44 protein-coding genes and 1 pseudogene (1 of these 45 running past the window's edge) are annotated in these 57,671 nt (G+C 62.9%); 13 read left to right on the forward strand and 32 right to left on the reverse strand.

Annotated elements, in window-relative coordinates; all coding sequences use genetic code 11:
• Positions 1 to 106: 106 nt before the first annotated feature.
• From AC5PZ0_RS22435 to AC5PZ0_RS22490, 12 genes are all read right to left on the reverse strand, one after another.
• On the reverse strand, positions 107 to 808 hold the full coding sequence (locus tag AC5PZ0_RS22435) for an NAD(P)H-dependent oxidoreductase (RefSeq protein WP_099428981.1): 702 nt from the start codon (positions 806 to 808) through the stop codon (positions 107 to 109).
• Positions 805 to 1,992 carry a pyridoxal phosphate-dependent aminotransferase gene (locus tag AC5PZ0_RS22440; protein WP_265969771.1) on the reverse strand — a complete coding sequence of 396 codons (1,188 nt, stop codon included), beginning with the start codon at positions 1,990 to 1,992 and terminating at the stop codon, positions 805 to 807. The genes AC5PZ0_RS22435 and AC5PZ0_RS22440 overlap by 4 nt, the downstream gene beginning before the upstream one ends.
• Before the next feature lie 22 nt (positions 1,993 to 2,014).
• A complete protein-coding gene (gene alr / locus AC5PZ0_RS22445) occupies positions 2,015 to 3,244 on the reverse strand; it encodes an alanine racemase (protein WP_493855755.1) in 1,230 nt (409 codons plus the stop codon).
• A gap of 34 nt (positions 3,245 to 3,278) precedes the next feature.
• Positions 3,279 to 4,886 carry a 5-guanidino-2-oxopentanoate decarboxylase gene (locus AC5PZ0_RS22450; RefSeq protein ID WP_493855756.1) on the reverse strand — a complete coding sequence of 536 codons (1,608 nt, stop codon included), beginning with the start codon at positions 4,884 to 4,886 and terminating at the stop codon, positions 3,279 to 3,281.
• Positions 4,879 to 6,996: an acetate--CoA ligase family protein gene (locus tag AC5PZ0_RS22455; protein WP_493855757.1), complete on the reverse strand. Its 2,118-nt coding sequence runs from the start codon at positions 6,994 to 6,996 to the stop codon at positions 4,879 to 4,881. The genes AC5PZ0_RS22450 and AC5PZ0_RS22455 overlap by 8 nt, the downstream gene beginning before the upstream one ends.
• Positions 6,997 to 7,014: 18 nt before the next feature.
• Entirely contained in the window at positions 7,015 to 8,175 is a 1,161-nt protein-coding gene (locus tag AC5PZ0_RS22460; RefSeq protein ID WP_099453726.1) for an acyl-CoA dehydrogenase family protein, read from the reverse strand.
• A gap of 27 nt (positions 8,176 to 8,202) precedes the next feature.
• Positions 8,203 to 8,997: an enoyl-CoA hydratase/isomerase family protein gene (locus tag AC5PZ0_RS22465; RefSeq protein WP_099428976.1), complete on the reverse strand. Its 795-nt coding sequence runs from the start codon at positions 8,995 to 8,997 to the stop codon at positions 8,203 to 8,205.
• Between the two features lie 229 nt (positions 8,998 to 9,226).
• Positions 9,227 to 10,636: an amino acid permease gene (locus AC5PZ0_RS22470; RefSeq protein ID WP_027593672.1), complete on the reverse strand. Its 1,410-nt coding sequence runs from the start codon at positions 10,634 to 10,636 to the stop codon at positions 9,227 to 9,229.
• Positions 10,637 to 10,832: 196 nt separating this feature from the next.
• Positions 10,833 to 13,085 carry an ATP-binding protein gene (locus AC5PZ0_RS22475; RefSeq protein WP_493855758.1) on the reverse strand — a complete coding sequence of 751 codons (2,253 nt, stop codon included), beginning with the start codon at positions 13,083 to 13,085 and terminating at the stop codon, positions 10,833 to 10,835.
• A complete protein-coding gene (locus tag AC5PZ0_RS22480) occupies positions 13,082 to 13,855 on the reverse strand; it encodes a substrate-binding periplasmic protein (RefSeq protein ID WP_027593674.1) in 774 nt (257 codons plus the stop codon). Before AC5PZ0_RS22480 ends, AC5PZ0_RS22475 begins: the two co-directional genes overlap by 4 nt.
• A gap of 5 nt (positions 13,856 to 13,860) precedes the next feature.
• A complete protein-coding gene (locus AC5PZ0_RS22485) occupies positions 13,861 to 14,577 on the reverse strand; it encodes a response regulator (RefSeq protein ID WP_099428974.1) in 717 nt (238 codons plus the stop codon).
• Between the two features lie 74 nt (positions 14,578 to 14,651).
• On the reverse strand, positions 14,652 to 15,296 hold the full coding sequence (locus AC5PZ0_RS22490; protein WP_027593676.1) for a TetR family transcriptional regulator C-terminal domain-containing protein: 645 nt from the start codon (positions 15,294 to 15,296) through the stop codon (positions 14,652 to 14,654).
• A 130-nt stretch (positions 15,297 to 15,426) separates the two neighbouring features.
• Here AC5PZ0_RS22490 and AC5PZ0_RS22495 point away from each other — a divergent pair, with 130 nt between their 5' ends.
• Positions 15,427 to 16,173 (forward strand): enoyl-CoA hydratase, encoded by a 747-nt coding sequence (locus AC5PZ0_RS22495; RefSeq protein WP_099428973.1) that lies wholly within the window; start codon positions 15,427 to 15,429, stop codon positions 16,171 to 16,173.
• Positions 16,174 to 16,450: 277 nt separating this feature from the next.
• On the opposite strand, the gene AC5PZ0_RS22500 is transcribed toward AC5PZ0_RS22495, so the two are convergent.
• The 3 genes from AC5PZ0_RS22500 to AC5PZ0_RS22510 are packed head-to-tail and all read right to left on the reverse strand — an operon-like array spanning position 16,451 to position 20,629.
• Positions 16,451 to 17,512 (reverse strand): lipocalin-like domain-containing protein, encoded by a 1,062-nt coding sequence (locus AC5PZ0_RS22500; protein WP_493855759.1) that lies wholly within the window; start codon positions 17,510 to 17,512, stop codon positions 16,451 to 16,453.
• Positions 17,502 to 19,964 carry an ABC transporter permease gene (locus AC5PZ0_RS22505; RefSeq protein WP_493855760.1) on the reverse strand — a complete coding sequence of 821 codons (2,463 nt, stop codon included), beginning with the start codon at positions 19,962 to 19,964 and terminating at the stop codon, positions 17,502 to 17,504. The genes AC5PZ0_RS22500 and AC5PZ0_RS22505 overlap by 11 nt, the downstream gene beginning before the upstream one ends.
• Complete coding sequence (locus AC5PZ0_RS22510; protein ID WP_099428970.1) at positions 19,961 to 20,629, reverse strand: ABC transporter ATP-binding protein; 669 nt, start codon at positions 20,627 to 20,629, stop codon at positions 19,961 to 19,963. Before AC5PZ0_RS22510 ends, AC5PZ0_RS22505 begins: the two co-directional genes overlap by 4 nt.
• A gap of 350 nt (positions 20,630 to 20,979) precedes the next feature.
• Here AC5PZ0_RS22510 and AC5PZ0_RS22515 point away from each other — a divergent pair, with 350 nt between their 5' ends.
• Positions 20,980 to 22,686, forward strand: a complete 1,707-nt coding sequence (locus AC5PZ0_RS22515) for a type VI secretion system Vgr family protein (protein ID WP_493855761.1) — start codon at positions 20,980 to 20,982, stop codon at positions 22,684 to 22,686.
• Here the strand turns inward: AC5PZ0_RS22515 and AC5PZ0_RS22520 are convergent.
• A complete protein-coding gene (locus AC5PZ0_RS22520) occupies positions 22,653 to 22,793 on the reverse strand; it encodes a hypothetical protein (protein ID WP_493855762.1) in 141 nt (46 codons plus the stop codon). The two genes, AC5PZ0_RS22515 and AC5PZ0_RS22520, sit on opposite strands and share 34 nt — an antisense overlap.
• On the opposite strand from AC5PZ0_RS22520, the gene AC5PZ0_RS22525 reads away from it, so the two are divergent.
• The 7 genes and pseudogenes from AC5PZ0_RS22525 (at position 22,767) to AC5PZ0_RS22555 (ending at position 32,695) form a co-directional block, all read left to right on the forward strand.
• Entirely contained in the window at positions 22,767 to 23,738 is a 972-nt protein-coding gene (locus AC5PZ0_RS22525) for a DUF2345 domain-containing protein (protein ID WP_493855763.1), read from the forward strand. The two genes, AC5PZ0_RS22520 and AC5PZ0_RS22525, sit on opposite strands and share 27 nt — an antisense overlap.
• The gene (locus AC5PZ0_RS22530) at positions 23,731 to 28,290 is read left to right on the forward strand and encodes an RHS repeat-associated core domain-containing protein (RefSeq protein ID WP_493855764.1); all 4,560 of its coding nucleotides are present in this window, start codon (positions 23,731 to 23,733) and stop codon (positions 28,288 to 28,290) included. Before AC5PZ0_RS22525 ends, AC5PZ0_RS22530 begins: the two co-directional genes overlap by 8 nt.
• A 20-nt stretch (positions 28,291 to 28,310) precedes the next feature.
• Positions 28,311 to 28,700, forward strand: a complete 390-nt coding sequence (locus tag AC5PZ0_RS22535; RefSeq protein WP_143503701.1) for a hypothetical protein — start codon at positions 28,311 to 28,313, stop codon at positions 28,698 to 28,700.
• Between the two features lie 765 nt (positions 28,701 to 29,465).
• Positions 29,466 to 29,852, forward strand: coding sequence for a hypothetical protein (locus AC5PZ0_RS22540; RefSeq protein WP_157765546.1), 387 nt, complete (start codon positions 29,466 to 29,468; stop codon positions 29,850 to 29,852).
• A gap of 400 nt (positions 29,853 to 30,252) precedes the next feature.
• Positions 30,253 to 30,372 (forward strand): annotated as a pseudogene (locus tag AC5PZ0_RS22545) (flagellar basal body protein); the annotation flags it as partial.
• Between the two features lie 292 nt (positions 30,373 to 30,664).
• Complete coding sequence (locus tag AC5PZ0_RS22550; protein WP_493855765.1) at positions 30,665 to 31,732, forward strand: aromatic ring-hydroxylating dioxygenase subunit alpha; 1,068 nt, start codon at positions 30,665 to 30,667, stop codon at positions 31,730 to 31,732.
• Positions 31,733 to 31,744: 12 nt separating this feature from the next.
• Positions 31,745 to 32,695: a PDR/VanB family oxidoreductase gene (locus tag AC5PZ0_RS22555; protein ID WP_493855766.1), complete on the forward strand. Its 951-nt coding sequence runs from the start codon at positions 31,745 to 31,747 to the stop codon at positions 32,693 to 32,695.
• Between the two features lie 6 nt (positions 32,696 to 32,701).
• Here the strand turns inward: AC5PZ0_RS22555 and AC5PZ0_RS22560 are convergent, their stop codons facing one another.
• Both AC5PZ0_RS22560 and AC5PZ0_RS22565 read right to left on the reverse strand, forming a co-directional pair.
• The gene (locus AC5PZ0_RS22560) at positions 32,702 to 33,415 is read right to left on the reverse strand and encodes a GntR family transcriptional regulator (RefSeq protein ID WP_027593685.1); all 714 of its coding nucleotides are present in this window, start codon (positions 33,413 to 33,415) and stop codon (positions 32,702 to 32,704) included.
• A gap of 437 nt (positions 33,416 to 33,852) precedes the next feature.
• Positions 33,853 to 35,184, reverse strand: coding sequence for an MFS transporter (locus AC5PZ0_RS22565; RefSeq protein ID WP_412765132.1), 1,332 nt, complete (start codon positions 35,182 to 35,184; stop codon positions 33,853 to 33,855).
• Positions 35,185 to 35,747: 563 nt separating this feature from the next.
• Between AC5PZ0_RS22565 and mrdA the strand changes: the two genes are divergently transcribed.
• On the forward strand, positions 35,748 to 37,640 hold the full coding sequence (mrdA, locus tag AC5PZ0_RS22570; RefSeq protein WP_099428960.1) for a penicillin-binding protein 2: 1,893 nt from the start codon (positions 35,748 to 35,750) through the stop codon (positions 37,638 to 37,640).
• Positions 37,641 to 38,004: 364 nt separating this feature from the next.
• On the opposite strand, the gene AC5PZ0_RS22575 is transcribed toward mrdA, so the two are convergent.
• The 5 genes from AC5PZ0_RS22575 to AC5PZ0_RS22595 form a co-directional block, all read right to left on the reverse strand.
• Positions 38,005 to 38,721 carry an ABC transporter ATP-binding protein gene (locus AC5PZ0_RS22575; protein WP_238217077.1) on the reverse strand — a complete coding sequence of 239 codons (717 nt, stop codon included), beginning with the start codon at positions 38,719 to 38,721 and terminating at the stop codon, positions 38,005 to 38,007.
• Entirely contained in the window at positions 38,718 to 39,491 is a 774-nt protein-coding gene (locus tag AC5PZ0_RS22580) for an ABC transporter ATP-binding protein (protein ID WP_238217074.1), read from the reverse strand. The genes AC5PZ0_RS22575 and AC5PZ0_RS22580 overlap by 4 nt, the downstream gene beginning before the upstream one ends.
• A complete protein-coding gene (locus AC5PZ0_RS22585) occupies positions 39,488 to 40,699 on the reverse strand; it encodes an ABC transporter permease subunit (RefSeq protein WP_493855767.1) in 1,212 nt (403 codons plus the stop codon). The genes AC5PZ0_RS22580 and AC5PZ0_RS22585 overlap by 4 nt, the downstream gene beginning before the upstream one ends.
• 13 nt (positions 40,700 to 40,712) lie before the next feature.
• Positions 40,713 to 41,651, reverse strand: coding sequence for a branched-chain amino acid ABC transporter permease (locus AC5PZ0_RS22590; protein WP_238217070.1), 939 nt, complete (start codon positions 41,649 to 41,651; stop codon positions 40,713 to 40,715).
• Positions 41,652 to 41,791: 140 nt separating this feature from the next.
• Positions 41,792 to 42,940, reverse strand: a complete 1,149-nt coding sequence (locus AC5PZ0_RS22595; protein WP_493855768.1) for a branched-chain amino acid ABC transporter substrate-binding protein — start codon at positions 42,938 to 42,940, stop codon at positions 41,792 to 41,794.
• A 329-nt stretch (positions 42,941 to 43,269) separates the two neighbouring features.
• Here AC5PZ0_RS22595 and AC5PZ0_RS22600 point away from each other — a divergent pair, with 329 nt between their 5' ends.
• A complete protein-coding gene (locus AC5PZ0_RS22600) occupies positions 43,270 to 43,995 on the forward strand; it encodes a FadR/GntR family transcriptional regulator (RefSeq protein ID WP_238217066.1) in 726 nt (241 codons plus the stop codon).
• Between the two features lie 149 nt (positions 43,996 to 44,144).
• Here the strand turns inward: AC5PZ0_RS22600 and AC5PZ0_RS22605 are convergent, their stop codons facing one another.
• The 9 genes from AC5PZ0_RS22605 to AC5PZ0_RS22645 form a co-directional block, all read right to left on the reverse strand.
• Complete coding sequence (locus AC5PZ0_RS22605; RefSeq protein WP_493855769.1) at positions 44,145 to 45,593, reverse strand: NAD-dependent succinate-semialdehyde dehydrogenase; 1,449 nt, start codon at positions 45,591 to 45,593, stop codon at positions 44,145 to 44,147.
• A gap of 64 nt (positions 45,594 to 45,657) precedes the next feature.
• Positions 45,658 to 47,343: a thiamine pyrophosphate-binding protein gene (locus AC5PZ0_RS22610; protein WP_493855770.1), complete on the reverse strand. Its 1,686-nt coding sequence runs from the start codon at positions 47,341 to 47,343 to the stop codon at positions 45,658 to 45,660.
• 24 nt (positions 47,344 to 47,367) lie between these two features.
• A complete protein-coding gene (locus AC5PZ0_RS22615) occupies positions 47,368 to 48,564 on the reverse strand; it encodes an NAD(P)/FAD-dependent oxidoreductase (protein ID WP_493855771.1) in 1,197 nt (398 codons plus the stop codon).
• A 158-nt stretch (positions 48,565 to 48,722) separates the two neighbouring features.
• The gene (locus AC5PZ0_RS22620) at positions 48,723 to 49,535 is read right to left on the reverse strand and encodes an NAD-dependent epimerase/dehydratase family protein (RefSeq protein ID WP_493855772.1); all 813 of its coding nucleotides are present in this window, start codon (positions 49,533 to 49,535) and stop codon (positions 48,723 to 48,725) included.
• A 25-nt stretch (positions 49,536 to 49,560) separates the two neighbouring features.
• Complete coding sequence (locus AC5PZ0_RS22625) at positions 49,561 to 50,763, reverse strand: pyridoxal phosphate-dependent aminotransferase (protein ID WP_493855773.1); 1,203 nt, start codon at positions 50,761 to 50,763, stop codon at positions 49,561 to 49,563.
• A gap of 3 nt (positions 50,764 to 50,766) precedes the next feature.
• Complete coding sequence (locus tag AC5PZ0_RS22630) at positions 50,767 to 52,431, reverse strand: hydantoinase B/oxoprolinase family protein (protein WP_493855774.1); 1,665 nt, start codon at positions 52,429 to 52,431, stop codon at positions 50,767 to 50,769.
• A gap of 23 nt (positions 52,432 to 52,454) precedes the next feature.
• The gene (locus AC5PZ0_RS22635; protein WP_493855775.1) at positions 52,455 to 54,530 is read right to left on the reverse strand and encodes a hydantoinase/oxoprolinase family protein; all 2,076 of its coding nucleotides are present in this window, start codon (positions 54,528 to 54,530) and stop codon (positions 52,455 to 52,457) included.
• Positions 54,531 to 54,704: 174 nt separating this feature from the next.
• Positions 54,705 to 55,460, reverse strand: coding sequence for an SDR family oxidoreductase (locus tag AC5PZ0_RS22640; protein ID WP_493855776.1), 756 nt, complete (start codon positions 55,458 to 55,460; stop codon positions 54,705 to 54,707).
• On the reverse strand, positions 55,453 to 56,202 hold the full coding sequence (locus AC5PZ0_RS22645) for an SDR family NAD(P)-dependent oxidoreductase (protein ID WP_493855777.1): 750 nt from the start codon (positions 56,200 to 56,202) through the stop codon (positions 55,453 to 55,455). The genes AC5PZ0_RS22640 and AC5PZ0_RS22645 overlap by 8 nt, the downstream gene beginning before the upstream one ends.
• 84 nt (positions 56,203 to 56,286) lie before the next feature.
• Here AC5PZ0_RS22645 and AC5PZ0_RS22650 point away from each other — a divergent pair, with 84 nt between their 5' ends.
• A complete protein-coding gene (locus AC5PZ0_RS22650; protein WP_493855778.1) occupies positions 56,287 to 56,802 on the forward strand; it encodes a TetR/AcrR family transcriptional regulator in 516 nt (171 codons plus the stop codon).
• Positions 56,803 to 57,147: 345 nt separating this feature from the next.
• A protein-coding gene (gene msuE / locus AC5PZ0_RS22655) for an FMN reductase (protein ID WP_099428959.1) crosses the window boundary here: on the forward strand, positions 57,148 to 57,671 show its 5' portion. It continues 37 nt past the right edge of the window; only the first 524 of its 561 coding nucleotides appear in the window; the start codon lies at positions 57,148 to 57,150; its stop codon lies beyond the right edge, outside the window.

Raw genomic sequence — 57,671 nt, forward strand, 5'->3', positions numbered from 1 at the left:
AGCCGGCTCCCACAGGTATCGCACACAATTCAGAGTCGGTGCGGTAACTGTGGGAGCCGGCTTGCCGGCGATAGGGCCGGATCAATCGACTCAAACTCGGGTTGATTCACGCCAGCGGGTACAACGCCTCATCGAACTGCGCCAACCGCGGGAACACCAGCGGCTGATCATCCGCCAACTGCTCCAGGCGCTGCTGGTACTGCTGCAGAAAACCCTGGCGCGCTTCGTCGCTGATATACGGCACATGCCAGGCCACGAACGGCGGCAGCACGTCGAAGCCAACGTACGCCAGCGTCCCCCGCAGAATCGGCCGCAACATGTCCTCGAGCGGCCCATGGATAGCCCCTTCGCCAAACATGTGCTCACGCCCGCCAAGGGTCACCGTCACCAGTGCCTTCTTGCCGGCCAGCCCACCCTGGTCGTAGAAGCGCTTGCCGCCATAACAGACACCCGACACCAGCACCCGGTCGATCCAGCCCTTGAGCATGGCCGGCGCCGAGAACCAGAAGACTGGGAAGTTCAGCACCAGCAAGTCGGCCCATAACAGCTTGTCCAGCTCTTGCTGGATATCTGCGGCAATGGCGCCGCTCTTTACCCCCAGGCGCTGCTCCAGCGCATACACCAGGTACTCGGGGTTCTCCCGCGTGGCGAAATCGTCCGCACTGGCCACTGGGTTCCAGCCCATGGCATACAGGTCGCTGACCTTGACCGCATGGCCCTGGGCGCGAAAGGTAGCCACCGCCTGGTCACGCAGGGCGGCGGTGAAGGATTGCGGCTCGGGGTGAGCATGGACGATCAATACATTCACGACAGTTCTCCTTGCATCAGTTCACCCGCACACCGGGCAATGCGCTGGCACGCCTCGGCCAAGGCTTCGGCGCCTACCACCAACCCCAGGCGAATATGCCCGGCGGCGCTCGGGCCAAAGGCTTCTCCCGCCAGTACCGATACGCCTTCGCGGTCCAGCAGGCGGTCGGCGAAGGCCTGGGCACTGAGGCCGGTTTCGCGGATATCGACCATCACGAACATGCCACCGTCGGGTTTGAGCGCCTTGACGCCCGGGCAACCGGCCAGCTGTTCGCACACCAGGTCCCGGCGCTGGCGATAGGCTTCGCGCATCGCCTCAAGGGCGGGCAAGGGCTGATTCAAGGCCACCACGGCGGCGTCCTGGATAAAGTCCGGCGAGCCATAGAGCATGCACAGCGCCAAGTTCTCCAGGTGCGTGGCCAGCTCAGGCGAGCCCACCACCCAGCCCACCCGCCACCCGGTCATGGCATGGGATTTCGACAGGCTGTTGAGGGTCGCGGTGCGCTCGGCCATGCCGGGCAGGCTGCCCGGGCTGACATGCTCGCCTTCGTACAGCAGTTCGCTGTACACCTCGTCGGAGATCAGCCACAGGTCGTGGGCGATGCACAGCTCGGCCAACGCCTCCCAGGTCGAGCGCGGCAAGCTCGCGCCCGAGGGGTTGTGCGGGCTGTTCAAGGCCAGGGCGCGGGTGCGGGGGGTGATGCGCGCGGCCACGTCCTGCGGGCACACCCGAAAACCGTTCTCCGGCTTGACCGGCACCGGCACCACCGTGGCACCACAGGCACCGAACACCGCCTCGTAAGTGACGTACATCGGCTCGGCGACGATCACTTCATCACCCGGGTCGAGCACACACTGGGCCACGCAGAACAAAGCGCACTGGGCACCCGCCAGTACCGTGACCTGGTCAGCACTGACGGGCTGGCCGCTGCGCTGCCGGTGACGATCGGCAATGGCCTGGCGCAGCGCGAGTTTGCCGCGTACATCGGCGTAATGGGTGTGGCCGGCACGCAGGCTGTCGATGGCCGCTTCAACGATGGGGGCCGGGGTGTCGAAGTCCGGGTCGCCCACCGACAGCAGCAAAACGTCCTTGCCCTCGGCCTGCATCGCCAGGGCGCGGTAGTGGATGTCCCAGGCGGCAGCACCGTCACCGGCGATGCGTTGGGTCAGCTTGGCATAGCGCATGGCAGTCTCCCTTCAAATGCGGTCAATCGACGAGAATCTTGGGGTTCGAGCTGCCCCACACGGTGTAGAGGTCGGCCAGCAATGCGCCGTTGATTTCCTCCATCTCGCCCTGGGTAATCTCGCCACCGGCCTGTTTGCCGAACAGCACCACTTCGTTGCCGTTCTTGACGTCGGGGAAGTCGGTGACATCGACCATCAAGGTGTTCATCGATACCTTGCCCACCACCGGCACGAGGTGGCCGTTGATCAGCACATGGCCCTTGTTGGTGAACACCCGGCGGTAGCCGTCGGAATAGCCGACGGTGATATTGGCCAGGCGCGAGTCGCGCGCCAGGGTGAAGGTGCGGTCATAGCCGACAGTGTTGCCAGCCGGGTAGCTGTGCACCGCCGCCACTCGCGACTTGAACTGCATGGCACGCTTGTACTCGGTACGCTCGGGCACGGTGTCGCCGAACAGCGCACCGCCGGTGCGGACCATGTCCAGGCGTGCTTCCGGTACCTCCAGGGTGGCGAACGAGTTGGCGGCGTGCAGGGTCAGTTGGCGGCGGTCGAGCTTGGCATGTTTGATCAACCAGTCGGCCTGCTCGTTGAACGCTGCCAAGCCCTTGCGCACGTCATCCTTGTCTTCCACGGCGAAGTGGGTCATCAACGCCACCAGCTTGAGGTGCTTCTGGTCGGTGATCTGCAGTGCCTCACCTCGCCCGCTCCAGCTGGCCATTTCCACGCCGTTACGGCTCATGCCGCTGGAGTTGAGCGCCAGGTGAATGCGCAAGGTCTTGCCATGGCGCTCGGCGATGGCATCGGCCTGGCGGGCGAACTCGGCGCTGCCGACCAGCTCTTCCATGTCGTATTGCAGGGCATCTTCCAGCTCGCTCAGGCTGGCCAGGCGTACCCGCACCAGTTGCCCGGTGAAGCCGCTGGCCCGCACCACGCGGGCTTCCTCGTTGCTGGCGACCGCCACGCAAGGCACGCCAAGGGCGATCACCGACGGCATCACCAGGCCAATACCGTGGCCGTAGGCGTCGGCCTTGAGCACGGCGCACAGCTTGGACTTGCCACCCAGCTCCGCTTGCAGGGTGCGAATGTTGTGTTGCAAGGCACTGGCACTGATCTCGACCCAGGCGTTGCTGTTTTGCACGGTCAGCGCGTTGCTGCCGTTGTCCATCGACAGCGGCGGCGCGGCATACAGCGGGGCTTGGCCAGTGATCAGCAGGGCCAGGGAGGCAGCGAGGAGCGTGCGGCGAAATTGCATGGAGGTTTCTCTTGTTATGGACGATGCGCTGCGGTCAGCAGACGCAGGTATGTTTGAGCTCGATAAAGGTCACGCCTGGCGTGGCGAAGCCGTCGGCCAGGTCAGCCTGCAAGGCATCCAGGTCACGTGGCTGACGCACCGCGCAGCCAAACGCACGGGCCAGGCCGATGAAATCAGGGTTGCGTGGCAGTACGCCGACCGGTTCGATATCCAGGCCGAGCATATCGTCGCGGATCTGGCCAAGGGCGTCATTGTTCCACAGCAATACCACCAACGGCCGGTCCAGTTCCTCGACCGCGGTGGCCAGTTCCTGGGCGGTGTAGAGGAAACCGCCGTCGCCCACCAGCACCAGGCCGGGGCGATGGTCAGTGGCGAGCATGCCGCCGATACCCGCCGGCAAGCCATAGCCGAGGGTGCCGTAACCGGTGGGGTGCAACCAGCTGCGCGGCGCCCGGCTGGCAAAGGCGTAGTTGCCGGTGTAGGCCAGTTGGGTCATGTCGCTGCTGATGAACGCGTCGTCTGGCAGCACCGCGTCGATGCGGTCGAGAATGGCCTGGTGGATGGCCTGCAACGGTGCGTGCCCGGTGCGAATGGCCTGGCGCAGGCCAGCCACCGCTTCGATGGCCTGGCAAGGGTCGCGTTCGACCTCGGGCAGGTGCGCCAGCAAACCGTCGAGGGTCTGTCGAGCATCGCCGTGCAAGGCCACCGCGCACGGGTAAAAATCGTTGAACTTGCGTGGGTCGATGTCGACTCGCAGCAACTCACCCGTGAGCGGCAGGCGCTCGCGCCAGAAGTCGGTATCGGCCATTTCGGTACCCACTGCCAACACCACATCGGCTTCGCTGATCATCTGCCAGCCCGGCGCGACGCACAGGCTAGAACCCGCATTCAATGGCGCCTCAGGCGGCAGCAGGCCCTTGCCAGCGACGCTGGTGAACAGCGGCGCTGCCAAGCGGGTGCTCAACTGCGCAAGTTGCGCGGCGGCCTGCAGTGCGCCACCGCCGGCGATGATCATTGGCCGTTTCGCTGCGGCCAGTTTCAGCGCGGCCTGCTCCAGCGTGCCCCGGTCTGGCTGGCCGCGCCCAGGGCGGCGTACCACCGCGTCGCTCCAGTCGCGGGCAACCGGCGCGGCCAACACGTCCAGCGGGACCGAGATGTGCACCGGGCGCGGGCGTTCGCTGTCGAATACTGCCCAGGCACGGGCAATCAGCTCGGGCAGGTCTTCAGCGCTCAGTGCCACGGCGGAGAACGCCGTGATCGGCGCGGTCATGGCGCGCTGGTCCTGGGTTTCGTGCAGGCAGCCCCAACCTTTGCCCAGGCTGGCGGTGTGGTTGACGCTGGATATCACCAGCAACGGGATCGAGTCGGCATAGGCCTGGCCGATGGCAGTGGCGGCATTGGTCACGCCTGGGCCGGTGATGACAAAACACACGCCCGGCCTGCCGCTGACCCGGGCGTAACCATCGGCCATGAAGCCCGCGCCCTGCTCATGCCGCGTCAGCACATGGCGGATGCCACTGCCGGGCAAGCCGCGGTACAGCTCCAGGGTATGCACCCCTGGGATGCCGAACACGGTATCCACCCCATAGTTGGCCAGCAGCCGTACCAGCGCCTGGCCGGCGGTCATCGAGTGCTCATTCATGCTGATCTCCTTGCAGCTGGCCGAGGCGGATCAGCGCATCGACCGCGGTGGTGCCGTGGGCACCGACCATCAATGGGTTCACATCCAGTTCCAGCAGCTGCCCGGCGTTTTCGCAGGCGTAGTCGGCCACCGCGCGGATCGCCGCCACCAGGGCATCCAGGTCGGCAGCCGGGCGCCCCCGAAAACCCTGCAGCAGGCTGACGCTGCGCAGGCCAAGCAGTGCTGCGCGAATGGCGCTGTCGGTGGTGGGCAGCAACAGGCTGACGCTGTCTTTAAGCAGCTCCACCAGCACACCGCCCGCCCCGATCACCAAAGCCAGGGCAAAGTCGTTTTCACGCTTGATGCCGACGATCAACTCGGCCAAGGGCGGCGGCGCCATGGGTTCGAGCAAGACCTGGTCGAACGCCACCCCCGGCGCATAGGCGTCGATGCGCTGGCGCATCTGCGCCAGGGCGGCCTGCAGCGCTGCGCCATCACGCAGGTTCAACGCCACCGCACCGGCTTCGGTCTTATGCGGCAACTGCGCACTGACCGCCTTGAGCACCAGCGGGTAGCCAACGCGGTTGGCATCGTTTAGCGCGTGCTCCGGGGTACTCAGCACCCCGCCTGGCACCGGCAGGCCAAACGCACTCAGGGCCTGCTTGGACTGCCATTCGTCCAGCAGGCGGCTTTCACCTGCGAGGGGCCGTGGGCACAGCGGCACCTGCGCCGCCTCGCCCTGTTCCAGCAGCCGCTGGCGGTTGCGCTGATAGGCCACGATCCGCCCCCACGCTGCCAGGCCATCTTCCACGCCTTGCAGCGCGGCGATGCCATGGGCATGCAGGCGCTCACGGGCCGAGGCTGGCAACAGCTCGGGGAACGCCGAGGTGACGAAGCCGATCTTGCCGTGGCGCGCCAGGGCGTCGCAGTAAAGCGCCAGCAACAGGTCGCATTCCTTGCGCTCACCGGTGAACGCTGCGGGGTAGTCGAGCACCAGCATGGCGGCATCGGTGTCAGCGCCCAGGGTGCTGTCGAGCATCTGTTGCAGGGCCACTTCATCGCCCCAGATCGCTGTTGTGAAGTCCAGCGGATTGACCAGGTTGGCGTAGGACGGAAGTACCTGGGCCAGTGCCCCCACCTGCCCTGGCGCCAGCGCGGGCAGGCGCAACTGGTTGCGCTCGGCGTAGTCGGCGATCAAGCCCGCATCGCCGCCCGAACAGGCCAGGGCGATCAGCCGGTCGCCGGCCGGCAAACGGCCACAGGCGGCAGCCTTGAGGGTCTCGACGAAGCTCACCGGGCCACTCACGCGGATCACACCCAGGCGCTGGAATAGGCTGTCGTACAGGGCATCGGAGCCTGACAGCGAACTGGTGTGGCTGAGCGCCAGTTCAGCGCCGATCTGCGACACGCCGGTTTTCAGGGCAATGATCGGGGTGCCCTGTTGCAGTGCCTTGTAGGCGGCGCGGGCAAAGCCCGGCACGTTTTTCAGGCCCTCGAGGTGCAAGCCGATAGCAGTCACCCGTGGGTCGTCGAGCAGCACGTCCATCAACTCGGCCACGCCCAACTGCGCCTGGTTGCCGACCGATGCCATGTAGGCCACCGGCAGCGAGCGGTCGCTCATGGACAGGTTGTAGGCAAAATTGCCGCTCTGGGTCAGGATCGCCACGCCCTGCTCCACCTGCTTGCCGCCATGGGCCACCGGCCATAGGGCCGCGCCGTGCAAGTAGTCGAGCAGGCCATAGCAGTTGGGGCCAAGCAAGGCCATGCTGCCGGCGGCCTCAAGCAGGCGCTGCTGCAACAGGCGGCCTTGTTCACCGCTTTCGGCGAAGCCCGAGGCGTAGCAGATGGCGCCACCGGCACCGATGGCAGCCAGTTCCGCGACACACTGCAGGGTCAGCTCACGGTGCGTGGCGATGAACACCGCGTCTGGGGCGCATGGCAGGTCTGCCACCCGCGCCACACAGGGGATGCCCTCCAGGCTCGCGTGTTGCGGGTTGACCAGCCACAGCGGGCCGGCAAAGCCGCCTTCGGCACAGCGCTTGAGGGCACGGGCCATGCTGCGCCCACCCACGAAGGCCAAGTGCCGTGGCGCCAGCAGGCGCTTGAGGTTGTCACGATTGGAATGCGACATGCTGAGTCTCCAGGTCGATCAGCGCAGCAACGGGCGCAGCAGCTCACGGGAAATGATGTGCCGCTGGATTTCCGACGTGCCCTCCCAGATCCGCTCGATGCGGGCGTTGCGCCAGATGCGCTCGACCGGCCCCTCATCCATCAGGCCCATGCCGCCAAAAATCTGCACGGCTTCGTCAGCGACCTTGCCCAGCACTTCGCTGGCAAACAGCTTGGCCATGCCCGCTTCGCCATCGGTCATGCTGCCCTGGTCCATCTTCCAGGCGGTGTGCAGGGTGAGCAGTTCGGCGGCGCGGATCTGCGTGGCCATGTCTGCCAGCTTGAACGACACACCCTGGTAGCTGCCGATGGGCTGGCCAAATTGCTTGCGGTCGGCGGCCCACTGCAGCGATGCGTCCAATGCTCGCTGGGCCTGGCCGACGCAGTTGGCGGCAACCATCACCCTGCCAGCGGTAAGCCAGGCGTTGGCCACCTCCCAGCCTTTGCCGACTTCGCCCAGCACGTTGCTGGCTGGCACCCGGCAGTCGTCGAAGAACAGCTCGTAGGTGTGGTAGCCGCGGTTGCTCACGCACTTGGGCCCGCGGCGGATGGTCATGCCGGGGGTGTCCCGGTCGACCAGCAAGGCGGTGACCGCATTGCGTTTGCGCCCGTTGTGCTCGTAGGTGTCGGTCACCGCGAAGACGATGGCGAAGTCGGCATGCCCGGCGTGGCTGATGAAGTGTTTGCTGCCGTTGATCACGAAGTCATCGCCCTGGCGCACCGCGCGGGTCTTGATGGCGTTGGCGTCAGAGCCCGCGCCAGGCTCGGTAAGGGCGAAGCAATCGGTCTTTTCGCCCTGCACGCACGGCAGCAGGTAGTCGGTGATCTGCTGGTCTTTGCAGGCCATGAGAATCTTCGACGGGCGTGCGACAAACACGTGCAGCGCCCAGGAAACCTTGGACAACTCGCGCTCGATCAGCGCTTGGGACAGATAATCGAGGCCACCGCCGCCGACTTCTTCAGGCATGTTGAAGGCATAGAACCCGGCGGCGATGGCCTTGCCGCGGATCTGCGCAGCCAGTTCCGGCGACACCGCGTCGGCACGGTCTACCGCTTCTTCATGGGGCAGCAGTTCCTTGGCCACGAAGCTGCGTACCGCATCCACCAACATTTCTTGTTCTTGGGTCAGTTGGAAATTCATCTGCGAAGGTCCTGAAGAGGTAACGGGTTATTGGCCGACGAAGTGTGCTGGGCGCCGTTCTACCGAGGCCTTGAGCGCCTCGGCGCCGTCCTGGCTGCGCCCGCATAGCAAGCCGGCCTGGCGCTCGGCTTCGAGTTGCTCGGCCAGGGTGCGCTGGGCGCCTTCGCGGATCAGCCGCTTGGTCTGCGCGTAGGCGAAGGTCGGGCCGTTGGCCAGGCGGCCCGCCAGTTCAGCGGCCACCGCAGGCAATTGCTCGTCGGCGCAGACCTCGCTCACCAGCCCTGCCGCCAAGGCCCGTTCGGCGCCCCACAGTTCGTCGAGGAACAACAGGCGTTTGGCCTGCTCGCTGCCAATCAGCCGTGGCAGGTGCCAGCTGGCGCCGGCATCGGGGCTGTAGGCCATGCTGGTGTATCCGGCTTTGAAGCGTGCCGAGGCAGCAGCGATGCGCAGGTCACAGCACAGGCTCAGGTCCATGCCGCCGCCGACGGCGGTGCCGTTGATGGCGGCCAGGGTCGGTTTGTCGAGGCTGTGCAGGCGCAGCATCAGGGCGTGGGCGGTCTCGGTCCAGCCGTAGCTTTCCAGTGCCCCACGGGCCTCGGCCTCGGCCCACTCCGCCAGGTCGGCGCCGGCACAGAAGCTGCGCCCGCTGCCGGTCAGCACCACCACACGGACGGCGGGGTCGCTGTTGCAGGTGTCGAGCAGGGCATGCAGATGCTTGAGGCTGGGAATGTCCAGTGCGTTGCGCTGCTCGGGGCGGTTGAGGGTGAGCCAGGCAACGCCGGCTTCGACCTTGCTCAACACTGACGATGACGGGGTGGTCATGGGAGGCCTCGCTGTTGTTATTGGGGTGGAGGACGTGATGAAGGTGATACTAAACGAGTGTTCAACAAGGCGGGATGGGTTGTTACAACTTTGCACAACTCGGATCAAAACCCTTGCGCTTCCCTTGTAGAAGCAGCCTTGTGCTGCGAAGAGGCCAGTGCAGGCTCAAAACAATGTTGATGCCTGCACCGGCCTCTTCGCAGCACAAGGCTGCCCCCAACAAGCGGCGTCAAACCCCAGGCGCACTCGGCGCAAAGGCCCCTTGCCGCCGGCGGTTCACCCCGTAATACGCCGCATAGCACAGGGCAATGAAACCAAAGCCCCAGTACAACGACGGCCGCTGGGTCTCATCGATGGCCAGAAACACGAACAGCGAACAGCACAGGGTGATGCACAACAGCGGCACCAAGGGGTACAGCGGCGCCTTGTACTTGAGGTCCTGCAATTGCCCGCCATCACGCAGGTACGCCTTGCGGAACCGGTACTGCGCCAGGGCGATGACGATCCAGGTCACAGTGCCCGACATGCCGCTCACGGCCATCAACACCATGAACAAGGTGTCGGCAGCCACGAAGCTGGTCATCAGCGACACCAGGGCAAAGCACAGGGTGATGCTCAGGGCACGCAGTGGCACGCCGCGCTTGCTCAGCGGCGACAGGCTCTTGGGTGCCATGCCGCTCTTGGACATGGCCCAGAGGATGCGCGTGGAGGCATACAGCCCGGAGTTACCCACCGACAGGATGGCGGTGAGGATGACGAAGTTCATCAGGTCGGCCGCGTAGGGAATGCCGACCATGTCGAACACCTGCACGAACGGGCTTTCCATCAACCCGGCCTGCTCGAACGGCACGATGGCCGACAGCACGGCAATCGCCAGCACGTAGAAGATCAGCACGCGGAACACCACGTTGCGCACGGCCCGGGGGATGCTCTTTTCCGGGTGCTCGGTCTCACCGGCCGCCACGCCCATGATTTCGCAGCCCTGAAAGGCATACACCACGGTCATCATCACCGCGAACACCGCCGACAGGCCATGGGGGAACAGCGACTCGCCCACCAAGTTGTTCAGCATCGGTGCCGGCGCCCCGTTGTTCAGCGGGATGGCGCCGAAGATCACCAGCAGGCCGACCACGATAAAGCCGAGGATGGTCGCCACCTTGATCCCCGAGAACCAGTATTCCGCCTCGCCAAAGGCCCGTGTGGCCAGAGCATTGAGGCCGAACAGCACGACCACGAACAACGCCGACCAATACCAGATTGGCACCTCGGGGAACCAGCGGGTCATCAGCATGCCCGCAGCGGTGAACTCCAGGCCCACCGTGGTGGCCCAACTCATCCAGTACACCCAGCCAATCATGAAGCCTGTGGCTGGGCCGATGAACTTGGTGGCATGGGCCTGGAACGAACCGGAAACCGGCATCTGCACCGACAGCTCGCCCAGGCAGACCATCACCAGGTACATCAACAGCCCCGCCACCAGGTAGGCCAGGATCGCCCCCACCGGCCCGCCCTGGTTGATGGTGACGCCCGAGCCCATGAACAGCCCGGTGCCGATCACGCCGCCCAGCGACAGCATGAAGATGTGCCGGCTTTTCAGCGCGCGGGTCAGCTGGATTTTGCCTTCGTGGGTGTCAGTCATGGTTCACCCCGCTGTAGCAGGGGGTGCAAAACGATTGTTCAAGGAGGGGCTGAGCGCTACGGCATGTCATTATTGTTATCTCCAATAAGCCTCATGGACCGCGTGCAACACGGTTGCCATCGATTATTGGAAACGGATGTAAGGTGCCGTTGTACGAACCGATCAAAGATGTAAAAAGTCGTAAGTTTTTTGTACGTCAGCTCTGAATCAACTGTTTCAGGGTGGTGCGGGCCTGTTCCAGCTCTGCCGCTAGTGGCTCGCTGAGCGCCAGCAGCGCCTGTTCATCTTGGCCTTGGGCGGCGTCTTCGAGGCGGCGCAACACGCCAGCCAGGCCAGCAAAGCCGAGGGAATCGCAACTGCCCGCCAGGCGGTGCGCCAAGTGCGACACTGCAGCGCAGTCGCGTGCCTGCAAGGCTTCGGCCAGCGCCGTGGCGTGCTGCTCGATCGATTGGCGCAGCACTGCCAGCAGCGCCTGCAACTTCTGCTCGCCCAGCAAGCTGCGGTGGGTTTGCAGCAGTGACCAGTCCATGCCCGACCCAGGTGCAGCCACCGGGGCAGGCGCAACCTCGGCCAGGGCCTGGCGCAGGTGCTCCAGGCGCAGCGGTTTGGCCAGTACTCCCTGCATGCCTGCGGCCAGGTAATCGGGGACTTGCGCCGGTTGCACCCCGGCAGTCAGCGCCAGGATCCGGCTGCCACGGTTTGGCCCTGGGGTGGCGCGGATGCGCCGGCACAACTCAACCCCGCTCAAGCCGGGCAAGTGCACATCCAGCAGGATCAGGTCGAAGCGCTGCTGGGCACAGGCTTGCAGGGCTTGCTCGGCATCCTCGGCAAAGCACACCTGGTGGCCATCGCGTACCAGCAACCCACCCGCCACCTCACGGTTCAACGCCACGTCCTCGACCACCAGGATACGCAGGCTGGCCGACGCCGAGCATGCCGGCTCATGGGCAACGGCAGGCTGCCCACGCGCCATGTCTAGCTCGAACCAGAAGCAGCTGCCCTGCCCCGGTACGCTGTCCAGGCCGATGCGGCCGCCAAGTTTTTCCACCAGGTGCTTGCAGATCGCCAAGCCCAGGCCAGTGCCACCATAGCGCCGGGCCACCGCTTCGCTGGCCTGCACGAAACGGTCAAAAATCTTCGCCTGCATGGCCGGTTCGATGCCAATACCATTGTCACTGACCGATACGCGCAAGCGCTGCCCGCTCTGATCGCTGGCCAGCACCTGCACCCTGAGTTCGACCTGGCCGTGCGCGGTGAACTTGATGGCGTTGGCCAGCAGGTTGCTCAGTACCTGGCGCAGGTACTGCTCGGCGCCATGCTGATGCGCCGCCAGTTGCTCATCGACCTCCACGTGCAGGGTGTCGCCGCGTTCCAAGGCCATTGGTTCGAGCAATGCCAGCACCTCCGTGCACAACTGGCGCAGTGAGAAACCGAGCATTTCGGCCTGGCTCTCGCCCTCTTCGAGACGGGCAAAGCAAAGCACCTCGTTAAGAATGGCCAACAGCCCTTCGCCCGCCTTGTACAAAGCCTGTAGGCGTTGCCGGTCGAGCGCATCGAGCCTGGCGCCACGTAGCAGTTCGGCCATGCCGAGGATGCCATTCAGCGGCGTGCGCAGCTCATGGCTCATGGTCGCCAAAAAGCGTGACTTGGCCAGGTTGGCGGCTTCGGCCTCATCCTTGGCCCGGGCTAGGCTCGCGGTACGCCGCTCGACCATGGCCTGTAGCTCGTCACGCTTGTCCTGCAGGGCCACGCGGTCAAGCTCGCGGCGCTCGATGTCGCTGAGGATGGCCCGGCGCATGTCGTCCAGTGCATGCGCCACGGTGTCGATCTCATCGGCATGCGCCGAACGGCGGCGATCCAGGCGCAGCGGCTCCTGCCAGTGCCCGGCCCCGATACGCCGGGCAAACTCGGCCATGACTTGCAAATGGCGCGTCACCAAGCGGTAGAACAAGCCAGACAACGCGACCGCCAGGCCACACAGAAACACCCCCATCCACAACAGGCTGGCCAGGCCCGTGGCATACAGCCGCCGGTGCACCGCGCCCAGGTCGATGCTCACCTCCAGCTCGCCAAGGTGCCGTGCCGGCCCCGACGGTGGCTGGTAATCCAGCGGGAAACGCTCGATGCGCAGTGGCCCCTTAGGCTCGGCTTCACCGCGCAACAGGGTGAAGTCATCGCTGAGCAGACGTACCCGCGCCACATCTGAAAAGTCCACCAGGCCACGCAATTGAACATCCAGTTGCGCTTCGTCGAGGTCCCACAAGCTGCGCTCCAGGCTGGCCAGGTAACCCGCGCGGATCAACGCCATGCGCGCCTCGATGTCGCGCATCTCGCGGCGGTACTCGAAATACAGCTGCACGGAACTGGCCAGCACCGTGAAGCACAGGCTGAACAGCAGGATAAACAGCAGCAGGCGGCGCAACAGGCCGTCGGTGCGCAGGCGGATCATCGGGCATCCGCCGGCAGGTTGATCATGTCGCGGTAGGTCACTTCGCTCTGCTCCAGCCAGCGGTCGATCTCGCCAGCTTCGTGCATGCGCCGCAACTGGTGGTCGATCTCGTCCATGTGCTGGCTCAGGGAGGACTGGCGCGACACCGCCACGCGCAGGTAGTCCACGCTCAGCGCGGCCGGCAAGGCGCGGATGTCTTCGGCGCCGGGCAGGTGCTCGATGAACAGCTCGCCAGTACGCCGCTCCTGGATCACGAAGTCGATGCGCCCACGGATCAGCTTGCCGAAGTTCTGCTGGCTGGACGACACCCGCTCGATGTTCTGGTGGCGCGCGACAAAACGGTCGAAGTCGGCGCCGTAGCTTTCACCGTAGAGCAAGCCGCCACGGTACCCGGCCAAGTCTTCCAGGTGCTGAAACTGCACGGGCCGGCGGCGATTGAAAAACACCGCCACCTCTTCACGTATCACCGGTACCGACGAAAAACGCATGCCTTGGTCACGTTGGTCGCTGTCGTAGGCCAGCACCACGTCCACCCGCCCGGCGGCAGCGTCCATCAGGCAGCGCTTCCAGTTGCCCAGCACCACGGTTTGCACCTCTCGGCCCATGCGTGCAAACAGCTCCCGCACCACCGTCGGCGCCAGGCCGCGCACCTGGTGGCCATCGCTCCAGGAAATCGGCGGGTACACGGGGTAGTCGCAGTAGCGCACCGGCTCAGCCGCCGCTGCTGGCAAGCCTGGTACCAGCACCGCCAGCGCCAGCAGGCGGCGCAGGGTGCTCACGCGGCCACGCTGGCGGTGAACAGGTAGCCGGTGCCATGAATGGTGATGATCAGTTGCGGCTCGGCCGGGTCGTCATGCAGCTTGCGGCGCAGGCGGCCGACCAGCACGTCGATGGAGCGGTCGTTGGGTACCCACTCACGGTTGCGGATCTGGTCCATCAACTGGTCGCGGCTCAGGGTGTGGCCGCTGTTGCGCAGGAAGACGCTGAGCAGTTGGAACTCGCCATGGGTCAGCAGCGTTTGCCCGCCACGCGGGTCGATCAGGCGTCGACGGTCAGTGTCCAGTGCCCAGTCGGCAAATTGCTTGAGCGACTGCGCGCAGGCGGGCGCCGGGTGCACCTCGCGGGCATGGCGTACACGGCGAATCAGGTTTTTGGCGCGGGACACCAGCTCGCGGGGGTTGAGCGGTTTCATGATGTAGTCGTCGGCGCCGCACTCCAGGCCGACGATGCGGTCGATGTCGTCATTGCGCCCGGTGATGAGGATGATGCCGACTTCCGAGCGCACCCGCAGCTCGCGGGTCAGGGTCAGGCCGTCCTTGCCGGGCAGGCGAATGTCCAGCAGCACCAGGTCGACGTCCTGGCTGCCGAGCAATGCCTCGGCCTTTTCTGCGGTGTCGGCGCAGTGCACGTCATAGCCTTCCTGGGACAGATAGGCCTGCAGCAAGTCACGAATAAGCGGATCGTCATCGACGATCAATACCCGAGGCGTCATTGCGTGAAGTCTCTTTTTTTACTGGTTTGTTCTACACACTCGCGACAGCAGCCTACTCGTTACTGAACAGACGATCAACAGCCCTTGGGCAGGCTGAAGCGTTGCCGACCACCGGCCTGCAAGCCATCCACCCAGGCCTCGCAGATCTGCACGCCCTGGGCCGGCGTAAAGGTGCCCGGGTTGAGGCCCGACTCCAGCCACAAGCCATCGAGCAACGCGCTCAGGCTGATCGCCGCCAGGTCGGCGTCAAAGCCCTGCCAGCCCTCTTCCACCGCCAGCGTGGCGAGCAGCCGGCTCAACTCGTTGCGGTACTCACCGTAGGAATGGTCGTGCACCTGGTTGATCGCATCGGCGGTCTTCACCGCGCCCCAGAACGCCAGCCAGGCATCGAGCAGTTGCGGGTCGAGCAGTTCGGCGCAAAACGAGGCACGGAAGAACGCCGACAGCCGTTCGCGGGCCGTGGGCGCGGCCTGGGCCATGGCTTCGCGCAGCAGGCCCATGACCCGCCCAGTGACCGCCATGTAAGCTTCGGCCACCAGTTCGTCCTTGCCCGCGTAATGGTGGCTGATCAACCCCACCGAAACCCCCGCCTCGGCGGAAATCTTGCGGATCGAAGCCCCCTGAAAACCATGGCGTTTGAGGCACACCAAGGTCGCCTCGACCAGGTTGGCTTTGCGCAATTCCGGCAGCATGCGGTGGTAGCGGGCTTCCTGGCTCATCGGCGATTCTCGGGCAGTAGACTGGGCTGAACGACTGTACAGCAAGCCGAGCGCCATGATAAACCCTACTGGCCAATGCCCGGTGTGCACCCTGTTGCCGGGCCTGACCACAACAACAAAAGCGGCTGCCATGAACGACCTGATCACACGCGACCTGGACCAGGGCCTGCTGACCCTGACCTTCAACCGCCCAGACAAGCTCAATGCCCTGAACATCGCCATGTACCGCCAGTTTGGCGACCTGCTGCTGGCGGCGGGCGAAGACCCGCACGTTGATGCGGTGCTGATCACGGGCGGCCCCCACTGCTTCAGCGCCGGCAATGACCTGCGCGATTTCCTCGACAACCCGCCCAGCGACAGGGACAGCCCGGTGTTCCGCCTGATGCGCATTGTGATGGGCCTGGATAAACCCCTGATCGCTGCCGTCAGTGGCGCGGCGATCGGCATCGGCGCCACCCTGCTGCTGCATTGCGACCAGGTGCTGGTCAGCCGCACGGCCAAGCTGCGCATGCCATTTGCGCCGCTGGGGGTATGCCCGGAGTTCGGCTCCAGCCTGCTGCTGCCGCGCATGCTCGGGCACGCCCGCGCCGCCCGCTTGCTGATGGGCAACGCGTTGCTTGAGGGTGAGCAGGCGGTAGCCTGGGGCTTGGCCAGTGAGCTGCATGAAGATGGCGAACAGTGCTTGGCGGCCGCCCGGCAACTGGCGCGGCGGCTGCAAAGTTACCCGCAACAGGCGCTGCGCATTAGCAAGCGCCTGCTCAAGGATGGGGGGCGCGCGGAGCTGGAGGCCACTGTGGAGCGGGAGAGCCAGTTGTTTATCGAATGCCTGCGTACGCCTGAGGCCAAGGCGGCGTTGCGGGGGTTGATCAAGGATTGAGGTGATGGTTTGAGGTGATCGGGTTGAGGTTTGCGGCGCTGTCGAGATCGAGCGCCGCCGCGCGGCGCTTCGCAGCACAAGGCTGCTCCTACAGGTTCATGGCGCGCTATCGAGTCGAACACACAAGGCGGTCGCGCGCCGCCTTCACAGACATGACTGGCCCGAACAAATGTGGGAGCAGCCTTGTGCTGCGAAGCGCCGCGCGGGCGGCGCTCGATCTCACAGGCGCCACACCCCCATCGCCATACACCTGGCAGCCTCACACCCCTGCATGCCCCTAATACCCCGTCATCTCCAGATACCCCCGCCCGCCCGCACTCCCCTGCAACCTCACCGGCCCCTCCCAGTAAGGAAACCGGGTGTTCATCCAGGCACGCGGCTCGACGGCATCAACCTGCACATCCACGCCGTACGCCAGCACCCGCACTCGCCAACGTGTCGGCACCTCCTTGCCGTTTTCCTGCCGTGTCCAGGCCAACGCCTGAAGCTGAATCTGATCGCCTCGCAGCGCTACCACCTCACCCTGGGCACTGGCCCAGGTCCCCGCCCGATACGGCAAACCCTTGGCCTCGCGCACCTGGAACAGCATCAGCTTCGCGCCGCTGTCCAGGTGCAGTGAAAACCAGTCCCAGCCCGTTTGCCCGGCCGCCAGCGGCTGGCTGCTCCACTCCCGGTCCAGCCAGGCCTGCCCGGTGACCGCAATGCATAGGCCATCGCGCTCCACCTCGCCGCTGACGCGGTAGAACGGCTGGCTGTAGTAATACGACGCTTGCCCCTTGCCCGACTTTTCGCTGTAGCCCTGGCTGCCGTGCAGCACCAGCGGCCTGTCACTGCGCAGGCTCAGGTTGTAGCCAAAGCCTTGTCCGGAAGCCTTCATGTGCAACCCTGCAATGCCCTCCCCCCCCTGCAGTGACCAGTCATTGATCCAGGCCCGGAACGGCTGGGCCTCGACGCCTGCCTGCCCGATACCGCCACGCGCCAGGGTCTCGCCAGCGCGATGCCCACCCGGCCCAGTCAGGGCCGCATGCCCCATCCACAGGTTCGGGCTGTTCCAGTCGGCCGTTTCCGCCCCTGGGCGCAAGGCCGAACGGAACAGCGTCCACTGCGCGCCCCAGTCCCGCCCTTGGGCGTCTTCAAGGTTGGCGGTGACATACCACCATTCGATGCGAAACCCCTCATGGGCACCGTGATCACGCGGGAACACCAAGGGGTGATCGCGGGTCACCTGGCTGAACCCACTGGCCTGCTCGCCCAACCCGGCAAAACTCTGCGGCGCTGGCGCAGGCTGGTCGCAGCCGCTCAGCAGCGCGCACAGCACGACACAGGCTTTAACGTTCATCGGCAAACTGCCTCAACAGATCGCTGGGCTGTCGCCGCGCCAGTTGCCACAGCGGCCAGGCACTGGCCAGCAGGCTGGTGAGGATGCCCAGCACCGCCAGTTGCACCAATTGCCCAGGAAACACATACAGCGGCAACCGCCAGCCAAATGCCTGCACGTTCACCACCGCCACCAGGCACCAGGCCAACACGACACCGACAGGGATCGCCAGCAGCACGGTGAGGCTGCTCAGCATGAGCGTCTGGCCCAGGGTCAGCCAAACCAGTTGCGTGCGCCGCACACCCAATGCCCAAAGCGGCGCCAGCTGGCCCAGGCGGCTTTGGCTCAGGGTCAGCAGGTTGATGAACATGGCCACGCCGGCGACACCCAGTGTCAGGCTGTTGAGGGCGGCGGTGGCGGCAAAGGTGCGGTTGAACACTTCGGTCGACCAGCGCTTCAGGCGCGATTGCTCGACCACCCGGCTGTCGTCCAGGGCAAAGCGCTGCTGCAACTCAGCTTTGAGGGGTGCCAGGTGCGTGGGCGCGACATCCACGCTCAGGCCGGTCAATGTCGCCTGCGGCCAATGCCTGCGCAGCCAGTCGGCATTGACCAGCACATGGCCCTTGGGGTTGCCATAGTCGGCGTACACCCCCACAACCGTCATGGGCGGCGCAGCGTCGGCCGCCAGCATCAAAGTGTCGCCCACCGCCAGCCCTAGGCGGCGGGCCAATTGTTCACTGAGCATCACCGCCTTGCCCGCCGCCAACTGCTGCCAGGCCTGCGCGTGCTGGTCCAGCAGCGGCCAGCGGTCGCGGTAGGCCGGGTGGTCGATAACCCCCTGCACCTGCACCGGCCAACCCTTAAGGTGCGTTTCCACACGCCAGCCTGGCAGCACCGTAATGGCCGCAGGTTGCTGCTTGAGCCACTCTCTGATCTGCAGGCCCTGCGCAGTGTCCCGAGGCGTCACGTAAAGGTCGGCGGCCAAACGCGCATCTAGCCAGCCGATGAAGGTCTTGCGAAAGCCCTCGGTCATGCTGCCCACACCAACACTGGCGGCCAGTGCCAGCAACAAGGCCATCAGCGCCAGGCTCAACCCGGGTAATTGCTGGCGGCTGTCGGCGACGAACCACTGCGACAGCGGCCGTCGGCGCCCACGCGCAGCCCAGGCCAGCACGCCGTCGAGCAAGGGCGGTAACAGCAACGCCGAGGCCAGCAACAACGCCGCCAGCAAGGCGAAAGCGCTGGCCAAGCCCTGGCCCAGTTGCCAACAGCCAAGCGCCACCAGCAGCAACAGCAGTGCCACCCACGTCTGGCGCCGCAACCAACGGCCTTGCGCCAAGCGCCAGGCCTGGGGTTGAGCCAGCGCCAACAGGGGCAGGCGCGCCGCCTGCAAAACACTGCTCAGCCCCGCCAACAAGGCCCCGAGCACACTCACCAGCACCCCAGCCAACCACCACCCTGCCGGCAGGTGCAACACGCTGGCGACTTGGGCGCCATACAAGCCACGCAAACTCGCGGCAACGTCTGGCAACAGCAACGCGGCCAGCCCATAGCCGCCCGCCACCCCGGCCAGCCCGCCCAGCACCGCGAACAGGCCCAGCTCCAGCGCCAGGCCGAGCAAGAGGCAATGCAAACTGACGCCACAGGCCCGCAGGCTTCTGATCAAGCCACGGCGCTGCTCCAGTGCCAGGCCAATGGCGGCGTGGGCGATGAACAGCCCGACCACGAAGGCCAGCAAGCCGAGGGCGGTGAGGTTCAGGTGAAAGCTCTCGGTCAGGCGTTGCAGGCCACCGTCATCACTCGGTGTTTGCAGTTCGAGTCGCGCAGCGATGGCTGCGGGCAAGGGCGCCGAAGGCCCTGTCAGTAGAAGCCGCGACAGCTGTCCGGGTGCCTGCAGCAAGGCCTGCGCATGGCCGATGTCGACCACGATCACCCCGGGCGCCAACTCCGGCTTGAGCACAAAGGGTGGCAGCCGCTGCCCTTCGCTGCTGACGGCCACGTCGCTAACGGTTTTGCCCAGTTGGCGCAAGGTGTCCGGCCCTACCCAGGCCTGCCCCGGCGTGCCGATAAAGGCCTGCAGGTCGAAGTCGGCCACCCGCACACCGGCCACGGCAGTGGAAACTGGCAAGCTCAACGGCTCGACGCCAATCAGCCGAACAGTCACCGGCTGCTCGCCAGAAAACCGCAGCCGCCCCTCCAGTACCGGGGCAACCGGCCAGCCCAACTGGCGCAATTGCACATACAGCGCCTGCTCGAAGCGTTCGCCGTCACGCGGCACCAGTTGCGCCTGCATCGGTGCCGCCAGTACCGCACTGGCGCGGGCGTAGTCGCTGCGCGCCTGGCTGTTGAGTGCCTGGACGCCGGTCCATAACGCAGTGGCCAGCCACAACCCGGTAAAGATGCTAAGGCACTGCACGCGATGGCGCCGCCAATGGCTCAACAGCGCCTGCAGGGTCAGCAGCAATGGGCTCATAGGCCGTGCTCGGCGCGCACACGGCCCGCCTGCAGGTAGCAACTGTGCGCTAGCCGCGCCGCCAGGCGCTGGCTGTGGGTCACCATCAGGACACTGCTGCCGGCCTCGGCGACCAGTTGCAAAAACAGGCCTAACACCTCATCGCTGCTGGCTTCGTCAAGGCTGCCGGTCGGCTCGTCTGCCAACACCCAGGCGGGGCGACCGGCCAGGGCGCGGCCAATGGCGACCCGCTGTTGCTGGCCGCCAGATAGCTGTTCCGGGTAGCGCGTCAATAACGCAGCCAGCCCCAGGCGCTCTGCCAAGTACGCCAACCAGTGCGGGTCATGCCGGTTGGCAAGCCGGGCCTGAAACGCAAGGTTGGCCGCCACGTCCAAGCTGCTGATCAGGTTGTACTGCTGAAACACCAGGCCAATGCCGTCCCGGCGCCACCGCGCCAGTGCCGACTCCGAACGGCCATCGAGGGGTTCGTCATCAATCAGGATGCGCCCGCTGTCGGCCCGGTCCAGGCCGGCAATCAAATGCAGCAAGGTGCTCTTGCCACTCCCCGACTCCCCCATCAGCGCCAGGCTGCTGCCGCGGGCCAGGCGCAGGTCGATGCCCTGTAGCACAGGCAGCGGGCCTTGGGGTGTGATGAATGACTTGTGCAGTTGCTCGACGACCAGCATCGGGGGACTGTCCTCTTTGCGCGTTGTATCCCATAGGCATAGCAGGTCACGGCTGTGCAAGGGTTACCAGGACGTCATGTTGATCACTACGTCGAGTGGGACCTTGATATTCGGCAACCCCTAATTGACTTCACTTAACAGCCCCCTGTGCCCAAAGCGCAGCGAGCACGGCTTTGCTCAGAAACATACAAGATCCGCATTTAGCGAAACTTCCTACAACTCTTTAGGAAGCCATTACGGCGACGAGGAATGGATTCCCCGTTACGGTCTTTGGGTGCACTTATGCCCCGCATTCTACAACGCGTCCGGCCCGATAAACCTGCCCGATGGGATGAACAGCAGGAGCCCGTATGAGCAACTTGAACGATGTGCGCTTCACCTTCAGCACACCCGCCGATGAGGCAATAGCGTTTGATGTGGTGTCGTTCGAACTGACCGAAGCAGTCAGCGAGTTGTACCGCTTGGAAGTCGAACTGGTCAGCTTTGCCGACGACGCCGACTTCGCCACCCTTCTAGACCAACCCGCCGTGCTGACCATCTGGCAGCAGCAGGAAGCAGTGCGCCATGTCCACGGCCTGATCAGCAGTTTCGAGCAAGGCAAGACCGGTCACCGCCGCACCCGCTACCGCGCCGTGATCGAGCCACAACTGGCCCGCGCGGGCCTGCAATCGGATTGGCGCATCTTCCAGCACCGCCCGGTCCCGCAGCTGTTAGAGGAACTGTTCCGCGAACGCCAATGGGGCACTTTGATCCAGTATGTGGTCAACCCACACCAGAGCCGCGAGTACTGTGTCCAGGCCGGTGACCTGGACCTGAACTTCTTCTGGCGCCTGTCGGCCGAGGAAGGCTTGATCTGCACCTTCGAGCACAGCGAAGCCAACTACGTGGTGATCCAGACGGATCACATCAGCAATTTCGGTAGCCTGGAAGGCGAGCCGGTGTTGTATGTCGCCAACCGAGGCGGCATGGAGCAACAACCCTGTCTGCACCACTTCGCCTACCGCGAGCAGGTACGCACCAGCAGCCAAGTCCAGCGCGACTACACCTTTACCCACCCACGCTACAACCATGAGCACACCATGTTCCCTCAGGACATGGGCAATCAAAGCAACGACTACGAACGCTACGACTACCCTGGCCGCTACAAGCACGACAACGCCGGCAAGCCGTTCACCCAGACCAAAGTCGATGCCCTGTTCAGCGATGCTCGCGTGGCCGAAGTCGAAGGCGATGATGCTCGCCTGCAACCGGGTATCGCCTTCCAGCTGGCTGGCCATGCCCGGGAGGACATGAACATCCTCTGGCGGCCACTGCGGATCACCCACAGGGGCCGCCAGTTTACGGCACTGGAAGAGGATGCTGCCGAAGCCGAAGTTGGCACGTCCTACACGCTCACCGCCACCCTCATACCTGCGCAAGTCGAATGGCACGCCCCTGCCCGCCCCAAACCGGTAATCGAAGGCCCGCAGATGGCCAAGGTAGTCGGGCCACCCGGTGAGGAAATCTACTGTGACGAGCACGGCCGTGTGCGCGTGCAATTCCCCTGGGACCGTCTCGGCCAGGACGATGAGAAAAGCTCATGCTGGGTGCGGGTCACTCAAGCCTGGGCCGGCGCCACCTGGGGCCACATGGCCATTCCCCGGATTGGTCAGGAAGTGGTGGTCAGTTTCCTCAACGGCGACCCCGATCAGCCGATGATCACCGGGCGCAGTTATCACATCGTCAACCGCCCGCCGTACCGCCTGCCTGAGTTCAAGGCACTCAGCCCGATCCGCAGCAAGGAGCACCACGGCAAACGCCACAACGAACTGCGCTTGGACGACACCACCGGGCAGATCAGCGCGGCGCTGATGAGCGATCACGACCACTCGGCACTGAACCTCGGTTACCTCACCCATCCTCGCCACTTTGGCGGCAAGCCGCGTGGCCAAGGTTTCGAGCTGCGCACCGATACCCACGGCGTGGTGCGTGCGGGTGGCGGGCTGCTGCTGACGACGGAGGCGCGCAGCCGTGCCACCGAGCATCACACCGACTTGGCGGAACCGCCGAACGCCTGAAGACCGCCCAGGAGTACCACACCACCTTCGCCAGTGAAGCCCGCGATCACCTGGCCCAGGAAGGCGGCGATCAGGATGAAGTGGGTGATGCCCTCAAGGCCCAGCACGACGCCATTCGCGGCAGCGGTGGCAACCCTGAAACCAACCGCTTCCCCGAGCTGGCCGAGCCTCAACTGGTGATCGCCAGCCCGTCCGGCATTGCGACGACCACACCGCAATCTACCCACATCGCCAGCGGCGAACACCTGGGCCTTAGCACCGGCGGCCACACCAGCATGGCCATCGGCAAGCGCCTGTTAATCAGTGCCAGTCGGGGCATACGGCAGTTCGTACAGAGCATGGGCTGGCGACTAGTCGCGGCCTCCGGCGACATCGACCTGAAAGCGCTCAAGGACAACATCAACCTGCTGGCCAAGCTCAAGGTCACCGTGACCGCAGAACGGATCACCCTCAGTGCCAAGGAGGAACTGGTGATTCAAGCCGGTGGCAGCAGTACGACCTACAACGCGGGCGGCATTCTGCACGCCACGGCTGGGCAGTACACGGCACACGCGACGGACTTCATCTACAAGGCCTCAAAGAGCCAGGCGGCGGCGTTTCCTGAAGACCTCAAATCGGGCAAGGGCAATCTGGAGCTTTTTCAGCATTACGCAAATAACCACGCATTCAAAGGAGCCAAGTACGAAGTTGAAGACGCGCTAGGTCAAGTCATCACAGGCACTTTGGATGAGAACGGGTTTGCTGCCGTATCAGGTCTCGCATCCGGCCCCGTGAAAGTGCAGTTCGGGCGAGACAAAGCCAGGGCTGCGTCTGCAACACCGTTCCAGGAGCCGCCCCCGTCAACCACCTCCGACAAAAGCATGCCCCTCAGTCCGGCAGACGCAATGCAGGAGGCGGTCAATCAACTCATCAAGTCAGGGGAGATGAATGCTCGCGATGCCAAGCACCTCATGCAGGCGGCCCTCAAGGCTCCACTCGCCACCGAAGCAACGTTGAAAGAGCGCCCCCATCCGATGACGCTCCGCAATACAAGGAACAACCAACATGGATAGGTGCAGCGGGGTAGTCGCCCCTAAAGATACCTTCGATGAAGAAGACGTAACAGCCAGCACCGAGATGCTGGCCAAGTGGCTCACAGACCTCACTGGAGACATTGTTAACTGGAGGACCGTCATATCCGTAGGCGAGATGCTACCTGTCGCCGGGTCGATTTTTGCGGCTACGGATGCCATTGGCGACATCATAGAACTGGCCAAAGGTGACAGTGCCTATCGAGCTGACGTGTTCAACTGGGTAGGTCTAGGCATCAACCTATTCGCAATTGCTCCATTACCTGGTATCGGACCGGCGCGAGTAGTCATGCGCCCAGCACTCAAATCACTGAGAACCGCCTCCAAGGACGGCATAGCTCAAGCGGTTCTCAAAGCGATTGAAGGTGCGCTAGCCCATGTTTGCCCTGGGGACCTCGAAGCGTTCATAGGCGAGATCGAAGCCAAGTTGCAGAGCATTCTTGCCAGCTTCGCCGAGAAAGTTGTCGAGGTCTGCAGGTTCCTGGCCAACTTGATCCGGTCGGTGGCAGACGGGACAGTGAAGGATGTCGCCCTGACCGCCCTGTTCCCCGGAGTACGATTAGTGGCGGAAGCCTCTGACTATTTCAAACGAAAAACAGGGCTTGGCTTCAGCAAAAATGAACTGGGCTTCGGACAAAACGAAAAGCTAAAAAAACTTCTTGAACCTGCAGCACGAAGCCTCGAAAGCATCGGCCGGATGGCAGGCGAGAAAATAGTCGCAATTGGCAACAAGGCGAACCCTGGCAGCATCGCCGATATTCTGAGCGTACTAAGCCTGGCTTTACGTAAAAGAGGGTACACACCGAGGCGAAGCAACATCGCGCCAAACTCAACCAGCCAAAGCCGCAATGTGCAGGGGCGCCACGGCACCGAGGCGGCTCCTGCCCAACGCGCGACAAAGGCAGACCCAAACTGCAAAAAGCGCGGGACAAAAGCTGGCACCCATTGCAGCATCAGCTTCACCACAGGGACCGAAACAATCGTCCACACCGATTTCCAGCTACCAGGTGTGTTCCCCATCGAGTGGAACCGTACCTATCGTTCCTCTCTGTCAGCCTTCGACAGCAGCCCCTACGGCGCACGCTGGACTACTCCATTTGCAGCTCGCTTCGATCTGAATGAAGACCACCTCACTTTCCATGGCAGCGATGGCAGAAGCCAGCGCTATGCGTTGCCGAAGCTCAAAGGCAGCCACTACGACGCCATCGAAAACGTAGTCATCGCACGGATCGCAAACGACACCCTCGCCATACTACGAGGCCATGATAGCCAGGAGATCTATCAACGTCATGGCGATCAGTTCCGCCTGACGACCATCAAGAACAAGGGCGGAGCACGCATAGACCTGCACTATGAACACCGAGTAGCTGACACATCCGTGCTTTCCGATCTGGTGACGTATCAAAACGATACGCCCCATCATCATATCCACACACAGATCAACGATCAGGGACATGTCATCGCGTTATGGTTGATGTACGACGGCCAACCGCAACGCCAACTGGCGAACTATACATACGACACGCACGGCGATCTATGCACTGCGAGCGATGAGCACGGGGCTCAGTGGACCTATCAGTACCAGCACCATCTGGTCACCCGCTACACCGACCGCACCGGCCGGGGCATGAACCTCGAATGGCTCGGTGAAGGCGCTGATGCCAAGGCCATCCGCGAATGGGGAGACGATGGCAGCCTCGATACCCGCTTGAGCTGGGACCCAGACATCCGCCGGACCCGCATCGTCGATGCCAATGGCAACGAGACCCAGCATTTTTGCGACATTCTTGGTTACCCCTATCGCGTCATCCATCCCGACAGGAACGAGGAATGGCTGTATCGCGATGCCGCCAAAAACATCACCCAGCACATCCACACCGATGGCAGCAGTGATGTCTACGCCTACGACGAACGCGGCAACCTGCTGCAGCATACCCGACCCGATGGGGCATCGATCCATCACGCCTACGACGACCTGGATCAGCGTTTCAAAACACGAGATGCCGAGGGCGGGCTGTGGAAGTACGACTACGATCAGCGCGGCAACATCACCGAAACCCAGGACCCGCTGGAGAACAAAACGCTCTACCGATACAACAGTGACAACCTGCCCATCGCCATTACCGATGCCAACGGCGGTGAGAAGAAGCTGGCCTACAACCGCGATGGGCAGCTGATCAGCTACACCGATTGCTCGGGCAAATCCACGCAGTGGAAGTACAACGCCTTGGGCCAATTGACCAAACTCATCAACGCCGCCGGTGAGGTGACCGAGTACCACTACGAAGCTGGCCAGCTGGTACGGCTTATCCACCCAGACAAGACCAAAGAGCGTTTCGAACGCGATGCCGAAGGCCGACTACTCAGCCACACCGACGGCCTGCACCGTCGCACCCGCTGGGACTACAACGAAGCCGGGCTTATCCATCAACGCCACAACGCCAACGACACCACCCTCACCTACCACTGGGACAAGCTCGGCCAGCTCGTGCGTCTGCGCAACGAAAACAACAGCGAAGCCCGCTTCAAATATGACCCTGCTGGGCGCTTGCTCAAGGAAACCGGCTTCGACCAGGAAACCACCCATTACCTGTACGACAACGGCAGTAACCTGCCGACTCGGCGCTTGGATGGAGATAGGACCAGCCATTTCACTTACGACCCTATGGGCCGACTTCTTGAACGCAAAGCAGGCAGACGCGGCGGTGAGAAATGGGAGATCGAGACCTTTGCCTATGACGGCAATGGCAATCTGACCTGGGCTGAGAACAGCACCTGCAAACTGCAGTGGTTCTACGATGCCGCGGGCAACAATACGCGCGAGCATCAATGGCTTGATTATCTGGTCAAACCACAGGTTGCAGTCTTCAAGCATGAGTACGATGCTCTCAACCACCGCGTCGCCACCACCCGTCCCGATGGCCACCGAGTCAGCTGGCTGACTTACGGCAGCGGCCACCTGCTCGCGCTCAAACTTGATGACCAGGAGTTGATCAGTTACGAGCGTGATGACCTGCACCGAGAGATCGGTCGCGTGCAGGGCAATGGCCTGGTCCAGCGACAGACTTGGAGCCCGAATGGCCAGTTGCTGGAACAGACGCTGGCTCGGCAAGGTGAGTCCAAACGCATAGCGGCTCGCACCTACCGTTATGACGAAGCCGGGCAGCTATGCCACATCAAAGACTTGAACCGTGGCGATCTGCGCTACCGTTATGACCCGGTGGGTCGTTTGCTTGAAGCCAGCCTTAACTACGAGAAGGAAACATTTGCCTTTGACCCAGCGAGCAACCTGCTGGACCCCGAGGCACCGCCCGGGCCAAATCCGCACTCGCCACGAAAGCTGATGGACAACGTGCTGCGCAGCTACTGCGGAACGCAATACCGGTACGACGAGCGCGGCAATCTGCTGGAGCGGATAGAGAATGGCAAGGCTGGCAAGTTCACCTGGGACCTGTACGACCGCCTGCGTAGATACGAGGACGATCGGCTGGTTGTCGAGTTTGGCTATGACGCTTTAGGCCGCCGTGTCTACAAAGACTCGCGCTCGAAGTACCGCAATCGTGTCCAGGCTGGACCGGTTTGGAATGAGAATGCGCGGCGTGCGCTGGATGAGAAGCTGGGCTGCGATCTGACGCTATTTATCTGGGACGGTGACACGCTGGCGTTCGAGCAGCGAGGCCGACACGGCAAAGGGCAAACCACGCACTATGTGTATGAGCCCGGGACCTTCGTTCCGGTCGCACAAGGGGTGATGAATCACATTGAGGAAATGCTGCGGCAGCCAAACTATCATTTCCCGTATGACATCGACCGAGATCCAGTATGGCAGCACAAGCCAACGCCGAAGCCGTTCGATGCTCTGGTCTGGTATCAATGCGATCACCTCGGCATTCCAATGGAAGTCACCGACGCTAATGCGAAAATTGCATGGACAGCAATCTATGAGGCGTGGGGAACAGCCAAAGAAAATGGAAATAAACAAGCAGATTTGTCAGGAATGCACTATCCACTGCGCTTCCAAGGGCAGTATTTCGACCCCGAGGCTGTGCTTCACTACAGCCGGTATCGATATTATGACCCCTTTCAGGGTCGATTTATCACTCGAGACCCGATAGGTCTTTACGGTGACATCAATTCTTATACGTATGCACCCAACCCGATCGAATGGACCGATCCATTAGGATTATCACGTACAGGGAGAACGCCTCCTCCTACTGGAAAGAAAAACATCGACAACAGAACCTGCTGCGCTGAAAAATGGATTATCCAGAGATATGACAAAAGGTGCAGCGGCCATGTACCGGGAGTTGGCAACGTAAGCTTGTACAGAGATCCAAAAGACGGAAACTGGTACTCACCAGATAAGACCGAGCACGGTAGTTCTTGGAAAGTATTCACGGAATCAAGAAACAGCACGCTCGAATGGTTAGCCGACCTTAATGAGCATGGGGACATGCTTACTGGCAAAAAACACAAAGGCCCAACTGGTCGTCAGATAGACTTAAAATCATTAAAGTGCCAGGAAAAGAAATGATAAACTCAGCAGCGGAATTCATGAGCTTAATCGAAAGCGATGACCCGACACTTAAAAGCAGGGCAATTTCAGATGAGGCAGAGATGCACGTCTGGGAAAGCATGCTTGAGCAACATGCGGATTACGAGTTAATGCTATTACAAAACAACACCATACCAGCCATTATCCTCGCTAAACTAGCCCTTAGTGGTAACTGGAAAACTCGCCACACTGTAGCTAGAAAACGTAAACTAGACCTCGACAGCATGCACCTTTTATCCAGAGACGAAGAGCCTCGTGTTAGGCAGGCTATTGCTGCAAATCAAAAAACACCTATTGAAATTCTAGAACGCTTATCCAAAGACACCGTCACAAATGTCAAGCAGGTCGCGCACTACAATTTAGATTTGCGAAAGAAGCAGCAACAATAGCGCCCAATTATCGGATAGTGGAGCATCACAAAGATGCTCCACCCATCACAAGTCAGCCACCAATCAAGAAACAAAATTACACCATTTCTCACCATCGGTACTGATCTTCGGACAGCAAGGTTTATTAGTAAGGATCCAGTAGTGCTTGATGGCGAGAATACGTACCAGTACGCGCCAAACCCGAGACAGTGGATCGACCCACTTGAACTGACAAGAACCGCCAACCCATGCAGCGCTAAAGACAAGAGAAAATAACTAGAAAGAGAGAGAACCAGGAAAGAGCGTCAATACGACGAGTTGCACGACGACTACAATCAAGCTATGAACAGCGCCCTAGGATACACTCAAATCTCCGCCAAAGATTCCGTTCCTAATCCGGCCAAATTCATACCGGAACCCTTCAACGGGGGACGATTTCTAGATGAGCATTGGGGCTTTCGCGTGGAGTATGACAACAGAGACAAGGCTCATATAAATGCTTTTAACAGAAAAAATGAAAGAACAATTTGCTTTGAGGCAACACAAAAAAAGTGGGAAGAATAGCATGGAGATTTAACCGATGAACTTCACGCCAGAATGCCAGACCTACATCAACACCCATCTATATGAAAGGCAAGATGAGCCTCTGAAGGAAATTGGAAAACCACTACCAACAGGCGCATCAAACATCCACTGAGAGAGCATCCCCAACAAAATCGAAGCACACTCCGCCCAGAGAGAAAGATTAATGATCGAGGTGCAACGCAAGGACCAAAGGGGAAGTAGATGAGTATTACAGCTGAAGAATTCAGGATCCTTTGCGACGATGATGAAGATACCACGTTTGCACACCAAACTGCCTCACTTGAAGTATGGACTGAAATACTTAATAACTACCCGGAGCTCGCACGATGCGTAGCTGGAAACAAAAACATTCCCGACGACATCATAGACCGTCTCTCGAAGAGCAGCGACATAGATATCCGATGGAAAATAGCAACCAAACGAAAACTTAATAGAACGGTCTTCGAGCGACTCGCAATCGATTCGGACGCAACTGTAAGACACCGAATTGCCTGCAACCCCAAGGTGCCCAAAGACATCCTGCAACAACTATCCAAAGACCCTGACCCCATGGTTGCATCATCAGCCATTAGAAAACTTTATACCTAAAACGAAGCCGCAAACCCAAAACAGACACTATTGAGTTAGTTCCAACTGAATCTCCGCCATGATCGGTTGTGTCACCAAGACAGATTATTTTCATCATTGTGTTGGGCCTACTTGAAGACACCCTTTGCGATGGGGCCGATCGGCAGCGAGCCATTCTTGCCATCCAGCTCCAGTGTTGCGAAGGCGTTCTGGTCCGGGTCGGTCTGGCAAGCGGAAAGGGTGATCTGGAAGTCAACCTTCGGCGTCGCGAGTGGAACGGGTCACCTGGTACTTCTACTAGTTTTCGACGCTGAACCTTGGCGCTAATACTTCCTAACATTCAATGAGTACAAGCGCTCAATTGCAAATCGGCCAATCACATTTGAACGGGTGCCGTAAACAGGCGCACGAGGAGAACAGCATGCTTCCGGCTCGTTGGGTCGCTAAAACCGGCCTGTCCGCCATGGACACCATTTCCAACAACCTGGCCAACGTCTCGACCACTGGCTTCAAACGTGATCGCGCCGAAGTCCAGGACCTGAAAAAAACCTGTTCGGTCAGGGTCTCGCTAGGCACTGCATGCCACTGCTGTTTGTGCCAGGCGAGGTCGGGATTGGTTTCGTCAGGTTCCGGATCGTTCAAACGCGGCAGGGTGACATCCAGCGGTGCTGAAAACCCCGGCTAATGGATCCATAAAACAAAAAACCACTCATGGCAGTCCGATAATCGCCCAGATAAATCGGCAAAAAATGCCATAATCGTTGACCAGGCCGCCCTCCGCCACATTTAATGGATCCATTAAATAAAAACAATCGCTACCCCGGAGAGCCTCCATGTACCCCAAAAACACGTGGTATGTCGCCTGCACCCCCGATGAAATCGCCGAGAAACCGCTGGGCCGACAGGTCTGCGGGGAGCGGATCGTGTTCTATAGAGGCCACGAAAGCCGGGTAGCTGCGGTGGAAGATTTTTGCCCGCACCGCGGCGCCCCACTTTCGTTGGGCTATGTCGAAAACGGCAACCTGGTGTGTGGCTACCATGGCCTGGTGATGGGCTGCGACGGCAAGACCGTCGAGATGCCAGGGCAGCGGGTCAGGGGCTTCCCTTGCAACAAAACCTTCGCGGTGGTCGAGCGCTACGGCTTCATCTGGGTCTGGCCCGGCGACCAGGCGCAAGCGGACCCAAGCCTAATCCCACACCTGGAGTGGGCGGTGAATGACGCGTGGGCCTACGGCGGCGGGCTGTTCCACATTGGCTGCGACTACCGGCTGATGATCGACAACCTCATGGACCTGACCCACGAAACCTACGTGCATGCCTCCAGCATTGGTCAGAAGGAAATCGACGAAGCCCCGCCCGTGACCACCGTCACCGGTGACGAAGTGGTGACTGCCCGGCACATGGAAAACATCATGGCACCGCCGTTCTGGCGCATGGCCCTGCGCGGCAACGGCCTGGCCGACGATGTGCCGGTGGACCGCTGGCAGATCTGCCGCTTCACCCCGCCCAGCCATGTGCTGATCGAAGTTGGCGTGGCCCACGCAGGCAAAGGGGGTTATCACGCCGATGCGCAGCACAAAGCCTCGAGCATCGTGGTCGACTTCATCACCCCAGAGACCGACACCTCGATCTGGTACTTCTGGGGCATGGCGCGCAACTTTGCAGCGCACGACGAAACGCTGACCGCCAACATCCGCGAGGGCCAGGGCAAGATTTTCAGCGAAGACCTGGAAATGCTCGAACGCCAGCAACAGAACCTGCTCGCCTACCCCGAGCGCAACCTGCTCAAGCTCAACATCGATGCCGGCGGGGTCCAGTCGCGCAAGATACTGGAGCGCCTGATCGCCAACGAACGCACGGCCCAAGCCCAACTGATCGCGACCAGCGCAAGCCCAGCCTGACGAGGAACGGACATGATCGATGCCGTAGTGGTTTCCCGTAACGACGAAGCGCAGGACATCTGCAGCTTCGAGCTGGCCGCAATCGATGGCAGCCCGCTACCGCCCTTTAGCGCAGGCGCGCACATTGACGTGCACCTGCCGGATGGGCAAGTCCGCCAGTATTCACTGTGCAATCACCCCGAAGAACGCCACCGTTACCTGATCGGCGTACTCAAGGACCCTGCCTCACGTGGCGGCTCGCGCAGCCTGCACGAGCAGGTGCACAACGGTGCCCGCCTGCGTATCAGCGCACCGCGCAACTTGTTCCCCCTGGCCCTGGGCGCCCGTCGCAGCCTGTTGTTCGCAGGTGGTATCGGCATTACGCCGATCCTCTGCATGGCCGAGCAACTGGCCCACAGCGGCGAGGACTTCGAACTGCATTACTGCGCCCGTTCCAGCGAACGTGCAGCCTTCGTCGAACGCATGCGCGGTGCCGCCTTCGCCGACCGCCTGTTCGTGCATTTCGACGAACAACCTGAAACTGCACTGGACATCGCCCAGGTATTGGCCAACCCGCAAGACGATATGCACCTGTATGTGTGCGGCCCAGGCGGGTTCATGCAGCATGTGCTGGAAAGCGCCAAGGCGCAGGGCTGGCAGGAGGCCTGCCTGCACCGCGAATACTTTGCCGCCGCGCCGGTTGATACGCAGAACGACGGCAGTTTCTCGGTGCAGGTGAACAGCACCGGCCAGGTCTTCGAGGTGCCCGCCGACCAGAGTGTGGTGCAGGTGCTTGAACAGCACGGCATCGCGATCGCCATGTCGTGCGAGCAAGGCATTTGCGGCACCTGCCTGACGCGCGTGCTGGCAGGCACACCGGAGCATCGCGACCTGTTCCTCACGGAGCAGGAGCAGGCGCAGAACGATCAGTTCACGCCCTGTTGCTCGCGCTCGAAAACGCCGCTGCTGGTGCTGGATATCTGAAGCGCTTTAAGACGAGGGCAGGATGACCTTCATGCGCGCATCGGCCGTGGCCGCGCCGAACGTCTCGGCGTAGCGCAAGGTGGCATTGGCGTGCTCGCGCATGATGGCCTCGGCGCGGGCGCCCTGCCCGCTGACCAGGGCATCGAACACCGAATGGTGCTGCATGTGTGCATAGTTGAAGCGCCTGTACTCACGCGCCAGGTCATGGCGGTCCACGGCCAGCGCAGTGACCGAGGCAAACGGCAGGTGGTCATTGCGCGCCAGGGCATCGGCAATCGCCGGGTTGTGGCTGGCTGCGATGATCACCTGGTGGAAGCGCATGTTGAGGTCATGGTAGGCCTGCAGGTCTTCCTCGGTGACAAAACCCTTGTCGAACAGTTGGTCGCCTTCGACCAGGCAGCGCTGCAGCGCTGCGCGCGCTTCAGCGGACAGCCCACGCTCTGCCGCTTGGCGCGCAGCCAGGCCTTCGAGCACGCCACGCACCTCGACCGCACCGGCGATGTCGTCTGCGCTGACGGAACGCACCTGAAACCCACGCCCGCCAAAACGCACCAGCAGGCCCTCCTGCTCCAGGGTGCGAAATGCCATGCGCACCGGCATCCGCGAGACACCGAACAGTTCGGCGGTGGGGATTTCCATCAGACGCTCGCCGGCCGCCAATTCGCCGGAGGCGATCATCTTGCGAAGCGTAACCAGCACCAATTGACCGGGCTTGCTCATCCAGGCAGTTTCCAGAGACATGAGCGGTAATCTTATCGCAGTGCACCCCGCGCTGCACTGAGTCGGCGCAGGAGGGATAAGTGCTCGCCACGACGCATTGGGTGGCCATGAGATCGAGCGCCGCCCGCGCGGCGCTTCGCAGCACAAGGCTGCTCCTACATCTGTTTCGGGCCAGTGAGGCCTGTGATATTTGCGCGCGACCGCCTTGTTGGTCCGACTCAACATCGTGTCAGGCGCCAAGGGGGCGCGCGCTCATGGCACAGGAATAATTGGCCCGAAACAGATGTGGGAGCAGCCTTGTGCTGCGAAGCGCCGCGCGGGCGGCGCTCGTTCTCAATGCCGGCAAAATTGCTGCGGCGTACACCTATTAGCCACACCCCAATCTTGGCAAAACTTTGCTGGAATACCCGCCCAGGCCGGGCACCAAAATCCCGACCCTAGGCATCGGCCATCACTGCCTGCCCCGGCCGCGACGCTGGCTTGAGCAACACCAGGCAACCAGCAGCAAGCACGAAGACACTGGCAAACACCCCATACAGGTGCAGCGGTTGCCAGCCGCCGTCGAGCAGTACGCCGGCCACGGTCGGCGACAGGATTGCGCCGATCCGGCCAATGCCGATGCCCCAGCCCACCCCGGTGGCGCGCACCGACGCGTCATAGACAACCGGTGACAGCGCATACAGCCCAGCCACGCAACCGTTGGCGAACAGCCCGATCAGCAAGCCCAGCGCCAGCGCGGCAGTGACCGATGACCCGCTGGCCACGAACAACACCAGCAGCCCGGCCGTGACCAGCATGAACATCGCCAACACGCGGCTCAGTGGCCAGCGTGACGACAGGCCGCCAATCAGCGCCGCGCCAAGGATGCCGCCAACGCTCAGCAGCACCCCGCCGGTAATGCCCTGCTGCGCCGACAAGCCAGCCGCGACCAGCAGCTTCGGGGTCCAGCTCATGACGAAGTAGAAGCCGAACATCACCAGGAAGAACAGCAACCAGATCACCAGCGTGGTGCGGCGCATGGCGGGGGTCAGCAACTGCCTGAACCCTGTGGCGGCACCAGGCACGCCTTGCGCGGGCGGCGGCAGCTGGGACAGTGCCGGTTGCCCGAGTTTGTCGGCCAACCGATTGACCCGCGCCAAGGCATTCGCCGGGCGGCGTGCCAACAAAAAGTCCAGCGACTCCGGCAGCCACAGCAGCACCAGCGGGATCACCAGCACCGTGACGATGCCGCCGAACAGGAACACCGAACGCCAGCCCCAGTGGCCCAGCAGCCATACCGCCAACAAGCCGCCCAAGGTCGCGCCCAGGGCATACCCCGTGGACTGCAGGCTCACTGCCAGGCCACGCCAGCGTTTGCTGGCATATTCACTGGCGATCACATTGCTGCTGGCCAGAATGCCGCCGATGCCAAGGCCGGTCAGCCCGCGCAGCAGCGCCAGTTGCAACGGACTCTGGCTCAACGCCGAGAGCAACATGCCGACACCGGAAAGCGCCAGACAGAACAGAATCAATGGGCGCCGGCCAACGCGGTCGGCCCACGGCGCAATAAACAGTGACCCTGCCGCCATACCGAACAGGCCGGCGCTGAGCAGCAGCCCCACCTGCGCCCCACTCAGGCCCCACTCGGCAGACACCGAGGCGGCCGTGAAGGCCATCACCAGCACGTCAAAGCCATCGATCATGTTCAGCACGATGCAAATGCCGATGGCCAGGCACTGGAAGCGGCCCATCGGGTCATTGTCCAGACGTTGCTTGAGATCGATGTTCATGGGGCCACCTGCAGGCCGATGCGGGCCACAGGCGGGAGGACAGACGTGCACACGCAAGCAGAGCAGAAGGAACGTTGACAGTTCCGTGCCCCAGATAAGCCATTCATGACTGGACCCTTCTTGTAATTGTCGTCGCGCACGGCCGGAGGGCTGGCCGTCGTCAGGCGCTAATCAACCAGATAATGGATCCACAGACAACCGTGTGTGATTTGCTAAACACCAATCCGACAACACAAAGCGGCAAGCGCACAACGAATTAATACAAGAATCCGTTAATTTTCAATATCTTATGAATTTAGCGCCTGATGATTATTTCGTTCGCTTATCGCACAGCAGTTGTTTTGTGGATCCATAAACAACCTCCTAGGCCCCCTCTGCGCAGCCATCCGAGTGCCGGCATGAACAAATCTTCATGTTCGCCGTGAACACCCTGATACCGGGGCCAACAGCTGATCGCCGGCCCCGGCCCAAGGCCGCCTGCCTTGAGCGAAAGGGAGGGGTTGCGTAGCATCGCCGGCCCCGGGGCCGCCGCCCGGCCACACCGCCACCCCACAGAGCCACCCATGCCGCAGCCCATACCCCTCAAGGACCACGAAAAGGAAAAGCACCTGGTCAACCGCCGGCTGATCGCCTGCGCCACCCTGGTCTTCACCCTGGTCGCCGTCCTCGTGGGCCGCCTTTATGTGCTGCAGGTGCTGCAACATGACCAGCAGAGCGCCGTGTCGGAAAACAACCGCGTGCACGTGCTGCCCATCGCCCCTGAGCGCGGGCTGATCTACGACCGCAACGGCGTGGTGCTGGCCGACAACAAGCCCAGTTTCGACCTGACCATGACCCGTGAGCGGGCCGGCGACTCGGCCAAGGTGCTGGATACCCTGGCGCAGGTGTTGAGCCTTTCGGAGGATGACCGCCGGCAGTTCGACAAGGACCTGCGCCGCGGCCGCAAACCCTTCGAGCCGGTCACCCTGATGGTCGGCCTGAACGAAGAGCAGATCGCCCTGGTTGCGGTCAACCAGTTCCGCCTGCCCGGCCTTGAGGTAGAACCGCAGTTCATCCGCGAATACCCACTGGCCGAGCATTTCGCCCATTCGGTGGGTTATGTCGGGCGCATCAACGAGAAAGAAGCCAAGACCCTCGACAGCACCGAGTATCGCGGCACGCAGTCGATCGGCAAGACCGGTATCGAGCACTTCTACGAACGCCAGCTGCACGGCCAGGTGGGCTATGAAGAAGTCGAGACCAACGCCCAGGGCCGGGTCATGCGCGTGCTCAACCACAAGGCCCCGATCCCCGGCAAGGACATCACCCTGAGCCTGGACAGCCACTTGCAACTGGCGGCCGAAAAGGCCCTGGGCGACCGCCGTGGTTCGGTGGTGGTGCTGGACCCAGCCAATGGCGACGTGCTGGCGATGGTCAGCAACCCAAGCTTCGACCCCAACCTGTTTGTCAAAGGCATCAGTTTCAAGCAGTACGCGGCCCTGCGCGATTCCATCGACCGGCCGCTGTTCAACCGCGTGCTGCGCGGTTTGTATGCGCCGGGCTCGACGGTCAAGCCGGAAGTGGCCATCGCCGGCCTGGACAGTGGCGTGATCACCCCTGGCAGCCGGGTGTTCGACCCGGGCTACTACGAGCTGCCCAACTACGAACACAAATACCGCAACTGGAACCGCAGCGGTGACGGCTGGGTAGACATGTACACCGCCATCATGCGGTCCAACGACACCTACTTCTACGACCTCGCGCACAAGCTGGGGATCGAGCGCCTGCACGACTACATGGCAGAATTCGGTCTGGGGCAGAAAGTGTCGCTGGACATGTTCGAGGAAGCGTCCGGGCTGATGCCTTCCGCCGAATGGAAGCGCGCCACGCGCCGCCAGGCCTGGTTCCCGGGCGAGACGTTGATCCTGGGGATCGGCCAGGGCTACATGCAGGTCACCCCGCTGCAATTGGCCCAGGCCACCAGCCTGCTGGCGAGCAAGGGTGTATGGCACCGCCCGCACCTGGCCATGACAGTGGGTGGCGAGACCCCGGTCGACCCCAACCCGATGCCCGACATCGTGCTGCATGACAAACGCGCCTGGGACCAGGTCAGCCAAGGCATGCAAATGGTCATGCACGACCCCCGCGGCATCGCCCGCGCCTCGGCAGCCGGCGCCCAGTACCGCATCGCCGGCAAAAGCGGCACGGCGCAGGTGGTGGCGATCAAGCAAGGCGAGCGCTACAACCGCAACAAGACCCTGGAACGGCACCGCGACAACGCCCTGTTCGTCGGCTTCGCACCGGCCGATCACCCAAGCGTGGTGGTGGCGGTGATGATCGAGAACGGCGAAGCGGGCGGGCGCGTGGCAGGGCCGGTGGTGCGCGAGGTGATGGATGCGTACCTGCTGGATGAGCAGGGGCACTTGAAGCCTGAATATGCGGGCAATGCGGCGACCAAGGCAGTGCCGCACGGTTAGGGGTGGATGTGGCGATGGGTTGCTAGGGGTTCGCCATGGGATTTGCAGCGCCTATGAGATCGAGCGCCGCCCGCGCGGCGCATCGCGAGCAACGCTCGCTCCTACGTTTGTTTCGGGCCAGTTATTCCTGGGGCAAACGCGCGCGACCGCCTTGGCGTATGGCTCAAGATCGCGCCGAACAAACAAAGCGGTCGCGCGCGCCTGTCACAGGCGTTATTGGCCAAAAACAAACGTAGGAGCGAGCGTTGCTCGCGATGCGCCGCGCGGGCGGCGCTCGATATATGCCCCACCGCATACCCCAAGACAGGCACCTGTCTGCCCTCCCCCCCCGACATGCACTCGCAACCCGTCTAACGCCAGGCAATCATTCCCCCAGGTAAGCCTTCTTCACCTGGTCGTCATGCAGCAGTTCTTTGGCGCACCCTTCAAGGCTGATGCGCCCGCCGTCGATCACATAGGCGCGCTGGCAGGTCTGCAGCGCCAGCCGGGCATTCTGCTCCACCAGCAACAGCGTCACGCCACCCTTGACCACCTCGACGATGGTCTCGAAGATCTTCTGCACGATGATCGGTGCCAGCCCCATCGACGGCTCGTCCAGCAGCAACAGCTTGGGCCGCCCCATCAGCGCGCGGGAGATGGCCAGCATCTGCTGCTCGCCGCCCGACATGGTCCCGGCCAATTGGTGCGCACGCTCCTTCAGCCGCGGGAAAATCCCATACATGCGCTCGATATCGGCACCGATGGCGTCCTTGCCGTCGCGACGGGTGAAGGCGCCCATCTCCAAGTTCTCGTGCACGGTCAGCTTGGGGAAAATACCCCGCCCTTCCGGCACCAGCGCCAGGCCTTCGCGGATCAGGTCATGGCCTTTGATAGATGCATGGGCCTTGCCGTCGAAGGTGATCGTGCCGTCAGTTGGTTTCAACAGGCCGGCCAAGGTCTTCAGGGTGGTGGTCTTGCCGGCACCGTTAGCGCCGATCAAAGCGACCATCTCACCCTCACCCACCCGCAGGTCGATGCCCTTGATGGCCTGGATGGCGCCGTAGCTGACCTTGAGGTCGCTCACTTGCAGAATGTTCTTCATGCCACTGCCTCCGCGCCGAGGTACGCCTCGATCACCCGTGGGTCCTTGCGCACATCGGCCGGAAGGCCGTCGGCGATCTTGCGGCCGAACTCCAGCACGGTGATGTGATCGCACAGGCCCATCACTAACTTGACGTCATGCTCGATCAACAGCACCGTCTTGCCGTCCGCCTGCATCTTGCACATCAGTTGGCGCAGGCCTTCGGTTTCCGAGGCGTTCATGCCCGCCGCCGGTTCGTCCAAGGCGATCAGCTTGGGTTCAGTGGCCAGGGCCCGGGCGATTTCCAGGCGGCGCTGGTCACCATAAGACAAACTCTTGGCCAGCTCGCCAGCCAGGTGGGCAATGCCCACGTAATTCAACCAGTGCCGCGCGGCCTGGCGGATTTCACGCTCTTCGCGCACGCAGGCCGGGGTCCGCAGGATGGCGCCGAACACCCCACTGCGGGTGCGCACGTGGCGGCCGATCATGACGTTCTCCAGGGCAGTCATGTTGTGGAACAGGCGGATGTTCTGGAACGTCCGCGAGATACCGGCCTCCACCACCTTATGCGGCTTGCTGATGCGCAGGGGCTTGCCATCGAACATCACCCGCCCCTGCTCGGCCCGGTACAGCCCGGTGAGCACGTTGAACAATGTGGTCTTGCCGGCACCGTTGGGGCCTAACAAACCACGGATCTCACCCCGGCGGATGCTCAGGTCGATGCCGTGCAACGCCTGCAGGCCGCCAAAGAACTTGCTCACCTGGTGCAGTTCGAGAAGTACGTCGCTCATGCCTTGCCCACCTCTTTGGCCGGGAGTTCGAAGGAAACGTCAGTCGTGGGCGCAGACTCCGGGTCATCATCGTGCAGCTCGGCGCGGCGCCGGTCTGACGGCCACAGGCCCTCGGGGCGAAAACGCATCACCAGGATCAGCGCCAAGCCAAATACCAGCATGCGCAGGGTCGAGGCATCCAGCACGTTGCGCAGGATGTCGCGGCTGATGAAGGTGACGTTGTCCATGACCCAGGGCTGAACCCAGTTGACCAGGTCACGGAACAGCTCAGGCATCACCGACAGGATCAACGCCCCCAGCACCACGCCGCGAATCGAGCCCATGCCGCCCAGCACCACCATCGCCAGCACCATGATCGACTCCATCAGGGTGAACGACTCGGGGCTGACGAAGCCCTGGTAACTGGAGAACAGCACCCCGGACACACCGCCAAAGGTCGCCCCCATGGCGAACGCCAGCAGTTTCAGGTTGCGCTTGTTCAGGCCCATGGCTTCGGCCGCCACTTCGTCCTCGCGCAGGGCCATCCAGGCGCGGCCGATGCGCGAGACCTCAAGGCGCTTGGACAGCACGATGCAAAGGATGACGATGAACAGGAAGAACAGGTAGTAGCTGACCACTGGCGAGACGTTCAGGCCGAACAGGCTCCAGCTCTGCTGCAGCGACAGCAAGGGCGCCGGCGCCTCGCCCACGGCATGCATCCAGGGGCCACCGTCCACGTGCAGCGGTGCGATGTTGCTGATGCCCTGGGGGCCGTTGGTGAGGTTCACCGGCTGGTCCAGGTTGTTCATGAAGATGCGGATGATCTCGCCGAAGCCGAGGGTAACGATGGCCAGGTAGTCGCCGCGCAACTTGAGCACCGGTGCGCCGATCAGCACGCCGCAGATGGCCGCGGCAACCGCCGCCAGCGGGATGATCATCCACAGCGGCCAGTCCAGCACACCCTCCACGAGCCCGGCCATGTGCAGGTGCGGTGAAGCCAGCAAGGCATACAGGTAGGCGCCGATGGCATAGAAGCCGATGTAACCCATGTCGAGCAGGCCGGCATAGCCGATCACGATGTTCAGGCCCAGCGCCAGCAGCACGTAGAGCATGGCGAAGCCGAGGATGCGCACCCAGGTGGGGCCCAGCATCGGGATGGCTTCGACCAAAAACGGCAAGGCGACGAAACCGAGGATCAGCAGCAGGTATTGCGTCTTGAGGTTTTTCATTGGGTGCACCTCCTTACGCCCGGTCGGCCTGGCGTTCGCCAAGCAGCCCGTTGGGGCGGAACAACAGCACCAGGATCAGCACCGCGAAGGCAAAGATGTCCTGGTAGTTGGCCCCCAGGAAACCGCCGGTGATCTGCCCGGTGTACCCTGCCGCCAGGGACTCGATCAGCCCCAGCAACAGGCCGCCGGCCATCGCGCCGAACAGGTTGCCAATACCGCCAAGCACCGCCGCCGAGAAGGCCTTGAGGCCCAGCAACAAGCCCATGTAAGCGTCGGCCTGGCCGTAGTTGATTGCGCGCATGACCCCGGCGATCGCACCCAGGCTGGCACCGATCAGGAAGGTCGCACTGATCACCCGGTTGATGTTGATGCCCATCAGCCCAGCCACTTCCTGGTTTTGCGCGGTGGCCCGCATGGCCTTGCCCAGGCGGGTTTTGTCCACCAGCAGCCAGAGGCCGAGCATGATCACCACAGCAATCAGCATGATCGACAGCTGTACGTTGGTGACCGTGGCGCCGAACACGTCTATCGGCTGGGTCTCAACCACCTCAGGGAAGGTCTTGTAACCCCGCCCCCAGATCATCATCGCCAAGTTCTGCAGGACAATGGAAATGCCGATGGCGAGGATCAACGGCGTCAGCCGGGGCGCTTTGCGCAGGGGTCGGTAGGCGTACTTTTCCATGCCCTGGGCCAGCAGCATGCACACCACCACCGCGGCCATGATCGCCAGCAGCAAGGTGATGATGCCGGGGGCGAAGCCTGCGCCCGCCAGCATCGTCAGTACCGAAATGGTCACCATGGCGCCGACCATCACCACTTCGCCGTGGGCGAAGTTGATCAGGCCGATGATGCCGTAGACCATGGTGTAGCCCAGGGCTACCAGGGCGTAGATGCTGCCCAGCACCAGGCCGTTGAGGACCTGTTGCAACAAGATATCGAAATTACCGTCCACGAGCTGAATCCTCGAAACTGCGTTGACGTCGGCGCGCGGCGATACTGCGCCACGCGACCGACTGGCCTGGCAGGTGGGAAAAGTCTTCTTGTTATGTCGCAGGCGCAGGCCTGCTTGTTATGGGTGTAACGCAGCGGCGGTCAATCGCGCTCGACCGAGAGGGTCTTCCAGCCGCCGTCGGCAAACTGGAACACCGTCGCTGCCGGGCTCTTGAGGTTGCCCTGGTCATCGAAGGCGATGGTGCCGGTCACGCCGTCATAGCTTTCGCGCTTGAGCACCGGCAGATAGGTTTTGGGGTCGGCGGAGCCGGCCTTGACCATCGCGCTGATGGCCGCCCAGGTGGCGTCGTAGGCGGCTGGCGAGGACTGCACCACGCCAACCCCGAACTTATCCTTGAGCTTTTGCTCGAAGGCCGCACCCTTGGGCATTTCCAGCAACGGCGTGCCGTAGTTCCAGGCGTAGGTGCCTTCGGCGGCGCTGCCGGCCATCTGCTTGAACGAATCGTTGGGCAGGTTGCCGATGTTCATGAAGCGCGCCTTCAGGCCCAGGTTTTTCATCTGTTTGGCCATGGGCGCGGCCTGGTAGTCGAGGGCCGCGAAGAACACCGCGTCGGCTTTCTGCGCTTTGGCGGTGGTGAGGATGGCGTTGAAATCGGTGGACTTGTCGTTGGTGTACTCACGCACCACCACGTTGCCGCCTGCTGCCTTGACCGCCTTGGTCACTTCGTCGGCCAGGCCCTGGCCGTAGGCCGTGCGGTCGTCGAAGATGGCGATGCGCTTGGCCTCGAGCTTGCCCACCAGGTAATTGCCGGCATAGCGGCCCAGGGTGGCGTCATCGTTGACCACGCGGAATACCGAAGGGATGCCTTGGCGGGTCAGTGCCGGGTTGGTGGCCGAAGGCGAGATCTGCGGGATGCCGGCGGCGGCGTAAATTTTTGAGGCGGGGATGCTGGTGCCAGAGTTGTAATGGCCGATCACCACTGCCACCTTAGAGTCCACCAGGCGCTGGGCCACTGCGGTGCCGGTGCGTGGGTCGGCTACGTCATCTTCGGACACCAGCTTGAACTGCGCGACCTTGTCACCGATCTTCAGTTGCTGCTGGTTGGCCTCTTCCAGCGCGATCTGGATACCATGTTCGACGTCCTGTCCCTGGTGTGCCGAGGGCCCGGTCAGGGGGCCGGCGAAGCCGATCCTGACAATCTCACTGTCTGCTGCGTTCGCCGCCCCCATGGCCATCAGCAACGTTACCGCGGTCGCAAGGGTTGTACGCCCTGCCTTGTTGTTATTCATGCTCAGCTCCCAGTAGTCATTGGACGAACCTCGACATCGATTACCGCTTGCGATTTGGCCGGTACGCCATCGCACTTGTAAGATAACAGTCAGCAGGCAACTGTCAATGGGTGTATGCTACGGCAACGGGTAAAAAAAGCTGCGCAACGACGAACGATCCGAGCTGACCGGAACGGCCGTTCAGGCCACCTGGTCAGATGTTTGATAACATATGCCCATAACATCACCGCGGGTTGGCTACGGATCCCGCCCCAACAGGCTTGAGGGCTGCGCGCAACCTGCCGGAGAACCACCGTGATGAGCCAATCAGTTTCAGGAGCAACTTGTTTATGAATGCGTCGTTAGGAACGCGTCGCGCCAACCTGGCGGAAACCGTGATCCAGGAGCTTTCCAGCCGGATCGACAATGGCACCTACGGCCCGGGGGCCAAGCTGCCCTCCGAGCAAGAGCTGTGCAAAGAATTCAACGTCAGCCGCCCGGTAGTCCGCGAAGCCGTGGCCTCCTTGCGCCTGGGCGGGCGCCTGATCGCGCGCCAGGGCGTGGGCGTGTTCGTGGTCGAGCAAGACGTCAAGCGCATCGGCTTTGCCATCGACAGCGTGGTCGATGACGTCCGCGCCGCCGCCCAGATTCTGGAACTGCGCCTAGGGATTGAAACCGAGTCGGTCGCCCGCGCTGCCGAGCGCCGCAGCCCAGCCAGCATGGCCGCGATCACCGAAGCGTTCGACCGCTTCAACTCGCTGGATGGGGCCACGGAAGAGGAAGAAGCCAAGGCCGATTTCGAGTTCCACCTGGCCATCGCGCGCGCCACCAACAACCCGCACTTCACCCAACTGCTGGAAGCGTTGGGGCCGGACATCATCCTTGACCTCAACCTCAAGCATGGCCAGGTGACCGGCAAGAACCGCCAGGCGCATATCAAGAAGATCGGCCGCGAGCATGGCGCGATTCTTTCGGCGATCAGCATGGGTGATGTGAACAGCGCACGCACGGCGCTGCGCAAGCACCTGGAAGAAAGCCTGTCGCGGTACCAGCGGTTGCTCGACAGCAAGGCCTGACCTGCCTTACGCAACGCGCTTCACTGTAGGAGCAGCCTTGTGCTGCGAAGAGGCCCGTGACAAAACAGCAGATCTTCGCTGCTTTTACCGGCCTCTTCGCAGCACAAGGCTGCTCCTACAGTGGGATACCCTGTCCGTGGTTTAAAAGGTCAAAGCCCCAGGCACACGTACTTGATCTCCAGGTAATCCTCGATCCCGTACCGCGAACCTTCCCTGCCCAAGCCCGACGCCTTCACCCCACCAAACGGCGCCACTTCGGTCGCCACCACCCCGACGTTCACGCCAACCATCCCATACTCCAGCGCCTCGGACACCCGCCACACCCGCCCGACATCCCGCGCATACACATAGCAAGCCAAGCCGAACTCGGTGTCATTGGCCTGGGCGATCACTTCCTCTTCAGTGCCGAAGCGGAAAATCGGCGCCACCGGCCCGAATATCTCCTCACGCGCCACCCGCATGTCGGGCGTTACATCCGCCAGCAAGGTCGGCTCGAAAAACGCCTCGCCCATCGCATGCCGCCGGCCACCGGTCACCACCCGCGCACCGCCCTCCACCGCCTCGCCTACCAGTTGCTCGACGCCCAGGGCGGCGCGCCCATCGATCATGGGCCCGACCTGAGTGCCCGGGGCATCACCCTGCCCTACCACCAGTTCACGCACCCGTTCGGCAAAGCGCTCGACGAAACGCGCGTAGATGCCGTCCTGGATGTAGAACCGGTTGGCACACACGCAGGTCTGCCCGCTGTTGCGAAACTTGGCGATCAACGCGCCTTCCACCGCCTTTTCGAGGTCAGCATCATCGAACACGATAAAAGGCGCGTTGCCACCCAGCTCCAGGGTCACTTTCTTCACCGTCGCTGCCGACTGCTGCAGCAACTGAATGCCAATCGGCGTCGAACCGGTAAACGACAACTTGCGCACTACCGGGCTGGCCGTCAGCTCACCACCAATGGCGGCGGAGTCGCCGGTGACCACACTGAACACACCGGCTGGAATACCCGCCCGCTCGGCCAGCACGCAAAGCGCCAAGGCGCTGAAGGGTGTCTGCGAGGCCGGCTTGAGCACCAGCGTGCAACCCGCCGCCAATGCCGGGGCCGCCTTGCGGGTGATCATGGCGGCCGGGAAGTTCCACGGAGTGATCGCTGCGCACACACCGATTGGCTCCTTGGTCACGATCAGCCGCCGATCGGCACTGGGCGACGGAATGACATCGCCATAAATGCGCTTGCCCTCTTCGGCATAGAACTCGACATAGGCGGCGGCAAATGCGATTTCGCCGCGGGACTCGGCCAGCGGCTTGCCCTGCTCGGCGGTCATGATGCGCGCCAAGTCTTCCTGGTGCGCGAGGATCTCGCGGAACCAGGCCTGCAGCCGGGTAGCGCGCTCCTTGGCGGTGAGTGCCCGCCAGGCTGGCAAGGCATGCTCAGCGGCGGCAATGGCGCGGCGGGTTTCGTCTACGCCCATGCGCGGCACATGGCCAAGCACTTCGCCGTTGGCCGGGTTGGTCACGGCGATGCGCTGGCCGTTGTCGGCCGCCTGCCATTTCCCGTCGATGTAGCACACTTCACGCAGCAGATCGTGATCGGCAAGTTTCATGTCGATTGGCTCGTTCGAGTAAGAAAAAAGGTGGGGGCCGAATAGCCCCCCACCTGAGGCGAAATCAGCGCTTGGCCTGCAGGGCCTTGTCGCGGATCTGGCTGAGGGTCATGCGCGGGGTCAAGGCTTCAGGGTCGACCTGCACCTCGATCAGGGCCGGTTTACCCGAGGCCTGGCAGCGCTCGAAGGCACCCGCGAAATCTTCGGTGCGGGTGACGGTTTCGCCATGCAGGCCATAGGCGCGAGCCAACGCAGCGAAGTCCGGATTGTGCAGCTCGGTGCCACTCACGCGGCCGGGGTAGGTCCGCTCCTGGTGCATGCGGATGGTGCCGTACATGCCGTTGTTGACCACCACGGTGATCACCCGCGCATCGTAGTGCGCCGCCGTGGCCAACTCCTGGCCATTCATCAGGAAGCAACCATCACCCGCGAACGCCACCACAGTGCGCTGCGGATAGGTCAGCTTGGCTGCCACGGCTGCAGGCACGCCGTAGCCCATGGAGCCGTTGGTTGGCCCGAGCAAGGTGCGGAACACCCGGTGCTGGTAGCCCCGGTGCACCCAACCGGTGTAGTTGCCGGCACCGCAGGTGAGGATACTGTCGGCTGGCAGGGTCTTGTTCAGCCAGGCGATCACTTCGCTCATCTGCACAGCACCGGGCGAGCGCGGCGTCTCGAAGTTGCCGCGATAGCCGCTGTTGAGGCTGGCGGTCCAGTCACCGAAGGCGTGCGGCTGCACGGCTGGCAGCGCCGCAGCCTGGCTCAGGAAACTGGCCGGGCCAGCATTGATCCCCAAAGTCGGCTGATAGACACGGCCGATTTCCTCCGCGCTCGCATGCACGTGCACCAACGCCTGCTTGGGCGTGGGGATCTCGACCAGGGCGTAGCCACCTGTGGTCATCTCACCCAGCCGGGCACCGACCGCGATCAGCAGGTCCGATTGCTTCACCGCATCGACCAGTACCGGACCGGCTGCCAGGCCTAGGTCGCCGGCGTAATGCGGGTCGGTGTTGTCGAACAGGTCCTGGCAGCGGAATGACGCCGCCAGCGGCAGGTTTTGTGCCTGCACGAAACGCTTGAGGTCAGCCACGGCCTGGTCGTTCCAACCGCCCCCACCGGCGATGACCAGGGGCTTACTCGCCTTGGCCAACAAGACTTGCAGCTCATCCAGCGCAGCAGGCGCCGGGGCCGCCTCAACGCGCTGCGCCGGGCGTGCATCGGCAACTTGCACCAGGTCGGTGAGCATGTCTTCCGGCAGCGCGATCACCACCGGCCCCGGGCGGCCGCTGATGGCGCGCTGGAAGGCTTGGTTAACCAGTTCGGGGATGCGCGCCGCATCGTCGATCTGCACCACCCACTTGGCCATCTGGCCGAACATGCGCCGGTAATCCACCTCCTGGAAGGCTTCGCGCTCAATCTGGTCACGGGCCACCTGGCCAATGAACAGCAGCATCGGCGTGGAGTCCTGGAAGGCGGTGTGCACACCGACCGAGGCATTGGTGGCCCCAGGGCCACGGGTAACGAAGCAGATACCCGGCTTGCCGGTGAGCTTGCCGTAGGCCTCGGCCATGTACGCCGCGCCGCCCTCCTGGCGGCAGACGATCAGGTCAATTTCGTCCTGCACATCATGCAGGGCGTCGAGCACCGCCAGGTAGCTTTCACCCGGCACACAGAAGGCGCGCTTCACGCCGTTCACCCGCAAGGCATCGACCAGTACCTGACCGCCACTGCGCTTCACTTCAGCGTTACTCATTGTTGTTCTCCTCAGGCAGTGCAATCAGATGACCGAGTCTTCCAAAAACGGCTTGTTGTCGATGACCCGCTGGTAGGACAGCGCGCTCAGGTCCAGCGAGCGGTAGCTGCCATAGGTGATCAGCTCGGACAAACCACGGCCGATGGCCGGCGCCTGTTGCAGGCCATGGCCACTGAAGCCGTTGCAGAACAGGAAGTTGCTGACCTCGTTGTGCGGCCCGACGATGGCGTTATGGTCGAGCACGCAAAAGTCGTAGTGACCGGCCCAGAAGTTGACCACCTTGATGCCCTCGAAGGCAGGTACGCGCTCGGCGAGGATCGGCCAGACTTCTTCGTCGAACTCTTCGTGCAGTACATCAAAGTCTTCGAAGTCCACTTCCGGGTCGTTTTTCGGGTAGGTGCCGCCCAGGTAGAACTTGCCCTCGGGGCGGAAGAACACCCCGGTCGGGTCGATGGTCAGCGGCACGGTGCCTTCCAGCGGGGTGCGGCAGTCGAACACGAACAGCGAGCGGCGGCGTGGCTCGACCGGGATGTCCAAGCCTGCCATGCGCGCCACCTTGGTGCCCCGGGTGCCGGCGCAGTTGACCAGCAGGCCACAACCGATGCGCTCGCCACTGGCCAGTTGCACCGCGGTGATGCGATCGCCTTCGCGCTGGATACCCACCACCTCGTTCTCGATGTACTCGATGCCCATCGCGCGCGCCTTGCGCCGGAAGCCGTTGAGCATGCCCAGGCTGTCGAACCAGCCTTCACCGCTCTGGCCATAGCTCGCCCCGGCCAGGCTGTCGATGTTCACCCACGGGAACTTGCGCTGGAGTTGCTCAGGGTCGAGCAAATGCACATCGGCGCCATGCGAGACCTGGGTGTCGTGCAACCGGCGCAGCACTTCATAGCCCTTGTCGTCGCCCAGGAACAGGTAGCCGTTCTCGTGGAAGGCGAGGTCCGGACGGTCGCCGTCCACCGCCATTACCTCGGGGAAGTTGCGCACGAACTCGGCGCCGAACTTGGAGATTTCGATGTTGATCGGGTTGGAAAACTGCTGGCGGATCGAGCTGCTCGACAACGCGGTGGCCGACTTGTTGTAGGTCCAGTCGCGCTCGATGACCAGTACCGACCCCTTGAAGTCCGGGTTATTGGCCAGGAAGTAGGCGGTGGCACTGCCGTTGACCGCGCCGCCGACGATCACCACATCGTAGTTGTGTTGTTTAGCGGTAGAAGCCATGGAATAAGCTCTCTTCTGATGTTGCGAAGATCAAGGCATGAAGGTTTGCCTGTACTGGCCTCATCGCCGGCAAGCCGGCTCCCACAAGTACAGCGCACAGTTCTGGCTCGGCGCCGTACCTGTGGGAGCCGGCTTGCCGGCGATGAGGCCGCTACAGGTTATTTCGGGTCTTCGAAGTGCCCGGCGCCGGCGAAGTTGCCACCGTGGTAGCGCGCTGCAGGCTCGTTCGGGTCGAGCGGCGGGTGCTCGGCCAGCACCTTGTCGCGGTAGCTGTCGGCGCTGTCCTTGGGCACGTAGCCAAGCGACGACGCCAGGCGGTTGTCCCACAGGCTTTCGCGGTTGGCCGACATGCCGTAGACGATCATGTGCCCGACCCGCGGCGCCAGCAGCGAGCGCTCGGTGAGCTGGGCAAAGTCGTCGAACGACAGCCAGGTGGCGAGCATGCGTCGGTCCAGGGGTTCGGGGAACGACGAGCCAATGCGCAGGTTCACCGACTCGATGCCGAACTTGTCCCAGTAATAGCGGCCCAGGTCCTCGGCGAAGCACTTGCTGACGCCGTACAGGCTGTCGGGGCGATGCGCAGCGGTGGCGTCGATGGTCTCGGTGCGGTCATAGAAGCCGATGGCATGGTTGGAGCTGGTGTACACCACCCGCTTCACGCCATTGCGTCGGGCCGCTTCGTAGATGTTGTAGGTGCCGATGATGTTGCCGTTGAGGATTTTGTCGAAGGTGTCTTCGAGCGGCACGCCACCGGCATGCACGATGGCATCGACGCCTTCGGTCAGCGGCAGCACATCGTTGAAGTTGGCCAAGTCGCAGCGGATCAGTTGCTCGTGCGGCGCCGCATGGCCCAGGTCAGCGATGTCGGTCAGGCGCAACTCATCGGCAAAGGCTGCCAGGTGCTTGCGCAGCACGCTGCCCAGGCGCCCGGCGGCGCCGGTGATCAGCAGGCGTTTGAATGGCTTGCTCATGTATTACCTCTTTGTCTGCAAGGGCTCAGGACAAGGCCGCGAACGCGTCGCGCAATTGCCCCAGGGCTTGTTCCAGTTCCTGCCGCGACGTGGCGAACGACAGGCGTATGTAGGGTTCCAGGCCGAAGGCCGAGCCCGGCACGGTGGCCACCTTGCCGACCCGCAGCAAGTAGGCCGACAGGTCGGCATCGTTGGCGATCACCTGGCCATCTGGCGTGTGTTTGCCCATGAACGCCGCGACATTGGGGAAGGCATAGAACGCCCCTTGCGGCATTTGCAGGCTCAGCCCCTTGATGTCGGCCAGCCCGCGCACCACCAGCGCACCCCGCGCCTGGTACTCGCGGTTGGCCTCGCGGACGAAGTCCTGCGGGCCATTGAGGGCCGCCACCGCTGCCAATTGAGAAATGCTCGACGGGCAGGTTGTAGTCTGCGACTGGGTCTTGTTCATCGCGACGACCAGGTCCTTGGGGCCTGCCGCGTAGCCCAGGCGGTAGCCGGTCATGGCATACGCCTTGGACACCCCGTTGATCAGCAAGGTGCGCTCGCGTAGGTGCGGGCACGCCGTGACAAAGGACACGAAGGGCTGGTCGCCGAGGACGATGTGCTCGTAGATCTCATCGGAGATCACCAGCACATGGGGGTGACGGTCCAGTACCTCGCCCAGCGCAGCGAACTCCTCACGGGTAAAGATCGCCCCGCTCGGGTTGTTCGGCGAATTCAGCATCAGCCAGCGGGTGCGCGGGGTGATGGCCGCCTCCAGCTGCTCAGGCTTGAGCTTGAAGCCCTGCGCCGCATCGCATGGGATGACCTTGGGTACGCCGCCGTTGAGCATCGCCATGTCGGTGTACGACACCCAGTACGGCGCCGGGGTGATCACTTCGTCACCCGGCTCAAGGGTGGCCAGGAAGGCATTGAACAGCAGCTGTTTGGCGCCGTTGCCGACGCAGATCTCATCCAGGCCATAGGCCAGGTCGTTTTCCCGGGCGAACTTGTCGACGATGGCCTGGCGCAGCACCTCCAGGCCGTTGGGCCCGGTGTAGTGGTTGTTGCCGGCCAGCATCGCCTGGTGCGCGGCCTCGATGACATGACCCGGGACGTTGTAGTCCGGCTCGCCGAGGCTCAGGTTGATCACCGGCTCGCCCTGGGCCAGCATCTGCTTGGCCAGCACCGACACAGCCATGCTCGGCGAGCTTTTTACCGCGCGTACGCGGCTGCTTTGCACATCCATGGTCTAGCGCTCCTGTGCGGCATCGAAGCCGTAGTCGTCACGCGCCTGTTCGGCGCTGATGTAGCCAAAGCGCACGTCCCGCTCGACCTGCTGGCGGTCGCGCTGACGCGGGTCGCCATAGCCGCCGCCACCGGGCAGGCGCAGCACCAGGCGGCGCTCTGCGGGGACGAACTGCTGACCCTTGCCGCGCAGCAGGGTGCCGTCATCCAGGCCGACGTAGCCTTCGGCACCGGCCTGCCCACCTTCAAGGCCGCGGGCAGCATGCTGAATGCGGTCGAACATGGCGCTGAAGCGGAAGCTGTAACCCTCAGCCGCCGACACTTCAATTTCCTGGCCCAGGCCGCCGCGCAGCTGGCCCGCGCCACCGGAGCCCTCACGCAGCTCTTTGCGCCAGACCACCACGGGGCCAGCATGCTCGGTGGCCTCCACTGGCATGGTGTGCACGCCGCTGGGGAATGCCGTGGCGCTCAGGCCATCCATCGCCGAGCGCGCGCCCATGCCACCGCTGTTGAACATCAGCATCTCGGCGTTGCGCCCACTTGGGTTGCTCTCCAACGGACGCACGCTCAAGTGCAGGTTCCACAGCGCACTGGCGCCTTCTGCCGGGACCTTGCCCGGCAGACACTTGTGCAGCGCTCCCAGCACCAGGTCTGGTACGAAGTGGCCCAGTACGTGACGCACCGACACCGGCGCCGGGTGCTTGGCATTGAGGATGCAACCCTCGGGCGCAGTGACCTCGAACGGCGCCAGCGAGGCCGTGTTGTTGGGGATCTCCGGCGCAACGATGCATTTGAGCCCATAGCAGGCATAGGCCTTGGCATAGCCCAGGGGCACGTTGATGCCGAACTGGCTCATGCCCGAGGTGCCGGTGAAGTCGCTCTTGATGCCATCGGGGCCAACGGTGAGGGTCACCGCCAGGGTCACCGGCACGTCATAGCCGTCCAAGGTCATGCTGTTGCTGTAGGTGCCGTGGGGCAGCGATTTGAAGCATTCCAGCGTGGCGCGGCGGCTGTGTTCCAGAATGAAACCGCCAATGTGCTCCAGGTCATCCAGCTGGAACTCGTCGAGCATGTCGAGCAGGCGCTTGTGGCCGGTTTCGTTGCACGCCGACAAGGCGTAGAAGTCACCCACGACGCGGTCGTTCTCACGCACGTTGTTGCGCAGGATGTTGATCAGGTCGCGGTTGACCTTGCCACGCTCGAACAGCTTCATGATCGGGATGAACAGGCCTTCTTCATACACCTCGCGGGCATCCGGGCCGAAGCCGCGGCCACCGATATCCACCACATGGGCGGTGCTGGCGAAGTAGCCGATCAGCCTGCCCTTGTAGAAGGACGGCGAAACGATGGTGATGTCGTGCAGGTGGCCCGTGCCCTTCCACGGGTCGTTGGTCACATAGACGTCACCTTCGAAGATGTTGTCCTCACCAATGTCATTGATGAAGTGCGCCACTGCCTCGGCCATGGTATTGACGTGGCCCGGCGTACCGGTGACCGCCTGGGCCAGCATGTTGCCGGCGCGGTCGAAGACGCCGGCAGACAGGTCGCCCGCCTCGCGCACACTGGTGGAGAAGGCGGTGCGGATCAACGTCAGCGCCTGCTCTTCGACCACGGAGACCAGGCGGTTCCACATCACCTGCATTTGAATGTCGATCAACGTATCGCTCATGGTTCTGGCTTCCGAATCAGGCGTTAGCGGCGCACGACCAGCAGGCAGCCGTCTGGCTGGACCGTGGCGGTGAAGTTGGAGGTGACGAAGGTCGAGGTTTCGCGCTCGACGATGATCGCCGGGCCGTCGACGCGGGCACCCACCTGCAGCGCTTCGCGCGGGTGAATGCCGGCCTCGACGAAACCACCGGCAGCCACATCGAAAACTGGGCGCTTGGCCTGCTCTTGGGCGCGGTAGGAGGCCTTGACCTCTTCCACTTGCTGCACCGGCGGCAGGGGCGAACTGGCCTTGACCGACCAGCTGACGATCTCGATGTCTGGCCCCTCGATCGGCCGACCGAAGAAGCGCGTGTAGGCGTCTTCAAAGAGGCTTTTGAACTGCGCGGTATCGGCATTGCTGAAGGGCTTGAACGGGAGCGCAACGGGGATTTCCCAACCCTGGCCGACATAACGCATGAACGCGGTGCAATCCATCTCCGGCTCACCCTCGGGCATGCCCTGGCGCAGGAAGCCCAGCGACTCGGCTTTCATTTCTGCGATCAGGTCGTTGATGCGCGCGGCATCGAATTCGGACAAGCGCACGAACGCACTGCGCACGGCTTCGTAGCCGAACGGTGCCCGCAGGAAGCCGATGGCCGAGCCCACCCCCGCACCGGCCGGGACGATGAAGCGTGACACGCCCATCTTCTCGCACAGCCGCGCTGCATGCAGCGGGCCGCCGCCGCCGAAGGTGATCATGGTGTAGTCGGCAATGTCCTTGCCGCTTTCCACGGCGTGCACACGGCCGGCGTTGGCCATGTTTTCGTCGACCACTTCACACACGCCGAAGGCGGCCGTGTCGGCAGCGATGCCCAGTGGTTGGCCAATCACCCGGGCCATGGCATTGGCGGCGCTGTCGCTGGACAGGCGCAGGGCGCCCCCTGCGAAGTTGTCCGCATCCAGGCGGCCGAGCAGCAGGTTGGCGTCGGTAATGGTCGGCTCCAGGCCACCTCTGCCATAGCAGGCCGGGCCGGGTTCGGAAGCGGCGCTGTGCGGGCCGACGCGAATCTGGCGCATGCTGTCGATGCTGGCGATCGAACCGCCGCCAGCGCCGATCTCGACCATTTCCACCACCGGGATGGAGATCGGCATGCCACTGCCCTTCTTGAAACGATAGGTGCGGGCCACTTCGAAGGTCTTGGCGGTTTTCGGCACCTGTTCTTCGATCAGGCAAATCTTCGCCGTGGTGCCGCCCATGTCGAACGACAGCACGTTTTGCAACTGGTAACGGCGCGCGATGTCAGCGGCGAAAATCGCACCACCGGCTGGCCCCGACTCCACCAGGCGCACCGGGAACTCGGCGGCGCTTTGCACCGAGATGATGCCGCCACCGGAGTGGATCATGAACACCGGGCAATCGGCGCCTTCTTGCTTGAGGGTCACCACCAGGCGGTCGAGGTAGGACTTGATCAGCGGCTTGACGTAGGCGTTGGCACACACGGTATTGAAGCGCTCGAACTCGCGCATCTGCGGTGAGACTTCGCTGGAAATCGAGATCGACAGCTGCGGCAGGCGTGCCTGCAGCGCGTCGCGCAGCTGACGTTCGTGGGCGCCGTTGACATAACTGTGGATGAAGCCGATGGCCACGCTCTGGTAATCGCCTTCGGCGATGCGCTCGACCAGCGCGTCGATCTCGGCCTGCTCGGGGGCGATCAGCACCCGGCCTTTGACGTCCAGGCGTTCACGCAGGGTATAGCGGTGTTCGCGGTCGATCAGCGGCGGCGGCAGGACGATGTTGATGTCGTACTGCTCGAAGCGGTTTTCGGTGCGCATCTCCAGGGTGTCACGCAAGCCTTCGGTGGTGATGAAGGCGGTGCGTGCACCGCGGCGCTCGATCAGCGCGTTGGTGGCCAGGGTGGTGCCATGGATCAGCTGATCGATGTCCGAGAGGGCCAGGCCAGCCTGCTCCACCACCTGGCGCACGCCGGTGAGGATGGCCCGCTCGGGCAGCTCGTAGTCGGTCAGGATCTTGGTCGAATGCAGCACGCCATCCACATCCAGCGCGATATCGGTGAAGGTCCCGCCTATGTCCACGCCGACCCGGCATGATGTCGCAGTCATCGTCATATCCCCTGCAATGCTTTGTAGTTATCTCGACCTGCTGAAACGGTCTTCATGTAAGTTATATGTTGTCTTACAGGTGGTCAAGCATCTGTGGCTGGAATTCTGTAATGATTTCGAGGGCCTCTTCGCGGGTAAACCCGCTCCCACACACCTGCGAAGAGGCCGCCCAGGTCAACCTGCCGTTTTGACCATCCGCCCACCCCCCACCGCCTGTGCGGTAGGGAATACTTCAAGCCGCGACACATCCACCTGCCGTGGCATCTTCAATGCCGCCAGCAGCAGTTGGGCGATGTCCTCCGGCTGGATCGACTCATAACCGTCATACAGCTCGCTGCCCGCCGCCTGCATGCCCATCGCCGTCTTGTACAGCTGGGTCTGTACTCGGCCCGGGGCAATCTCGGTCACCCGCACGCCACTGCCCAGCAGGTCGCAGCGCAAGGCATCGCAGAACAGGCTCACGCCAGCCTTGGAAGCGCCATACACCGCGGCCCCAGGGTGCGGCGCGCGGCCGGCGCTGGAGCCGATGAAAAACAGATGCCCCCTGCCCCGCTCGAGCATCCCCGGCAACACCTGGCGCGTCAGGTGCAGCGGCGCCTTGAGGTTGATGTCGAGCATGTTGTCGATCTCGCCCTCGTCAATGTCCTGGAAGGCGGCACGGGTCGAGAGAATGCCAGCATTGTTCACCAGCACGTCCAGCGGCAGCCCCTCCAGCGCGGTACTCAACGCACGGTAGTCACGCACGTCTGCCTGCAGGGTTGTCACGCCCGGCTCACGGGCAAGTTCTGCCAAGGCTTCGGGGCTGCGCCCCACAGCGATGACCTGCAGGCCCGCATCGCGCAGCGCCAGCACGATCGCCTTGCCGATACCGCTGGTGGCCCCGGTCACCAGCGCGCGCTGGTAGCCCTCGGGGAAAGCGACTTCAGGCATAGATGTAGCCTCCGCTGACGATCACGTTTTCGCCGGTGGCGTAGCTGTTGCGGCTGCTGCCCATCATCACGATCCATTCGGCGATTTCTGCCGGCTCCGCAGCGCGGCCCAGCGGGTTGGCAGCTGCCAGCTCGCCCAGGAAGCCCAGTTGCTTGGCGCGTTCGGTGGCAAAGCCGGCCGGGGCCACCGAGTTGACCAGGATCTGCTCCTTGGCACAGGCCTGGGCGAACGATTTGGTCAGGCTGACCACCGCGGCCTTGGTTGCCGCGTAATGGGCATTCTGTGGGTGAGCCTTGAACGCATCCACGGAGGTGACGTTGACGATACGCCCGGTCACTGCGGGCGCTGCCACGTACTGCTGCATGTGGCGCACGGCGGCGACCATCATGTGGTAGGTGCCTTTGATGTTGACGGCGTTCTCCAGGTCCCACTCTTCATCGCTGATCTCGAAGATGTCCTGGCGCGGGTAGATCGCCGCGCTGTTGACCAGGCAATGGACCCGGCCCAGGGCTTCGACAATTTCGGCGAAGGCGGCATGGGCGGTGTCCTTGCGGGCGATGTCGCCGACCGCGATGGCCACCTCTACACCCTGCCCGCGCAACGCTTCGGCTGCTTGTACCAACAACTGCTCATTTCGGTCGATCAGGCCGATCTTGCCGGCGCCACGCTTGGCCATCAGCCGGGCTGTTTCCAGGCCCAGACCCGAGGCGCCACCTACGATCACCACCGTTTGATTATCCACACAACACCTCCGCGATTGAGTCTTTACGTAAGATGCCTGTTGTCTTACATTTGGTCAAACATCAATTCGCCGAAAGGTCCCGCCATGCCCGCCTCCAGCCTCTCGCCCGTCCCTGCCCCGCAAGCCCGGGATCGCCTGCTGGAGGCGGCCAGCACGCTGTTTGCCAGCCGCGGCTACCAGGCCATCGGCCTGCGCGACCTGGCCAGCCACCTGGGCTTGCATGCCGGGTCGCTGTACCACCACATCGAGAGCAAGCAAGGGCTATTGTTCGAGCTGATCGAATCGAGCCTGGCCGACTTGCTGTACGAAACCCGACAATGCCTCAAAGGCGCCCGCTCCACCAGCGAGCGCTTGCAGTGCTTCGTCCAGGCCTTTGTCGCCTACAGCCAGGCCAACCCAGACAAGCTGACCCTGCTAACGCGGGAGGCGGTCAACCTGAGTGAGGAGCAGGTGTTGCAGGTGGAACAGTTGAAGGCCGAATACAGCGGGCTGCTCAGCGACATTGTCGCGGCCGAATGCGGGCTACCTGCAGCCCGCGCACGGTCGATTGCCCATGCAGTGCTGGGCCTGCTGTGCGGGCAGGCGCAGTGGGGGCGGTGATGATGGCGCGGGAGCAACTGGTGATGTTTGTGCAGGGGATTGTTGGGACGGGCAAACCGTCTAAGCACGCAATGCCTCTGTAGCCGACTGGTCAGCGGAATAAGAATATAAGTTCTTATTCTTTTTTAGCCGCACCCAAATTCCTCTATAACACTCCCAACTGTACAGCCGCCAACACCCGGCCAACTGTCTGCAGCGCAACACCCGATCAACAGCCAGCGCCCGCACGGCAACATCGCCCCGGGCGCTAAAACGCGTAACCCGTTGATCTAAGATAGGTTTTATAAACGGCACGACGATTGCTCCAGCAAAGTCCCCCGCTCAACCCGAACCGGAGACTTGCCCATGAGCACCCCACTGAATGTCGTCGCCCTGTCTGGCGGTACTTCCCGCCCTTCGCGCACCTTGGCCCTGACCGAGGCGATCCTCGCGGAACTGGCCGAACACCTGAACATCAAGCCTCACCTCATCGACCTGGGTGACATTGCCCGCCCGTTGGGCAGTGCCCTGTGGCGCAGCGAGCTGCCCGAGGCCGTGGAGCAGCAACTGCGGCTGGTGGAAAAGGCCGACCTGCTGGTGGTGACCACGCCGGTGTACCGCGGCAGCTTCACTGGCCACTTCAAGCACCTGTTCGACCTGATCGGCCAGGACGCCCTGGTCGACACCCCAGTGCTGCTCGCCGCCACTGGGGGCAGTGAGCGCCACGCGCTGGTGCTCGATCACCAGTTGCGCCCGCTATTCAGCTTCCTGCAGGCCCTGACACTGCCGATTGGTGTGTTTGCCAGCCAAGCGGAACTGGCCGACTACCGCGTTTCCAGCGAGGCCCTCGCCGCGCGTATCCGCCTGGCCGCCGAACGTGCCGTGCCGCT

The sequence above is a fragment of the Pseudomonas sp. 5.2 genome, from assembly GCF_059025405.1.

Bases quoted from the DNA above. Each gene is read 5' to 3' on its own strand.
- AC5PZ0_RS22580 (WP_238217074.1), bottom strand. From the start codon at position 39,491: ATGAGCGACGTACTTCTCGAACTGCACCAGGTGAGCAAGTTCTTTGGC.
- AC5PZ0_RS22500 (WP_493855759.1), bottom strand. From the start codon at position 17,512: ATGAACGTTAAAGCCTGTGTCGTGCTGTGCGCGCTGCTGAGCGGCTGC.
- AC5PZ0_RS22540 (WP_157765546.1), top strand. From the start codon at position 29,466: ATGAGTATTACAGCTGAAGAATTCAGGATCCTTTGCGACGATGATGAA.
- AC5PZ0_RS22485 (WP_099428974.1), bottom strand. From the start codon at position 14,577: ATGACGCCTCGGGTATTGATCGTCGATGACGATCCGCTTATTCGTGAC.
- AC5PZ0_RS22600 (WP_238217066.1), top strand. From the start codon at position 43,270: ATGAATGCGTCGTTAGGAACGCGTCGCGCCAACCTGGCGGAAACCGTG.
- AC5PZ0_RS22550 (WP_493855765.1), top strand. From the start codon at position 30,665: ATGTACCCCAAAAACACGTGGTATGTCGCCTGCACCCCCGATGAAATC.
- AC5PZ0_RS22615 (WP_493855771.1), bottom strand. From the start codon at position 48,564: ATGGCTTCTACCGCTAAACAACACAACTACGATGTGGTGATCGTCGGC.
- AC5PZ0_RS22535 (WP_143503701.1), top strand. From the start codon at position 28,311: ATGAGCTTAATCGAAAGCGATGACCCGACACTTAAAAGCAGGGCAATT.
- AC5PZ0_RS22495 (WP_099428973.1), top strand. From the start codon at position 15,427: ATGAACGACCTGATCACACGCGACCTGGACCAGGGCCTGCTGACCCTG.
- AC5PZ0_RS22505 (WP_493855760.1), bottom strand. From the start codon at position 19,964: ATGAGCCCATTGCTGCTGACCCTGCAGGCGCTGTTGAGCCATTGGCGG.
- AC5PZ0_RS22650 (WP_493855778.1), top strand. From the start codon at position 56,287: ATGCCCGCCTCCAGCCTCTCGCCCGTCCCTGCCCCGCAAGCCCGGGAT.
- AC5PZ0_RS22585 (WP_493855767.1), bottom strand. From the start codon at position 40,699: ATGAAAAACCTCAAGACGCAATACCTGCTGCTGATCCTCGGTTTCGTC.
- AC5PZ0_RS22515 (WP_493855761.1), top strand. From the start codon at position 20,980: ATGAGCAACTTGAACGATGTGCGCTTCACCTTCAGCACACCCGCCGAT.
- AC5PZ0_RS22560 (WP_027593685.1), bottom strand. From the start codon at position 33,415: ATGAGCAAGCCCGGTCAATTGGTGCTGGTTACGCTTCGCAAGATGATC.
- mrdA (WP_099428960.1), top strand. From the start codon at position 35,748: ATGCCGCAGCCCATACCCCTCAAGGACCACGAAAAGGAAAAGCACCTG.
- AC5PZ0_RS22475 (WP_493855758.1), bottom strand. From the start codon at position 13,085: ATGATCCGCCTGCGCACCGACGGCCTGTTGCGCCGCCTGCTGCTGTTT.
- AC5PZ0_RS22620 (WP_493855772.1), bottom strand. From the start codon at position 49,535: ATGAGCAAGCCATTCAAACGCCTGCTGATCACCGGCGCCGCCGGGCGC.
- AC5PZ0_RS22610 (WP_493855770.1), bottom strand. From the start codon at position 47,343: ATGAGTAACGCTGAAGTGAAGCGCAGTGGCGGTCAGGTACTGGTCGAT.
- AC5PZ0_RS22595 (WP_493855768.1), bottom strand. From the start codon at position 42,940: ATGAATAACAACAAGGCAGGGCGTACAACCCTTGCGACCGCGGTAACG.
- AC5PZ0_RS22510 (WP_099428970.1), bottom strand. From the start codon at position 20,629: ATGCTGGTCGTCGAGCAACTGCACAAGTCATTCATCACACCCCAAGGC.
- AC5PZ0_RS22490 (WP_027593676.1), bottom strand. From the start codon at position 15,296: ATGAGCCAGGAAGCCCGCTACCACCGCATGCTGCCGGAATTGCGCAAA.
- AC5PZ0_RS22530 (WP_493855764.1), top strand. From the start codon at position 23,731: ATGGATAGGTGCAGCGGGGTAGTCGCCCCTAAAGATACCTTCGATGAA.
- AC5PZ0_RS22460 (WP_099453726.1), bottom strand. From the start codon at position 8,175: ATGAATTTCCAACTGACCCAAGAACAAGAAATGTTGGTGGATGCGGTA.
- AC5PZ0_RS22565 (WP_412765132.1), bottom strand. From the start codon at position 35,184: ATGAACATCGATCTCAAGCAACGTCTGGACAATGACCCGATGGGCCGC.
- AC5PZ0_RS22630 (WP_493855774.1), bottom strand. From the start codon at position 52,431: ATGAGCGATACGTTGATCGACATTCAAATGCAGGTGATGTGGAACCGC.
- AC5PZ0_RS22455 (WP_493855757.1), bottom strand. From the start codon at position 6,996: ATGTCGCATTCCAATCGTGACAACCTCAAGCGCCTGCTGGCGCCACGG.
- AC5PZ0_RS22605 (WP_493855769.1), bottom strand. From the start codon at position 45,593: ATGAAACTTGCCGATCACGATCTGCTGCGTGAAGTGTGCTACATCGAC.
- AC5PZ0_RS22440 (WP_265969771.1), bottom strand. From the start codon at position 1,992: ATGCGCTATGCCAAGCTGACCCAACGCATCGCCGGTGACGGTGCTGCC.
- AC5PZ0_RS22625 (WP_493855773.1), bottom strand. From the start codon at position 50,763: ATGGATGTGCAAAGCAGCCGCGTACGCGCGGTAAAAAGCTCGCCGAGC.
- AC5PZ0_RS22555 (WP_493855766.1), top strand. From the start codon at position 31,745: ATGATCGATGCCGTAGTGGTTTCCCGTAACGACGAAGCGCAGGACATC.
- AC5PZ0_RS22465 (WP_099428976.1), bottom strand. From the start codon at position 8,997: ATGACCACCCCGTCATCGTCAGTGTTGAGCAAGGTCGAAGCCGGCGTT.
- AC5PZ0_RS22575 (WP_238217077.1), bottom strand. From the start codon at position 38,721: ATGAAGAACATTCTGCAAGTGAGCGACCTCAAGGTCAGCTACGGCGCC.
- AC5PZ0_RS22450 (WP_493855756.1), bottom strand. From the start codon at position 4,886: ATGAATGAGCACTCGATGACCGCCGGCCAGGCGCTGGTACGGCTGCTG.
- alr (WP_493855755.1), bottom strand. From the start codon at position 3,244: ATGCAATTTCGCCGCACGCTCCTCGCTGCCTCCCTGGCCCTGCTGATC.
- AC5PZ0_RS22640 (WP_493855776.1), bottom strand. From the start codon at position 55,460: ATGCCTGAAGTCGCTTTCCCCGAGGGCTACCAGCGCGCGCTGGTGACC.
- AC5PZ0_RS22635 (WP_493855775.1), bottom strand. From the start codon at position 54,530: ATGACTGCGACATCATGCCGGGTCGGCGTGGACATAGGCGGGACCTTC.
- AC5PZ0_RS22470 (WP_027593672.1), bottom strand. From the start codon at position 10,636: ATGACTGACACCCACGAAGGCAAAATCCAGCTGACCCGCGCGCTGAAA.